A 42358-nucleotide genomic window follows, 5' to 3' on the forward strand; every position below is an offset into this window, starting at 1 on the left:
GCCGCGGGCGCAGGAGATTTGAGGGGGGCTGCCCCTAGTACGAGAGGACCGGGGTGGACGGACCTCTGGTGTACCAGTTGTCCCGCCAGGGGCACAGCTGGGTAGCCAATGTCCGGTTCGGATAAGCGCTGAAAGCATCTAAGCGCGAAGCCGGCCCCAAGATTAGATCTCCCTTCCCCCGGGAAACCGGGGGACTGAAGGCCCCTCGGAGATTACGAGGTTGATAGGCCGGAGGTGTAAGCGCAGCAATGCGTTTAGCCAACCGGTACTAATCGGCCGTGAGGCTTGGCCATAAAATTCGCCCTGAGCGAATTCGGGTTCAGACCCTTTCCTATTCGATATAGATTTCCCGGTGGCCATAGCGGAGGGGAAACACCCGTTCCCATTCCGAACACGGCAGTTAAGCCCTCCAGCGCCGATGGTACTGCACGGGCGACCGTGTGGGAGAGTAGGTCGCTGCCGGGATTAAAAACTGAATAATAAAAAGCCCGCCTTTCCAGTAAAAGGAAAGGCGGGCTTTTCGTTTTTAACTTCCTTATCCTATTCCAGCCAGATCCTGACCCTTGTCCCCTCCTTCTTATCCACTACCTCGACCAATTCAGTAGGACTAAGTTTCTGTATCTCATCCCAAGTTGATGCCATCGTCAGGATCGCCAACACATCCTCATCGCTACAGCCACCCTTTTCCTTCGCTATCTTGAGGAACTCCTCCCGATGTGCCATAAGGGCGTTGACCACCTTTATCGGAATGTTTACGATCACCTGTGCCCCTTCCTCTCCTTTTTCATACACCCTTATCTTGAGCCAGGTGGCTTTCTTGAAGCTCGTTCCCTTCACCTTCCTGGAGGTGATCCTCTTTACCTCCTGACCGAAGAGGGGAAAGGTAACGAGGGAGATAATGATAAGGGGAAGGATGATGAGTGTAGCCTTTTTCTTCATCTCTTGCCCTCCTTTTACCTATTTAAACGGATCAAGGAGGGAGTAGGTTTATCATTCGACCCAGATTTCCACCCTTTCCCCGGATTCCTTGTCTATCATCTTGAAGAGCGGTCCCGGAGGAAGATCCTTGATGCTCTTCCATAAATTGGCGATGTCGATCCCTGTCTCCTTGATGAACTCCTTCTTTTGCTCCTCAGTAAGGGAGTTTATCACCAGATCAGCCAATACGATGGGGAAGTTCAAATCCACCGAAGGGGTTTTCTTTCCCGGTTCGTAGACCCGGAGTTTGATCCACCTTATCCCTTTACCTCTTCTCCTCTTTGGTTTTTCTATGATCTTCGCCTTCTTATCCACCTTAAGGATGGCGAGTTTAATCCGGTCCTTTATCGTCTCGTCGAGCGAAGGATCACGAAGTGCTCGGTATAATACCGGTTTTGCCCTCTTCTTCGCCTCTTCGTTGCCACCAGCGAGCTCGAGGGCAGCGTAGTAAGCGACCATCCTGTCAGCATCGGAGAGGAAGGAGGAAAGCTCAGTGAGGTACTTCTGCTTTTCCTTTTCTCGGAGGAATTTTCCCAGAATGGAGATGAGGGATATCTTCGCCTCTTCGACTAAGGGCGAGCTCTTTCCATAGGTTTTGATGAAGGAACGGTAGGCACGAGCTGCCTGTTCCCACTTTCCCTGTCTTTCCAGTGAACGGGCGAGGTAGAAACGGACGGTTCCTAAATCCTTGCTCTTGGGGTACCGGGCGATGAACTCCCGCGAAAGCGTCTCCGCTTTGGCGAAGTTTAGGTCAAACATAGCCAGTTTTATCTCTCGGAGGAGCTTCTCCTCGTCCTTCTTTCCAGGAAAGCTGACGAGGATGCTAACGAGGAAAAGGGGAAGAATAACCCCCAAGGTGATGATCTTAAGGCTATCTCTTGATTTTAGCTTCATCTATGTCATCTCCTTGGTGAGGAGGTTTATCTTCATTATAAGCTCTTTTTCCCGCACCATATCCCTTATCTCCCTCATCTCTTTCGGTGAAGGATTTGCTCCCAAGCTGGTTATATTGAGCATTATCGCCTCAAGCTCATTGGCAAGCCCCCGTACCTTAGCCAGTTCCGGCTTATCAAGTGCCCAATCTATGAACTTCTTCTTGGTAAGGAGGCGCCGGGAAAGCTCCTTGGTCAGGACGATATCAGTGCCCTCCCCCCCCTCATCGAGGCTAAGGAGGAGGGTTTCGCTTCCCGCAAGGTATTCTACCACCGCTGATTTCGCCACCAACAGCTCATAGCGGGAGAGATCTGGTGTCTCCTTTCTCCTGATGTTCGGGTAGATCAGAAGGAGGAAAAAGAGGGCTGCGGAGGCGGCGATGAGGGCGAGTTTCGCAGGAAGGGGGATCAGTTTTTTCTTTAAATGACCCCGCCTTTTGAGCTCAGCGATCACCTCTTCAGGAAAACGCTGCCAGTTGATGTAATCCACGGGATAGGTAGAATGGGAAGAGATGAGTTCAATGACCCCCTTCAACTCCTCATACCTTGCTCGGCAGGAGGGGCATTGATCGAGATGGGTGAGAAGTTCCCTCTCCTCCTTTGGGGATAATTCTCCATACAGGTGGAGGGTAATCAAGGCTTCGAATCTCTCACATCCCTTCATATTGCCACTACCCCCTCTTCCTCCAATTCCCTTTTTATTCGGGTTATCGCCTGATGGAGACTCGCCTTCACCGTACCTAGGGCACAGCCCCTTATCTCAGCTATCTCCTGTAGGGATAGCCCTTCATAATGCCTCAAGATAAATACCTCCCTTTGCCCATTAGGAAGGGAGTTTATCGCCCGCTCAACCATTTTGCCCACCTCCTTCCCCCACAATATACGGTAGGGGCTCGGTTTCTGGGAGGGGTTTTCCCATCCTGTCGAGGTTTTCTTCTCCCTTTTTTTCCTTCTCAGTTGGTCAAGAGCTAAGTTTATGGCGATCCTCGTAATCCAGGTAGCTGGTTTGGCCCTTGGTTCCCAGTTCTTGCTTTTAGTGAATACCCGGATGAATGTCTCCTGGAGGATATCCTTCGCCTCAGCTGGATCTCGAAGGAGATGGTAGAGGATGCGGAATAACCGCCGTTCGTACCGGAGGATGAGCTCTCTCAGGGCAGATTCCTCTCTTTCTTTCACCCTCTCCATCAGTTGATAGTCGTCGAGCGGTTGACCGCCCCGTTTCACCTTCTTTTCCCCTCTCCAATAAGTTAAACGGATATTTTCGGGTTTAGTTTATCCCATTTCTACCATTTTTTCACCATTGCAATGAATCACATCTATATCATATTGTGGGAAAGTGATTCGAAATTGATTGACAGGCAAATTCCTTTCTCTTACTATAGAGGGAAAGCTTTATGTTGTTAAAAGTTAAAGAGTTATGATAATCGAGGGGGTAGATGTTATGGAAAAATTAGTACTCCTCGGCGATGAGGCGGTGGCTCTGGGAGCGATACATGCTGGTATTTCGGGCTCTTTCTCCTACCCTGGCACACCGGCGACCCAGATCCAGGAGTTCATCCAGAGGGTGGCTAAAGATGATATCCGCTGTCACTGGTCGGCGAATGAGAAGGCGGCTTATGAAGAAGCTCTGGGAGTTTCCTATGTGGGAAGAAGGGCTCTTGTTTCGATGAAGCATGTGGGGCTCAATGTAGCAGCAGATCCCTTCATAAACTCAGCGATAACCGGTGCTGATGGTGGATTGGTAGTGGTGACGGCTGATGATCCTGGGATGCATAGCTCCCAGAACGAGCAGGACAACCGCTTCTACGCCCAGTTTGCCAAGATCTTTTGTTTCGAGCCAAGCAACCAACAGGAAGCCTATGAGATGACCCGGGAGGCGTTCGATGTCTCGGAGAAGTTCAGGCTTCCGGTGATGGTGAGGCTGGTTACCCGGCTCGCCCATAGCCGAGCCAACATCAAGGCAGGAAAGGGAAGGAAAGAGAATGAGTTGAAGCCGACTGATGACCTAACTCGATGGACGGTTCTTCCGGCGAATGCCCGAGTGAGGTTCAAGGAGTTGGTCGAGGAACAGAAGGAGCTCGTTCGATATTCTGAAGAGTCCCCCTGGAATGAGCTTCATCTTTCGCCTGGGGCAGAGGTTGGGGTTATCGCCTCCGGCATTGCTTTTAACTATCTTATTGAGGCGCTTTCCTTTATTTCTCTTAAGGTTTCATATTTAAAGGTAAACACCTACCCCCTGCCCCTTAACAAGATAAAACAGCTCATCTCCTCTGTCTCCGAACTGTTGGTGGTGGAGGAGGGATACCCCTTGATCGAAGGTTCCCTCCGGGGGCTTCTCGATTGCGCGGGCATCAAGATAAGGGGGAAAATGAGCGGTGACCTTCCGATAACCGGTGAGCTTACCCCGGATGCGGTATATCGTGCTTTGGGAGGAAAGGAACGGTCGTATCCCGTTAATCTATCCTTTGAACTTCCGGTAAGGCCTCCGATGCTCTGTCCCGGTTGTCCTCATGCCGATACCTTTACCGCTTTGAAGGACGCCCTGGCTGATTACCCGAATGCCCGTGTCTTCTCCGACATCGGTTGTTATACCTTGGGTTTTCTTCCTCCATATCGAGCGGTCCATTCCTGCGTGGAGATGGGAGCGAGCATTGGTATGGCGAAGGGAGCAGCTGAGGCAGGGCTTTATCCTTCGCTCGCTGCTATTGGCGATTCTACCTTTGCCCATTCGGGTATGACCGGGCTCATCGGTGCTGCCAAGAACAACACCGATATGACGGTGGTGATTATGGACAATGAACATACTGCGATGACCGGGGGACAGGATACGATGGCCACTGGTGATAGGTTGGTGGAGCTGGTTAAAGGATTAGGGGTTGATCCGGCACACATTCGGGTGATCGTTCCCCTTCCCAAGAACAGGGAGAGAAACGCCGATGTCTTCCGCGAAGAGATAGCCTACCACGGGCTCTCGGTTATCATCTCCCGGCGGGAGTGTGTGGTGGCAGCGAGGAAAAGAAAGGAAGGAGGGGAGAAGAAATGAAGAAAGACATAATCTTGGCGGGCGTTGGCGGACAGGGGATACTCTCGATAGCCTATGTCATCGACGAGGCTGCGGTGGAATCGGGGCTTAACATCAAACAGGCAGAGATCCACGGTATGGCTCAGCGGGGAGGAGCTGTTTATTCCCATCTCAGGATCTCATCCTCCCCCATCGCCAGCGACCTGATACCTAAGGGAAGCGCCGACCTCATCATCTCGATCGAGCCCATTGAGGGATTGCGTTATCTTTCCTATCTCGCTCCCGATGGCATACTGATAACCAACAGTAGCCCGGTGAGGAATATTCCCAACTATCCCGATATGGAGAAGGTGATGGGGGATATCCTCTCCCTTAAAAAACACATCATAATAGATGCAGAGTCGCTGGCGCGGAGAGCGGGCTCCTTTCGGGCGCAGAATATGGTGATGCTTGGGGCTTCTTCCGCTTACCTTTCTTTAGATAGGGAGTTACTTAAGAAGTATATCGGGGAGCTCTTCTCCCCGCGCGGGGAGAAGATAGTGGAGTTGAACCTCTCCGCTTTTGCCTTCGGTGAGCGGATAGGGCGGTTTTACACCTTGCTTCTGGAGGAAGGTGTTCCTCCACTTTCCGCATTTCTGCTTTCCTCAAAGATAGAAGCAGGGGAGGCGCTGACGGAGAGTGTGGACCTCTGGGGGAAGCTTCTTTCCTCCCGGGCAGAGGAGTTTGTCCCCATTCTCAAGGAGTTTTCCGGGGAGATATCTCCTCGGGCAGAGGTACCGAAGAAGCTCCTCGGGCTTTCATTGGAGAAGGTTGATAAAGAAGAGCTCTTCTCCATCTTAGCCGGTTGATTATCGGGCTTTCAATTTTGAAAAGTTTGGAGCTTGGTCGATTGTCCTTCTCGAGGAGAGCGATATGGGTGAGATCGATTTTGAAAGAATAGATTTCATTTTAGAAAAGGCAGAAAAAGAAGGAAGATCTTCCCTTTTCGAACACGAGGTCTACTCGGTACTCGAGGCAGCGGGAGTGAAAACGCCCGCTACTTTCTTCATCCCCAAGGATGGAAGAGGTGGGATTACTCTCCCCTCTTTTCTCTCCGGGAGAGCGGTTTTGAAGATCGTCTCTCCCACCATCGTCCACAAGACCGATGTTGCTGGAGTAGCTATCGTGGAGGGGGGAGAGGAGGAGATAGTGGAGCGGGCAAGAAAGATGATTGAGGAGGTTCCCCCTCGCTATGTCGCTTGGCTTAGAGAACACCCAGAGCTCACTCCCGCCCCTTATCGAGGTCTCTCCGATGAGGAGCTTGAAAAAAGGGTTTATGCCGATATCCGCGGGGTACTCGTTGCCGAGTTCGTCCCCTATTCCGGAAAAGGGCTTGAGGGTGAGTTTCTCCTCGGTGTCCGTACCACTTCTGAATTCGGACCGATAGTCGCCTTCGGCGTTGGTGGGGTAGAGACCGAGTTTTTGGCGGAGAGGATGAAGCCGGGAGAGGCGGTCTCAGTATCCTCTGCCCTTCTAATGGGGGATATCCCTTCCTTTATAAGGAAGCCCGCCATTTCCCTTAAGCTTTTGGGAGAGACCCGGAGGGGAAAGAAGGTGGTTTCCTCGGAGGAGATGGAGCGGGTCGTTTTCGCCTTCGCTGAGATCGCTCGTTATTACTCCGACTATGAGGAAAGATCCCCCTTCGTCATCACCGAGCTCGAGGTGAACCCATTGGTGGCGAACGAGGGGAGGCTTGTCCCTCTCGATGGTCTTCTCAAGTTCAGAAGGAGAAGAGAAAAGCCCATTCCTCGTCCGACGGATAAGGTGGGGAAACTCCTTATTCCGGAGAGCATCGCCATCATTGGGGTTTCGGGCAAGGAGATGAATATGGGACGGATCATCCTGAGAAATATCATCGGGATGGGTTTTCCCAAGGAACGGCTCTATATATTGAAGAAGGGGGTTTCCGAGATAGATGGCTGTCGGGCATTCCCCGATGTCTCCTCACTGCCGGAGAAGGTGGATACCCTGATCGTTGCCATCTCAGCGGATCAAGTCCCTTCCCTCATCAGGGAGACGGTTGAGGAGGAGAAGGCTGAATCGATCATTATAATCCCTGCCGGTATGGCGGAAAAAAAGGGTGGAGAGAGCCGGGAGGAGGAGATAAAAAAACTCCTCGCTGAGAGGCGTTCCCAGGGGAAGGATGCTCCGGTGATCAATGGAGGGAACTGCCTTGGCATTCACTCCGTCCCCGGGCGGTATGATACCCTGTTCATCCCCGAGAGGAAGTGGGAACGAGTGCCGGTATTTGCGAGGAACATCGCCTACATCAGCCAAAGCGGTGCCTTTATGATCTCCCGGATGACCAAACTGCCCCGGCTCGAGCCCCGGTACGGGATATCGGTGGGAAACCAGGTCGATCTCACCATCTCCGATTATTTGGCTTATCTCAAGGATGATCCGGAGATAGCGGTTTACGGAGTTTATATCGAGGGGTTCAAGGAGGGGGATGGCATCGCCTTTGCCCGGATATCGCGGGAGATACTCGCCGCCGGACGGGATGTGATCGCTTACAAGGCGGGGCGTACCGCTGAGGGAAGGGATGCCACCTCGGGTCATACCGCCTCAATAGCTGGTGATTATTATGTCTTTGAGGCAGTGGCGAGGGATGCAGGAGTACTTGTTGCTCGGGATTTTGCCGAATTTGAGGGATTGACCAAGCTCGCCTCCTACTTCGCCGAGATGGGGAAAAAGATTAAGGGAGATCGAGTGGCAGCGGTTAGCAACGCTGGTTTCGAGTGCGTCGGCTTCGCTGACAACATCCGAGGGGAAGGCTACGAACTCCGCCTCGCCAAGTTTTCGCCGGAGACCGAGAAAAGGATCGCCTCTGCCTTTTCCTTAAGGAAGATAGACGCCATCATCGATATCCACAATCCCCTTGACCTCACCCCAATGGCGACTGACGAAGTGGTGGCGGAATGCATCCGGGCGCTTATCGAGGATGATGGTGTTCACTCCATTATCTTGTCCCTTGTTCCCCTTACCGCTGCCTTAAACACCTTGCCTCCAAGCCCAGAGTACGAGGAGAGTATTGAGCGTGAGGAGAGCGTTGTGAAGCGGGTTATAGCGCTCAATAAAGAGACCGAGAAACCGCTTATCGCCGTTATCGATTGTGGTGGCAGGTACGATCCTATGGTATCCGCCCTCGAGGTGGGGGGGATCCCGGTTTTCAGGACCGCAGATTATGCGATGAGGCTTTTGGGTTATTACACCTTCTATCGACTGGCTTTGGAGCGGATATAGCCCTCATTGATAACCCATATCACCTAAAAAGAGGGGGTTCTTTTCCCCTCTTTTTTTTAAAACGATATTGACAATTTAATAGAAGACTGCTATCATAACACCGATAAAGAGATATGAGTTTTTATGGATATTTCAAAACTTAATAGGCTTTGAGAAGTTATTTTTTTCTCTAAACTTAAGATGGAATCATCGTAAGGAGGTTGATGATGGAGAGTGAAGATTTTCTCGCTGAGATAATGAAAAAGGCGACCGCTAATCCCAAAAGGATAGTCTTTCCCGAAGGGACCGAGGAGCGAGTGCTTACCGCGACCAAAGGGATATTGGAGAAGGGGATAGCGGAAGTCATCCTCCTTGGAGAGGAGGAGGTGATCAAAAAGGGACTTTCTGAGCGGGCTGTTTCTCTGGACAAGGTAACGGTGATAAATCCCGTTACTTCTGACAAACTTAGGCCTTATGCTGATGTTTTTTATGAGCTCCGGAAACATAAAGGGATCACTGAGGAGCAAGCCCTCGAAACGATGAAGAACCCGAACTACTTCGGGACGATGATGGTCTATAAAGGGGAGGCTGATGGGCTTGTCTCCGGTTCCACCCACACCACCGCGGAAACGGTCCGTCCCGCCCTTCAGATCATCAAGACAAAGGAGGGTTCGAGCACTGTATCGAGCTTCTTCTTTATGGTGTTTCCCGAGACAACCTATATCTTTGCCGACTGCGCCATCGTGGAGGACCCAACCCCGGAACAGCTCGCCGAGATCGCCCTTGATGCTGCCCACAATGCCAAGGCGTTCGGGATACCACCGCTGGTGGCGATGCTCTCCTATTCTACCAAGGGCTCGGCGAAAAGCCCGATGACGGAAAAGGTGATTAAGGCGACCGAGATAGCCAGGAAGCGTCTTGCCAGTCTTTATCCTAATGGCACTGATATCAAGATAGACGGTGAGCTTCAGCTCGATGCGGCGATAGTCCCCAAGGTCGCCGAGAAGAAGGCGAAGGGGAGCGAGGTTGCTGGTAGGGCTCGGGTGCTCATCTTCCCCGATCTAAATTCAGGCAACATCGGATATAAGCTTACCCAGAGATTAGGGGGGGCTGAGGCATATGGTCCCATCCTTCAAGGGCTTGCCAAGCCGGTAAACGACCTCTCACGAGGTTGTTCTGCAGAGGATATCATAGGTATAACCGCCATTACAGTAATACAGGCACAGGGTGTGTGATAATTTTATTTAATTAATAACCTTAACCTAATGGGGGGGTAAAAGAAGTGAAGATATTGGTTATAAACTCTGGGTCCTCATCCATAAAATATCAGCTCTTTGAGATTGAGAATGGGGATTATGAGCTTCTTGCTAAGGGGTTAGTAGATAGGATAGGACTTTCCGGATCGGCGGTTTATCATCGTCCAAAGGATAAAAAGGAGACGGTGGTGGAAAAGGACATCCCCAATCACGAGTTGGGGATCAAGTTGATGCTCGACCTCCTTACTCATCCGAGCCATGGAGTGATCAAGGATATGAAGGAGATAGAGGGGATAGGACACCGGGTAGTTCACGGTGGGGAGAAGTTCTATGAATCGGTTCTAATAGACGATGAAGTTGAGAAGACGATCGAGGAGTGCATCGAGTTGGCACCGCTTCACAACCCGCCGAATCTCCTTGGCATAAGGTCCTGTAAACGGCTTCTTCCCGGTGTGCCTCAGGTGGCGGTGTTCGATACCGCCTTCCACCAAACAATGCCCAAAAAGGCGTACCTCTATGGACTTCCCATCGAGCAGTATGAGAGATATCGCATCCGTCGCTACGGTTTCCATGGGACCTCACATAGATATGTCGCCTTCGAGGCAGCGAAGATACTTGGTAAGGACTTAACCGAGCTCAAGATAGTAACCTGTCATTTGGGAAATGGTTGCAGTATCACCGCGGTAAAGAATGGGAAGTCGGTGGATACCTCGATGGGTTTCACCCCGCTTGAGGGGTTGGTGATGGGTACCAGGGCTGGTGATATGGACCCCTATATCCCGCTCTTCATCATCGAGAAGCAGGGGCTCACCCCTCAGGAAGTGAATAACCTGATGAACAAGAAGAGCGGGTTGCTCGGTCTTTCTGGCAACCGGGATATGCGCGATGTGATGGCGGCAGCGGAAAAGGGGGATGAACGGGCGAAGACCGCGCTTGAGATATTTGTATATCGGGTGGCGAAGTACATCGGCGCCTATGCAATGGCGATGGGTGGCCTTGACGCTGTTGTTTTTACTGCGGGAATGGGCGAAAATAGCCCTTACTTGCGGGAAAAGGTGCTCGAATATGGAGGATTCCTTGGGATAAAGGTGGACAAGGAGAAGAATGAGAAGAATGAGCGCATCTTCACCACCCCCGATTCCAAGGTAGTGGGTTTGGTCATTCCCACCAATGAGGAGTTGGTGATCGCCCGGGATACCTATAGTATAATTAGTAAGAAGTAACCTTTCTCCCTGGGGGAGGGAATATGGAGGAGGGACGAGTAAGGGTTCTTCTACTCGAGGACGAACCCGACCACAGCGAGCTTATAAGACTCCACCTAACTGAGGAACAGGAGATAGAGGTGGAGTGTGTCTCCTCTCTCTCCGAGGCAAGAGAGATCTTGAAGGAGAAGGAGGTCGATGTAGTAGTAGCCGATTATGTTCTCGGTGAGGAGCGGGGGACTTTCCTTCTTAGGGAATTTGGCTCAGGGGATCGGAAGATCCCCTTCATTTTTCTCACCGGCAAGGGGGACGAGAGGGTAGCGCAGGAAGCGCTTAAACTGGGAGCTGATGATTATCTCACCAAGGATGAGGTCTTTGCCGATTTCTCCCTTCTTCTCGGGAGTATAAAGCGAGTGGTTTCCTATCGTCAAGCGTTATCCTTCAGAGAGAAGCTTGAGAGCGAGCTTAGATTACATCGCCAGCTTAATGAGGAGATAGTTCGACAATCACCTTTTGGTATCGCTTTGATCGACCGGGAGGGAAACCTAATTTTTGGAAATCCCGCCTTGTTTTCCATAATGGGCTTAAGCCCTGATGAACTGGTAGGACGAAGCATATTCTCGTTGGAGACGATGGAGCTCTTTGGCATCTTGGATGATCTCCGTCAGTCCTTTACTGAGGGGAGACCGTTTGAGGTAAGAGATGCTGCTTTCATCACCCCTATTGCTGACCGGAAGCTTTATCTCAGCTGGGTTGGCACTCCACTCAGGAATGAACGAGGGGAGGTAGATCGAGTTCTCGTCTTTGTAATGGATACAACCAAGCAAAAACAGGCGGAAGAAAGGGCGAGGTTGCTTATCAAGAGGTTGAGGGCGGGAGCTAAGCTCAGTCGTTCCCTTCTTTTTAACCTCGATTTTCCTGAGGCTCTGTTGCTTTTGGGGAAGGAGGTGAGCAAGGTCTTTCCCCACTTGCTCTCCCTCTCTTTTATTGAGGGAGGTACGGGAAGTAGCTGTATAGCTCGATATCTTCCCAAGGAGAAAAAACTGGTTCTTTATGATTCCAATGAGGTTGGTTTAAGAAGTGGGAGGCTTCGGTTTCTTCTCGATTATCAACGACCCTTCTTGGTGAAAAAGATCCTTCCTCAGATTTGGTCAGAACGGGAAAGGAACTTTTTTGGAGATAAAGCCCAATCCCTTGCCTTTCTCCCCCTTGAGGTGGGAGGGCGTTTCTTTGGAGTGTTGCTGGCAAGTTTTGGCGGGGAGATAACCCCGGAAGCGGACTTTGGTTTTTTGAAGGACCTTGCCTTGAACCTCTCCCTCGCCCTCGAACGGACCAGGCTTTATCAGGAGCTTAAGCGTTCTCACGAGCAGGTGGTAATGCTCAACCAGCTGAGTAAGAGGTTGAACTCGGTGTTGGACCCTAAGGAGATAGTGAAGATCGCTGTTTCTGAACTTCCCGGAATATTGGGGATTAGGCTCTGCTCCATCTTCCTCTACGATCCGAGGGCAAAGACCCTCCGCCTCCTTGGACATAATCACCCAGATTTGGGGAAGAATATCGAGATCGTCATCTCGGCAGAAAGGGATTCCCTCATAAGTAAGGTCGCCTCGCAGAAGGAACCCCTTTTGGTTAAGGATGTGGAGAAGGAGCTCGGTATCTCCAATAAGGTTAAGTATAGGTCGAGCTCTTACCTCGGGGTGCCACTGGTATTGGGAGATGAGCTCATCGGGGTGCTCAATTTAAATGATAAGGTGAATGGGGAGGAGTTTTCCGAGGCGGACTTGGGGGTGGTGACTGCGGTAGCAGAGCACCTTGCCGCCGCTTTAGGCAACGCCCTTCGTTATCGGTATACCCTTGATCTCTCCCAGCGGGATGGACTAACCAATCTATATAGCCATCGTTTCTTCCAAGAGGCTTTGGCTCGGGAGATAGCTCGGGTGGAGCGTTATGGGACTAAGCTCACCCTTCTTATGGGGGACCTCGATCACTTTAAGAACATAAACGATCGTTACGGACATCAAGTGGGAGACCTGATCCTGAAGGGGATCGCTCTTATTCTGAAGGGTGATACTCGACTTTCGGACACGGTGGCGAGATATGGGGGCGAGGAGTTCGCCATTATTCTTCCCGATACCAACGGCGATCAGGGTTTCGCTATGGCAGAGAGGATAAGAAAGAGGGTGGAGGAGAAGCTCTTTTCCACCCCAGCGGGAAGGCTTACCATAACCATTAGTTTCGGTGTTGCCGAATATAAGGAGAAGATGAAACCCTCGGAGCTGATCGAGCTTGCCGACCGCGCCCTCTATCGAGCTAAGACCAGTGGCAGGAATCGGGTAGAGCTTGCCTGATGTTTCATCCATCAACTATGGGGTTCGAGCAAGGGTAAAGACGAAAACCTCCTTGGCTCCAGCGGAAAGGAGGGTGCGAGTGCATTCATCGGCGGTCGCCCCGGTGGTGAGGATGTCATCGACGAGGAGGATCTTTTTCCCGCCGAGGGAGATGTTCCCCCTTTTTGCTACGGTGAAAGCCCCTTTCACTACCTTCAATCTCTCCGTTCGGGTAAGAGAGGACTGAGGTGGAGTGGGTTTTACCTTTCTTAGAAGATTTGAGGTAAAGGGCAAACCCGTCCTTTTTGCCATCTCCTTTGCAAGGAGTGCCGACTGGTTGAAACCCCGCTCTCGCTCTCTCTTGGGATGGAGGGGAACGGGAACCACCAGATCAACACTGAGTAATTCGGGATAGGAGGAGAGGGCTTTCCACATAAGCTGGGAAAGGAAGGGAAGAAGCGTTTTCTTTTTCCCAAATTTGAAGCTATGAATCAGCTCTCGTCCCACCCCTTCATAGGCAAAGGCGGATCGCGCCATCTTGAAGTGTCGCTTTCCCGAGAGACATTCAGCACAGAGGTGTTTACTGGGGTAGGAGATGTCATAGGGAAGACCACATAGGGGGCAGAAGGGCGGAGATATAAGTTTCAGTTCGTTGAGACATTGGGGGCAGAGGAATCCTTCGGGGATAAACTTACCACAGCTTAAACAGAAGGCGGGATAGATAAGAGATAAAATTGCCTCTTTCCCCTTGAAGAGGATTTTCCGCAGCCCGTTCATTTATATATCAATCCACCCGGGGCGGATGAACTGGTGCTTCAGGAGGGGTGAGTTCCTTTGGAGAGGCAAGCTCTTTTGGAATGATGAGTTCTATCGTATTCCAACGGAGGCAATTATCACACCGTTCCTGCCACGCCTCATAGGTCTTTCCACAGAGGCGACAACGGTAATAATCATAAAAGAGTTTTGCCCGCTCGATGATGTTCCTAAGCCTTTGGGTTGCCTCCCGGTAATCTCCCCGTTTGAGGTAGAGCTCAGCGAGGAGGAGATCGATATCGAAGGAGTACTCTATTCTGCCGTCGATCTCGTTTGCCTCGGCCATCGCTTCATCTATCATCTCGAGTTTATAATAGAGCTTGGCGAGATAGAACCTCACTGGAATATCGCGCGATGCCTCCTTCAGTGCCTTTTGGTAAAGAGAGATAGCATAAGTGGGGTCCTCCTGGGAGAGGAGATATCCCTCCGCCAGTTTAAGGAGGAGAGGGTTTTCCGTAGCCCGGAAGCCATCGAGTATCATTTCCTCCCCCCCTTTGTTCTCCTGGTAGAGGATCTTGAAGAGCCGGAAATAGGCGGGTATGAACTTAGGGTGGCTCTTGATTATCTTCCGGAGGGAGTTTAAGGCCTCCTTTCTCTTCCCTTCGTCAAGGCGGAGGAGGATGAGTTGATAGTCGAGTCCCAAGAGTACCTCCTCCTCTTTTCTCCTTTCCTCTTCCTCCTCTCGAACCAGTCGAATAATCTCTTCCGTAAGTTCCCGTGCTTCCTCTATCCGGTCCTTTCTGGTAGCGATATCCCTCAATTCTCGATAAGCGGAGATCTGCCATTTTGTCTCTTTCTCTTTAAGGAGCTTTTTAAGAAGAGAGATGGCCTGTTTTTCCTTCCCTGCTCCAATGTAATCTTGGGCGAGGGAGAGGAGGAGTTTCGGATCGCTTGGGTTTATCATCTTGGCGCTTAAATGGAGGTTTACCGCCTCTTCATATTTTCCCCGGAGGCGAAGGATATCACCACCAGCGAGGAGAGCCTGGTAGTTTTTCGGGTCTTCCTCCAGTATCTTTTCGATAGTAGAGAAAGCCTCTTCGGGCTTTCCTTGGGAGAGCTGTTCCATCGCCTTTATATATAGCTCTCTGGTCTTCTCCTCCTTTTCTCTCCGTCTTTTTTCCCTTAAATTGGCGAGGAGAAGGCGGGAGTTCCTGATGAGGAGCCAGATGACCGAGGTAAGGAAGCCAGCTAAGAGGAAGATATAAAGGAAGAGCCAGAATGAGCCGGTGAACTTCCAGAAGTAAAGGTTTAAGGTCAACTGCTCTCTGTTCAGAGCAGCTACAAGGATGAGGAAACTCACCACTACGAATATAAGCAACAGAGAGAAAAAGGTTCTTAAATTCATAAAACTACCCCTCGTTCTAAAAGATCACACCCTCTTTTATTATAACCCCAAAATCACAAAAAATGTTCGGTTTTTATTTAATTAACCCCTTATCCTGAAGTTCTTGGCATTTGATACAATGCCTTGCCCAAGGAACGGCATCAAGCCTTTTTTTGCTTATCCTTTCGCCACATTCCTGGCAGTAACCGTAGGTTCCCTTGGCGATCCGCTCCAGTGCCTCCTTTATAAGCCGGAGGAGGCGGCGATCAGCATCGGAAAGGGCAAAGAGGAACTCCCGTTCATATTCGAGCGCTGCCTGATCTGCCAGATCCCTGATGCCATCGTCAGGAGTTTCCTTAGTGTAATCCCTATTCTTGAGGTAATACTGTAAAAGCTCCCTCTGTTTCTTTTGAAGTTTCTCTTTATAATACTCCAAGGTTTTCTTGGTCAGCCCCATTTTTGACCTCATTCTTCAAGTTTATCCAGTTCGATCCTTGGCGCATCTGCCCAAAGCTTTTCCAGTTCGTAATACTCCCTTGTCTCCGGGAGAAAGATGTTGACGATAAAGTCGATGTAATCGATCAATATCCATTTCCCGTACTCATATCCTTCGATGTGATATGGGGATAGTTCCTTTCTCTCCAACTCCTCCCTAACCGCGTCGGAGATGGTCTGGGTCTGTTTCGTCGATGTCCCGCTACAGATGATGAAATAGTCGGTGAACGAAGCGATCTCCCGCACATCGAGGACGGTCAAGTCAAACCCCTTCTTCTCCCTTATCGCCCTTATCACCTCTTTCACCTGCCAAGCTATCTTCTTCTTGTCTATCGCTTTCTCCTCTCCCATCTTAGCGATAGAGGTTTAACCGTTCAATGTATCTCGCCACCCTTTCCGGAAGAAGGTGGTCAAACCTTTTCCCCGCTGTTATTCTCTCCCTGATCTCGGTAGATGAGATGGGTATCTCAGGCGTCTTTACCAGGAAGATGGAGGCACCTTTTCTTTCTCCCCACTCCTTGATCGCCCTCTCCGCCTCACTGGGATTGGAGGAGGTAAGTTCGACCGTCCTCTCCCTTATCTCTTGAGGAAGGTGGTTGAGCCGAGAAAAGGGAACCCCTGCCCTTAGGTTCACTAAGAAGAGACAGTCTCCGAGGAGCTTTTCATAATCCTTCCAGGTGGTAATTTCGGCAAAGGAGTCGCTTCCGGTTATGAAGAAGATCTTTTCTTCAGGGAAACGGTTCCTAAACTCCTTAATCGTGTCTATGGTATAGGAGGGTTTGCTCCGCTCTATCTCCACGGTCGAGGGGACGAGCCTTTCCTCATCGATGGTAGCGAGTACCACCATTGCATAGCGGTGGATGGCGTGAGTGATCTCACCCGCTGGTTTGTGGGGTGAGATATAGGAGGGGACGATATAGATTAGATCAAGTCCCACCGCCTCAAGGATGCTCTTCGCCGTCTTTAAATGGCCGTAGTGGATGGGATCGAAGGTACCACCAAAGATGCCGATTTTTTGAACCTCTTTTTCCATATCAGCCCCTCTTGACCGAACTGAAGAGAAGTTCCGCCATCCTCTCCACCAGCTGAGGCACCCCCTCTCCAGTAAGGGCGGAGATGAAAATCATTTCGCAACCCGCTTCTTTCAGTTTCGAGGCTATTTTCTCGATCTTTTTTCTCTCCTTTATCAAATCTATCTTGTTTCCCACCAGAAGTTGTACCTTCTTCGGAAGTTCTTTGGAATAGGTGGCAAGTTCCTTGTTTATCGTTTCTACCTTATGGAGAACCTCCTCTGGATCGGCTGAGGAGATGTCAACAAGATGAACGATGAGCCTCGTCCTTTCGATGTGGCGGAGGAACTCATGTCCCAATCCGCTCCCCTTATGCGCTCCCTCGATCAACCCTGGGATATCGGCAACGGTGAATCGGCGATAATCGGGAAGTTCAACTACACCTAAATTTGGATTTAAGGTGGTGAAAGGATAAGAAGCGATCTTGGGATGGGCAGCTGAGATACGGGAAATAAGGGTGCTTTTGCCAGCGTTGGGAAGTCCTACCAGCCCAACATCGGCTATCAGCTTGAGTTCGAGTATTAGCCACCGCTCTTCACCCTCTTCGCCGGGTTCAGCGTAATGCGGTGTTTGATTGGTTGGAGTGGCGAAATGAGCGTTGCCTCTTCCTCCGCGTCCTCCTTTAGCAATCAGAAAGAGCTCCTCCGGCTTGGTGAAATCATGGATCAACTCGCCCTTTTCCCCATCGAGGACCATAGTACCAGGAGGAACGGGTATGATTATGTCCCTTCCTTTCTTTCCACTTCGGTTATTTCCCGAACCTCCGCCGCCATTTCCCGCCTTATATCTCAGCCGTTTAGCAAGATGGGAAAGGTCATCCACCTCTTCCGTACTCTTGAGGTAGACATCCCCCCCTTTTCCTCCATCCCCACCATCCGGTCCTCCTCGAGGGGCGAATTTCTCCCGGTGAAAACTCACACAACCCCTTCCGCCATTTCCCGCCTTGACATATATCTTTACCCGATCGACGAACATTTACACCACTGGTGTTCAGCCACCATTTGGGGATAGAAGATGGGGGATTTATTCGCTCGGGAGGACACTGACGAATTTACCCTTTCGTCCCTTATTCTCGAATTTCACTACTCCGGTAACCAGAGCAAAGAGGGTGTCATCACCACCCCTTCCCACGTTTAGCCCAGGTTTGAACCTGGTGCCCCGCTGACGGACGAGTATGGAGCCAGCGGTAACTACTTGTCCGCCAAACCGCTTCACCCCCAGCCGTTTTGCTTTGCTATCCCGTCCATTACGGGAGCTACCTCCGGCTTTTTTATGAGCCATAAGCTAAGCCTCCTTTTTTTCCTCTTCTTCCTTCTTTTTTCTTCTGGGCTTTGCCGCCTCAGCGGTTATCTTCTCCACCTTGAGAAGAGAATACCACTGACGATGCCCCCGCTTCCGGCGGTAGCCCTTTCTTCTTTTTTTCTTAAATACGATTATCTTCTTATCCTTTGCTTCGGTTAAAACGGTGCAAACCACTTTGGCATTAGGAAGGTAGGGGGTTCCCACCTTTATCCCTTTATCGTCCTTTAAAAGGAGCACCTCCTTGAACTCAACCTTTTCCCCTTTTTCCTTTGCCAGCTTCTCCACCTTTAAAAGATCACCTGGTGAAACCCGATATTGTTTACCCCCGGTGGTTATTACTGCGTACATTACCTTCACTCCTTCCTCATCAGTTTTGAAGTAATCTTAGATATCACAAAAACCAGCACCTGTCAATACCAAATCCTTCCTCTTGTCTTTTCTAAGCGGTACCGGCTAAAATATAAGCCTAAATGGCAAAGGAGGCAAGGAAGATGGAGGAATTATTTATAGATACCTCTTCAGTAGAGAAGAGATTGGTTAACTTCCTCAAGGAGACGGTGAAGGAGGCGGGTTTTTCCCGGGTGGTGATCGGTCTTTCTGGAGGGCTTGATTCCACTACCTCTGCCTACCTTGCAGTGAGAGCGCTGGGAAAGGACGGGGTTGTCGGAGTGATGATGCCCTATAAAACGAGCTCCCCTTCTGGTGTAGCTGATGCGGAGCGGGTGATAAGGAAACTCGGCATCAAAAGCGAGAAGGTCGATATCACCCCAATGATCGACGCCTACTTCGATACCTATGAGCCCCAAGCGGATAAGATCAGACGGGGGAATAAGATGGCGCGGGAGCGGATGGCTATCCTCTTCGATCTATCCAAGAAACATAATGCCCTTGTCCTCGGGACCTCCAACAAGACGGAACTACTGTTGGGCTATGGCACCCTCTACGGTGATACCGCTTGTTCCCTAAACGCAATTGGCGATCTCTATAAGATCCAGGTTCGTCAGCTTGCTCGCCATTTAGAGGTGCCGGAGCGGATCATAGATAAGGTGCCCACCGCTGATCTGTGGCAGGGGCAGACTGACGAGGGAGAGCTCGGTTATTCCTATTCTGAACTCGATCGGTTTTTATTCCATCTGATAGAGAGAGAGGCAGACTTTCCTACCTTGCAAAAGCTCGGCTTTGCCGACGATTTCATCCGAGAGGTGATCGCCAAGGTGCGTGCTTCTCGGTTCAAGGTAAAGGTGCCTAAGATCGCTGTCCTTACCGAACATCCCGTATCTGGAGAGATAAAGCTTCCCAAGATCTAAACGGGTTCTCCTACTCGATTACGATGAACGGTATCCTCGAAGAGAAGAAACTCTTCTTGGCTATCATATCCTCTACTCCGATTATGAGCTGGTAGTCCCCTGGAGGGAAGGCGTAGGCGGGAATGGTTTCTATCACAAATAAGGTCGAGGAATCAGTAGAGGTTACCGCCGAGCTGGGAAGGGATAAAGCGAGTTCACCATCCTTGTAAAAAGAGTAGGAGATCGTCACCGAATTCTTTTTGGTTTTGTCATCGAGCGAAAGCCCGATTAACTGGAAAAAGATGGTCAGGGGAGCATCTCTTTTTAGAATGCCCCCTTTCAAGGGGAAGACCTGATACCCCCCAAGGTTTATTCCGTTTTTATCTTCCGCCGAACCTCTCCTTACCCCTTCTGCAAGGATGACCTTGGACATACGGAGCCCTTTATTGGTCAAGTCGGGGATGGTGAGTTTGCGCTCAATCGCCCCTTTACCTCCGCTGATGAGATCACAGGCGCTGAAATCCATAGTATATTCTCCAGGAGGAACGGAGAGCACTATGAAAAATGGCAATCGCTCTTCCGGAATTTTTTTGATCTCCTCTTTGTCTATCTTGAAGGAGATGTCCTTTTTTGTCTTTGCCCCTCCTTCTCCGCTGAGTGAGGCTTCTATCTCTATTTTAGGGGATAGCGTTTTCCCCTTCTCCTCATAAAGGAGGTCTTTTACCCTAAACCCCGCCCAAAAAAGTACATCCGTTTTCCCGTCTAAGCCAAGAAAATAATCCACTCTAAGCACAAAAGGAAGGGATCCCTTAGTAAGGGTCCGCTTCTCCCTCAATTTTCCTTTACTCGGCTCGAATTTCATTTCTTTGTTCACGATCATTTTCTTCTTTATTTTCTCTATAGCGTTGATCAGTGTTGGCGGTAGATATGGTGAGCCAGCTGGATTATGTATCTGTTCCGAAACCCAATGGGAATACATCTCACCCATATAGCTTAGGTCTGCTACCCGGTAATCGCCGTTTCCCGAGTAATCTATGAATACCACCGTGTAGTGCATAGGAAGCACATCGCCTGGGGTCCGGTAGTAGGTCCAAGCAAGGTATTTCCTGAGATCGGCGGTCATCCCCTGTTGCACCTCGGAAGGGGGACCGAAAACGATATAGAGATGCCCCATCGGTGTTTTCCAGCCCGGTCGTTTACCAATACGAAACGCCTTATCCGTATAAGCAATGCGACGGAGGATTTCCTCCCGGAACTCGTTTCTCGATGTTTTTGGATTCGGATCCCGTCGATCCCAGAAGAACTTGATAAACTGGAGCTTCTCTTCCCTTGTCTTAAGCTTCTTGAATATCTTCTGTTCTTCTTTGGTTATCAGGTAACGGGCGATCTTCTCCCGCCAGGTTTTTATATAGCTATCTATCTCCTTATTGGTAATCTTCTTCTGCTGACTCAGGATAGAAGGAGAGAGGAGGATCCCGCTAAGGAGGAAAGCAATTGTTAGAAAGGATGTCCTTTTCATTTCCCTTTTTCTCCCCTTTCTTTTCTAAATATATTTTCCTCGATCTTGGTCCAACTTTCAAATAATTTTCCTTTTCTTTCCTCGTTTCTGCCCTTATTCTACCTAATGGTTGAAGTGGAGCTTCTTCCGATATATATTAGGGGATGGAGGGGTGGCCGAGCGGCTTAAGGCGGCGGTCTTGAAAATCGCTCTCCGGTTCTGCCGGAGCGTGGGTTCGAATCCCACCCCCTCCGCCAGTTAATGATTAGTTTTTTCTAAAGGGATACTATTAAAAGGATGGATCTATATACTCACCATAAGGTTATCATTGGGGATGCCCGCGTTATGAGGGAGGTTTCCGATGAATCGATTCATTTGATAATCACCTCGCCTCCTTACTGGCAATTGAAAGATTATGGAGTAGTGGGACAAATAGGTTTTTATGATAGCTATGAAGATTATATAAACAATCTGAACTTAGTATGGAAAGAGTGCTTACGGGTGCTTCATAAAGGTTGTCGTTTGTGTATTAATATTGGAGATCAGTTTGCTAGGTCAGTATATTATGGGAGGTATAAGGTTATACCAATTAGAACTGAGATAATTAAGTTCTGTGAAAGTATAGGTTTTGACTATATGGGGGCGATAATTTGGCAGAAAGTTACTACTTGTAATACTACCGGTGGAGCTACGGTTATGGGTTCTTATCCTTATCCAAGGAATGGAATATTAAAGATAGACTATGAATTTATCCTCATTTTTAGAAAGCCTGGGAGAGCACCCAAGGTGAAGAGGGAGCTAAAAGAGCTATCTCGGCTGAGTGATAAAGAATGGAATGAATATTTTTCGGGTCATTGGAATTTTCCCGGCGAGAGACAGGAAAAACATTTAGCGATGTTTCCTATAGAGCTTCCTAAGCGGTTGATCAAGATGTTTAGTTTTGTGGGAGATACAGTTTTAGACCCTTTTTTAGGGAGTGGCACCACTGCTAGAGCGGCAAAGGATTTAGGAAGGAATTCTATTGGGTATGAAATAAATAAGGACTTTCTGCCATTGATTAAGGCTAAACTAGGGGTTAATGAGGGAGATTTATTTACAAATGCCCAAATTGAAATAGTGGAACAGGGGAATTTAGAAGTAGATTTCGAGAAAAAAGTGAGGGAACTTCCTTATATTTTTTCTGATCCGGGCAAGTTCGATAAGGTAACGGATCCCAAAAAGTTTAACTTTGGTTCTAAAGTGTCTTCTTTTCAGCAAAAAGGTGATAATTTTTATCGAGTGACAGAAGTTATTACACCAGAGTCTTTGATTTTGGATAATGGTCTTAAGATTAAACTTATTGGGGTAAAAGAAAAGAGGGAAACAGCTGAAAAGGCGGTGAATTTTTTAAAAGAAAGGCTAAAAGGACGAAAGGTTTTCTTTAAATTTGATAGCTTGTTATATCCTAATAAAGGAAGTGATTTTCTTTTATGCTATTTATATTTGAGAAATAGGACATTTATAAATGCCCATCTTATAAAGCGAGGGTTGGTAGAAGTTGATACCTCTTATGAATATAGATACAAGTCGCGCTTTTTAAAGTTAAGGAATAGTATCAATGGCTAAAGAGTGGATTCTGAATATGGCGGTTGGGAGATGGGGACTAAATAAGAAGAATAGAGTTGGTCCCGTTTCCAGTTGGATTAGGGAATGTGCACCAAAAGATCTTTCTGAATGGCAACAATTTTATTTTAAAAAATTGAAGATGTTTTTAGAAAGTAAAAAAATAAGTCTAGATCCTAAGGAATATTTGGCTTCTATAGGGAAAAGGTTATATATTAAAGTAAGTGAAGTTATTCATTCAGAGGTGGAAGAAGTAACTGAGAGTGATTGTTTGGAATATATTTATAATTTAGTTATTAATAGAACCTATGAAGGATATCTTTTAGAGAAACATACTATTTACGGTCAACTTAGCGAGATACTTCAGGCTAAAATTGAACCTGCACCAGATAAGTGGGATAGAGTGTTCAATGTGGATTTTTTTATCAAGATAGGAAAGCATTACATTGGTCTCCAGATAAAGCCTATATCTTTTGAATATGCGGTTGAATATCAGAGAAAATGGCGAGATATTTATCAAAATTCCCACAATAAATTTACCGAGAAATTCGGAGGTAGAGTTTTTGTCGTGTTATCTATTAAGGAGGGACGCCGAAAAGTTATTTTCAATAAAGAGGTTATCGAAGAAATTAAAAAAGAGATAAGCCGGCTACAAGAGGCGAATGGTTGACTTGAGATAGAGAGAATTTATCCCTACGATTTGAGAACGGGAAAATTGGATTTATTCCCGTTATTTTTACTATAATAGGAACCTCAGGAGTGGCTCTATGGAGGATAGATATGGACGAAGGGTGGATTATCTTCGGATAGCGGTTACCTCTCGTTGTAACCTAAGCTGTCCCTATTGTCATCATGAAGGCGAGGAAGGAGATGGAGGGGAGCTTTCGCCCGATTTCGTATCCCGGGTGCTTGATGATCTTGTTCCTCTTGGGGTAAGGAAAGTGAAAATAACCGGTGGGGAACCGCTACTCCACCCGGAGATCGTGGAGATAGTGCGTCGGGTGGCGGATTTTCCCGAGGTCGTTGATATCTCGATGACCACCAACGGTACCCTTCTTCAAAAGCTCGCTTATCCTCTAAAGGAAGCGGGTCTCAATCGGGTGAATATAGGTTGCGATTCTTTCACCTCAGTTCTCCCAAAGAATTTAAGGGAGATATCACCTTCGCTCAGGGCAGCAAGAGAGGCGGGGCTATCCCCAATAAAGCTTAATATGGTGGTATTAAAGGGGATAAATGAGAGTGAAGTAGAGCCGATGATAGAATATGCGAGGAAAGAGGGGGTTATCCTCCAGCTCATAGAGCTAATCGATATCGACCACAGTTTCTTTAAAGCACATTATTACAACCTGAGCCGGCTGGAGGAGGAGCTTGCAAGACGGGCAAGGAGGGTGGTGGTACGAAGGATGCAGGGAAGGAGACAGTACGATATCGAAGGGGTGTTGGTGGAGGTGGTGAGACCGCACCAACCGGAGTTCTGCAGGAACTGTACCAAGCTCCGGATAACCTCGAAGGGGATGATCAAGCCCTGCCTTATGCGGAACGATAACCTTGTTCCTTATACCGGCATCTCCTCCGTCTATGAGGCGCTATCTCGTCGGGAGCCCTATTATGCCTATGGTTGATATATCGGGGAAAGAAGTGGTTCTCCGCCGGGCAGTCGCTCGGGGGGAGATAAGCCTTAAGCGGGAGACGATCGAGAAGATAAAAAAGGGGCTGATAAAGAAGGGCGATCCCATTCAGGCAGCGGAGATCGCCGCTACCCTCGCCGTGAAGAAGACCCCGGAGCTCATCCCCTACTGCCATCCCATCCCCATAGAGAAGGTGGCGGTGGATTTCGCCATCGCTGATGATAAGATAGAAGCCCGTGCTGAGGTGGTAGCCCGGGCAAGAACCGGGGTGGAGATGGAGGCGCTCACCGCGGTAGTAATCGCTCTTCTCACCATCTGGGATATGGTGAAATATCTGGAGAAGGATGAAGGCGGGAATTATCCCACCACCTTGATAAGTGGGGTTCGGGTCCTTAAGAAGGTTAAGGAGGGGAAGAATGCCTAAGCCCGGTTTCTCTGAGCTCATTTCCCTTTCTCGGGCAAAGGAGATACTCTTCTCCCTTGCTGTTGAGCTTCCTGAGGAGCGTGTTCCCCTATCAGAAGCTTTTTTCCGGGTTCTTTCCCGTGATATCACCTCGCCCATCTCTGTTCCCCCATTTAAGAGGAGCGCTATGGACGGGTTTGCCGTGGTTGCTTCATCCACCTTTGGGGCTAAGGCGGAGAGTCCCGTGTCCCTCCGCTTTTTGGGGAAGGTTTCCGCTGGTGAGGTTTTCCCGAGGAGGGTGAGTGAGGGGGAGTGCGTGGAAATATCGACTGGAGCACCCCTTCCTGAGGGGGCGGATGCGGTGGTGATGGTAGAGCATACGGAGCGCGAAGAGGGGACGGTGCTCCTCTATCGTGCGGTAGCTCCTGGGGAGAATGTTAGCGGGGTGGGAAGCGATGTCAAAAAAGGGGAGCGGGTGCTTTCCAAGGGGAGATTGCTTAAGCCCAAGGATACCGGGGTGCTTGCCGCCATCGGGATAACCGAGGTGCCGGTTAAGAGGCGTCCTAAGGTTGCCCTCCTTATTACCGGGAATGAGCTTCTCTCTCCGGGCAAGGAGCTTTCTCCGGGGAAGATATATGATATAAACTCAAGGACCCTCACCGATTCCCTGAGGGGGATTGGTGCTTCGGTCATCGATCTTGGCATAGCCCCGGATGATAAGGGGGAGATAGAGGGAAGGCTTAAGAAAGCACTTCCTGAAGCGGATCTCCTTCTTATGACCGGCGGTTCGAGCTTAGGGGAGGAGGACCTTACCCTTGAGGTGGCGCGGAGCCTTGGCGAGGTGCTCGTTCATGGGGTGGCGGTGAAGCCGGGGAAACCGGTGGTCATCGCCCGGGTTTCGGGGAAGCCCTTCCTCGGGCTTCCGGGACATCCTACTTCGGCTCTCTCCAACTTCCACATATTGGTGGAACCGCTTATAGCTCGGATGCTTGGGATGAGTTTGAGGAAAAGAAGGGTAGAGGCGGTGCTTACAAGGAAGGTTGCCTCCACCATCGGGAGGTATGAGTTTCTCTCGGTATCCCTTGAAGAGAAGGGTGATGTTTTTTATGCCCATCCCATAATGAAGGGCTCAAGTGCCATAACCACCATCGCCTTGGGCGATGGGTTCATCGGCATCTCCGAGAACACCGAGGTTTTGGAGAAAGGAGCAAAGGTCATTGTGGAGGTGTTTTGAAGATGGCTAAGGTATTATCGATAAACATAAGCGAGAAAAAGGGCATCGCTAAAACCCCTATCCCTGAAGGGGAGTTTAAGGAAGATTATGGATTGGTAGGGGATGCCCACGCTGGAGGGGGTATAAGGCAGGTTTCCCTTTTGGCAGTGGAAAGCAGGAGGAAGATAGAAAACCACCCCAAGATTAAACTCTGCCTGAAGAATGGCGATTTCGGAGAGAACATTACCACCGAGGGGATCATCCTTCACACCCTCCCTATAGGGACGAGGCTTAAGATCGGGGAGGTGGTCCTCGAGGTGAGCAAGATAGGGAAGGAATGTCATGCCTCCTGCGCTATCAAGAAGAAGGTGGGCATCTGTGTTATGCCGAATGAAGGGATATTTGCCGTGGTTAGAAAAGGAGGAAGGATAAGGGTAGGGGATTCAATCGAGATAATAGAGGAGGTGGCTGATGAGTGATAAGAGAATAACCGAGGAGGAGGTGGCTTATGTCGCCCGGTTAGCCCATCTTAAGCTCTCCTCCGAAGAGGAGAAGAAGATCACCAAGGATTTAGGGGATATTCTCAGCTTCATCGATAAGCTGAACGAACTCGATACCGAGAAAGTAACCCCCATATTTCAGGTAGTACCGGGAGAAGGGAGATTCCGGGAGGATGAGGTGGTTCCATCTCTTCCCCGGGAAGATGGGTTGGCTAATGCACCGGAGAGGGGAAATGGGTTCTTCAAGGTGCCGAAGGTGATTCCCGAACGAAAGGAGGAGGGGTGATGGAGCTATACCGGATGACCGCCCTCGAGCTTTCCTCTCTGATAAGAAAAGGAGAGGTTTCTCCTTCCTCATTGGTGGAGGCAGTGGCGAAGAGGATCGAGGAGGTGGAGGAAAAACTCTCCTCCTATGTAACCCTTACCATCGATGAGGCGCTTTCCGAGGCGAAGAGGGTTGAAGAGAGATTGACAAAGGGGGAGGAGCTCGGTCCCCTTGCCGGGATACCGATTGCGGTGAAGGATGTTATCTGTACCAAAGGGATAAGGACCACCTGCTCCTCGCGGATGCTCGAGAACTTTGTTCCACCCTACGATGCTACCGTGGTCAGAAAGCTGAAGGAGGCGGGAGCGATCATAATCGGCAAGACCAATATGGATGAGTTTGCGATGGGCTCCTCCACTGAGAACTCCGCCTTCTTTCCCACCAAGAACCCTTGGGATACATCGCGTGTTCCCGGAGGCTCGAGTGGAGGCTCAGCAGCAGCGGTATCAGCGGGGGAGACGATACTTGCCTTAGGCTCCGATACCGGGGGCTCGATAAGACAACCAGCTGCTCTCTGCGGGATAGTTGGGGTAAAGCCCACCTATGGACGGGTTTCCCGATACGGCCTCGTCGCTTTCGCCTCCTCGCTCGATCAGATCGGACCAATGACCAGGACGGTTGCCGATTCTGCCCTTCTTCTCTCCGTTATCGCTGGCTATGATCCAGCCGATTCCACCTCGGTCGATCGACCGGTGCCCGATTATCTTTCGGCGTTGGAGGGGGATATCAAGGGGATGAAGGTGGGGATACCAAAGGAATATTTCGGTGAGGGACTTGATCCCGAGGTCGAGGATAAGGTGCGAGAGGCGATATCTCTTCTCTCTACGCTGGGGGTCGAGTTTTCCGAAGTCTCTCTGCCCTATACCGAGTATGCTATTCCCGTTTACTATCTCGTTGCCACTGCCGAGGCGAGTTCCAATCTCGCCCGTTATGATGGAGTGCGCTATGGGTTCAGAATGGAGGGGGATTTCTCCCTCAGGGAGATGTATATCGAGACCAGAGGGATGGGGTTTGGCGCCGAGGTGAAGAGGAGGATTATGCTTGGGACCTATGCCCTTTCCGCCGGTTATTACGATGCCTATTACCTCAAGGCACAGAAGGTCCGTTCACTAATCAAGGAGGATTTCGATAAAGCCTTCTCCGAGGTCGATTTGATAATCACCCCCACCTCTCCCACGCCGGCGTTTAAACTGGGCGAGCGGGTGGCTGATCCATTGAAGATGTATCTCTCCGATATCTTCACCGTTACCACCAATTTAGCGGGGATAACGGGGATATCCCTTCCCTGTGGGTTCACTAAGGAGAATCTCCCTGTGGGGCTTCAGATCTTAGCGCCCCCGTTTTCCGAGGAGCTTATGCTTAGGCTCGCCCATCGGTATGAGCAGGAGGCTGGTTATTATAAAAGAATGCCTCCCATCTGATCAGCCGGGGGGCCAATTCATCCTTCTTCCGCCCAATAGATGGAAGTGGATGTGGGGGACGGATTGTCCTGCTTCCTCGAGGCAGTTCGCTACCAGTCGGTAGCCCCTTTCCACTATCCCCTTTTCCTCGGCTACCTTCTTTGCGGTGAGAATGATGTGGCCGAGGAGGTTTTTGTCCTTCTCTTTTAGCTCGTTCAGGGTCTCGATATGGCGCTTGGGGATGATTAGAGTGTGAACCGGGGCTTTGGGGTCGATGTCTTCAATCGCTACCACGAGATCATCCTCGTAGACCTTGGTTGAGGGGATCTCCCCCTTTATGATGCGGCAGAAGATGCAATCGTTCATCGTTTCCTCCTTGGTTCAGCCTATCTTCTCTATTTCTGCTCCCAATTGGCGGAGCTTTCCCACCAAATCCTCATAGCCCCGCTCAAGATGATAGATGTTTTCCACGATTGTCTCCCCTTCCGCCACCAAGCCGGCGATCACCAAAGAGGCGCTTGCCCTGAGATCGGTGGCGGTGACCAGAGCACCGCTCAGCGGGGTCTTGCCTGTTACTATGGCGCTTCTTCCCTCTATTCTGATATTCGCCCCCATCCGCATAAGCTCGCTTATATGCATAAACCTGTTCTCGAAGATGGTCTCGGTGATGATGCTCGTTCCCTCTGCCTGGGTCATCAGGCTGGTCCATTGTGCTTGCATATCGGTGGGAAAGCCGGGATAGGGGGCGGTTCTTACATCCACCGGCTTGAGTTCCTCAAGACCGGTTAGTTCTACCTCTGTCCCTTTTATCTTCAAGGAGGCTCCTGCTTCGATGAGTTTATCGAGAAGGGAGGTGAGGTGTTTTGGTGCAACTTTCTTCAGTTTGACCCCCCCTCCAGTGATAGCGGAGGCGATTAAGTAGGTTCCCGCTTCTATCCGGTCAGGGATTATTGAGTGTGAGGCTCCGTCGAGCTCCTCCACCCCCTCGATGATGATGGTAGGGGTCCCTGCCCCCTCTATCTTCGCCCCCATCTTGGTAAGGAGATGAGCGAGGTCCACTACCTCCGGCTCTTGGGCACAGTTCTGGAGTATCGTTTTCCCCTTGGCGAGGGTTGCCGCCATCATTATATGTTCTGTGCCGGTTACCGTTACCGTGTTGAAGTAATACTCCGCTCCCCGAAGCCTTTTTGCCCGTGCCTCGACATAGCCGTGGCGAACCGTGATCTCAGCACCGAGGCGGGAGAGGCCAGTTAGATGGAGGTCTATCGGTCTTGCCCCAATGGCGCAACCGCCGGGCATCGCCACTATTGCTCTTCCTGTTCGGGCAAGGAGGGGTCCCAAAACGAGGACCGAAGCCCGCATCCTTTTGACCAGTTCGTAGGGAGCCTGGTGGCTTTCTATCTTCTCCGCCCTTATCTTAACCCCCTTTTCCTCTTTTATTTCGACGCCCAGATGGGAGATGAGCTCAAGCATAGTGGTAACATCAGCCACCCGAGGGAGGTTCAGGAGGGATACCTCATTTGCAGTAAGGAGGGTAGCAGCAAGGGCGGGAAGGGCAGCGTTCTTTGCCCCCGATATCACCACCTCACCGGAAAGTGGTTTTCCTCCAGCGATCCTTATCCTTCCTCCGGTCTCGTTCATCATTTGCCCTCATACCGGGCGGAGATAACCCGGGGGATACCGTTTAGATCCTCCCTCACATTAACCAATCGGAAAGGAGCAGAGGAGATGATATCCCTCACTCCCTCTTCCTGATTATAGCCTATCTCCACGACGAGGTACCCGCCCCTTTTAAGGAAGCGTCCACCCTGAGAAAAGAGACGGCGGTAGAAGATAAGACCATCCCCTGCGAGATAAGCCTCCCTCGGTTCCCAATCCCTCACCTCCTGGGGCAGGGTGGCTACCTCCTCCGAGGGGATGTAAGGGGGATTTGAGACGATGAGATCGAGTAAGGAGAATAAACCCCGCTCCTCAAGGGGGGAAAGGAGATCCCCTTTAAGGAACTCCAATCGATGGCTAAGGCCATATTTTTCCGTATTCCTTTTCGCCACCGCGAGCGCCTTCTCCGAGATATCTATAGCAATGATCTTTGCTTCAGGGAGCTCAGAGGCAAGGGCAAGGGCGATATTTCCCGATCCGGTGCCGATATCGGCGATGAGGCGGAAATTATCTTTCTCCCTTAAGGAGAGAACCTCTTCTATTATATGTTCCGTCTCCGGTCTCGGGATGAACACCCCTTCCTTCACCTCGAGCTCGAGCGTCCAGAACCCCTGAGTTCCTAAAAGATAAGCTAAGGGACATCCTTCCGCTCGCTTTTTCAAGAAGGAGAAATAAAGCGTAGCCACCTCTTTAGAGACCGTTTTTCTTCCCTCCTGGTAGATCTTGGCTTCATCTAACCCAAGGATGTAGGAGAGGAGGGAAAGAGAGGCGAAATGTGGTGCCGCTATCTTTTTCCCCTTGAGAAACCTTCTTCCCTCGGCAAGAAGGGAGAAGATGGTGTTTTCGGAGAACGAAGGGCTCATCGGAGGATGGTTCAACCTATCTCTTTTTCCATCTCTTTTTTCAACCGTTCTGTTTGGAAATGGGCGATCAGCCGGTCGATGATCTCGTCGAGGTCTCCATCCAGTATCTCCTCCAGACGGTAGAGGGTAAGCCCGATACGGTGGTCAGTAACCCTTCCCTGAGGGAAGTTGTAGGTCCGCACCTTTTCGCTTCTGTCGCCGGTTCCTATCATCTCCTTCCGCGTTTTGTCTATCTCCTCCTTCTGCTTCTTCTGCTCGAGCTCGTAAAGCCGGGCGCGAAGAACCCGGAGCGCCTTGGCAAGGTTCTTATGCTGCGATTTCTCATCCTGACAGGTGGCGACGATACCGGTGGGGATGTGGGTTACCCTGACCGCGGAGTAGGTGGTGTTCACCGATTGACCACCAGGACCAGAGGAGCAGAAGCGGTCAATGCGGATGTCCTTCTCGTTGAGCTCCACATCGATCTCCTCTGCCTCGGGGAGCACCGCCACGGTGACCGCCGAGGTGTGGATCCTCCCTCCGGATTCGGTGACCGGCACCCGTTGAACCCGGTGAACCCCGCTTTCATGCTTCAGGAAGGAGTATGCCCCCTTACCCTCGATGATGGCGACTACCTCCTTGATTCCCCCCATACTCGTCTCGTGGATATCGGTTATCGCTACCCTCCACCCCTTTCGTTCGGCATAGCGGGAGTACATCCGAAAGATCTCCTGGGCGAACAGGGCTGCTTCCTCCCCTCCAGTGCCCGCTCTTATCTCGAGGATGACATTCCGCTCATCGTTCGGGTCCTTGGGGATGAGCATCAAGGTAAGCTCCTTCTTCAGCCCCTCCTCCTTTTCGGTGAGCTCCGTAAGTTCCTCCTCGGCGAGTTCCTTTAATTCGGGGTCGGCATCAGCGGATTCCAATATCCCCTTTGCTTCCTCGATTCCCTTTATCACCTCTTTGTATTCCCGATACTTATTGACGATAGGGGCGAGCTCAGCATAGGTCTTGGAGTATTTGAGATATCGTTCCTTATCCCCGATAACCTCGGGATCGGCGAGGAGACGAGAGAGCTCCTCGAACCTTTCCTCCATTTCCGAAAGTTTCTCAAACATCATCTTCTTCCCTTAAGCCGCTTTTTCGGACCATTCCTTTTCCATTGCCAGTACCTCGGATAGAGCGGAGAGTGCTACCTCGAGCTGAGGATCGTCCGGCTCCCTGGTGGTCAGCCGTTGAAGATAAAGCGAGGGGAGGGTGAATAGCTTCGCCAGGGGATTTCCCTCGTGCTTCGCCCCAAACATTAAGAGTTCATAGGAGATACCCGCGATGAGAGGGAGGAGGATGAACCGCAGGAGAAGCTTTTCAATGAATGGAGCATCCTTTGGGATCAGGGTAAAAACGAAGATGCTCACCACCATCACTGTGAGGAGGAAACCGGTGCCACAGCGGGGATGAAGGGGCGATTTATCCCGGGCGTTCTCCACGGTAAGGGGTAGTCCCTTCTCGTGGGTGAATACCGCCTTATGCTCTGCGCCGTGATAGGCGAAGATCCTCTTTATATCTTTAAGCTGGGAGATAAAGAGGAGATAGAGAAGAAAGAATAACACCCGGAAAAAACCGTCTATCAGGTTAAACCCGATATTGGTCTCACCGAAGGGAATAACCCCCTTTAACAACTGGGTGAGATATAATGGCAGAAAGAAAAAGAGCAAAAAACCAAGCAACAAAGCAAGGACAAAGCTTATTCCTATGGCGAGACCAAAGCTCTCTTTTCCCTTCTTCTCCTCCTCGGGTAGAGAAAGCTCAGCGGAGTAGGATAGCGCTTTCACTCCCAGGATAAGGGTTTCGATAAGGGCAACCACCCCCCGGAGAAGAGGAAGCTTAAACAGGATAAATTTCTCCCTCAACTTGATAAACCAATCTTTTACTGTTTTTATCTTCCCATCGGGAGCCCTAACGGATACGGCGAAAGAGTGAGGTCCCCGCATCATCACCCCTTCGATCACCGCCTGGCCCCCGACAAGGGCTCGTTCATCCATATTGGTGACAGATGGTTATTTCTTTTCTTTCTCTTTTTCCTGGTTGTATTTCTCGTACTTTCTGAGGAACCGCTCAACCCTTCCCGCGGAGTCGACCAGCTTTTGCTTTCCGGTGAAGAAGGGGTGGCACTTGGAGCATATCTCGAGCTTGAGCTCCTTCTTGGTCGATCTCGTTTTGAAGGTGTTGCCACAGGCGCAGACCACGGTTACCTCGTAGTAGCGAGGATGAATGTCCTTTTTCATCTCTTACCCTCTCCTTTCCTTCGCACAGTTGCAACGAAAAAGAAATTATAGGGGAATTTTTTTAAAAAAGCAAGCTTAAGGAGGATTCATCCCTTGTTCATCGAGCGGAGGAACTCGATGTTGCTATCCGTCTTTGAGAGCTTGTCGACGAGAAGCTCCATCGCCTCGACCGGAGAGAGCTGACTCAGTATCTTCCTTAAGATCCACACCCGGTTCAGCTCCTCTTCAGTAAGGAGGAGTTCCTCCTTTCTCGTTCCCGATTTGTTGATGTTTATCGCTGGGAAGACCCTCTTTTCCACCAGCTTGCGATCGAGATAGATCTCCATATTGCCCGTTCCCTTGAACTCCTCGAAGATAACATCGTCCATTCTGCTTCCCGTCTCCACCAAGGCGGTGGCGATGATGGTAAGGCTCCCTCCGTTCTCGATGTTCCTCGCCGCTCCGAAGAACCTCTTGGGACGCTGGAGAGCGTTGGCATCGATACCACCGGAGAGCACCTTTCCGCTCGGTGGGATGACAGCGTTGTAAGCACGGGCAAGCCGGGTGATGGAATCGAGGAGGATTACTACATCCTTGTCGTACTCCACCAACCTCTTCGCCTTCTCCAGCACCATCTCCGCCACCTGAATGTGTCTGTTCGGAGGCTCATCGAAGGTGGAGCTGATCACCTCTCCTTTCACCGAGCGTTCCATATCGGTAACCTCCTCCGGTCTTTCGTCGATCAGGAGCACGATCAAGTAGATCTCCGGGTGATTTTTGGTTATCGAGTTGGCGATGCACTGGAGGAGCATCGTCTTTCCGGTACGGGGGGCAGCTACAATGAGACCACGCTGTCCCTTCCCGATCGGGGTGAGAAGGTCCATTACCCGGGCGGAGATGTTGTCCTTGTCCGTCTCCAACTTGATTCGCTCGGTGGGATAGAACGGGGTAAGGTTGTCGAAGAAGACCTTGTCCTTGGCGAGCTCGGGGTTTTCGAAGTTTACCGCTTCCACCTTGATCAGGGCGAAGTACTTCTCTCCTTCCTTGGGAGGCCTCACCTGTCCCGAGATGGTATCGCCGGTTCTAAGATCGAACTTTCTGATCTGCGATGGTGAGACATAGATATCATCCGGACTGGGAAGGTAGTTATACTCCGGTGCTCGAAGGAAGCCGAACCCCTCGGGAAGCACCTCAAGCACCCCTTCTGAGAAGATGAGTCCGTTCTTCTCTGCCTGAGCCTCAAGTATCTTGAATATGAGCTCCTGCTTCCGCATTCCCGTGGCACCAGGGATGTTGAAATCTTTGGCTATCTGGATGAGGTTGTTGATGCTTTTTTCTTTTAGTTCCTGGAGATTTAGGTTCATAGCCCTCCTCTAACTTTGGTTGATTATAGGTTTCTCAGATAACGGGGCGTACTCTGGTAGTAGCCCCGGACAAAGCGATCGATCCTTGCTATTAACTCCCTCTTCCCCTCCCCCGTCTTGGCGGAGAAGGGGATTATCTCCTCCTTCTTTTGGTTCAATATTTGAGCAGCGGTTGAGAGCGCTTTCTCCCTTTTCCCCCGGGGAACCTTATCTATCTTGGTAAGGGCGATCACATAGGGGATATGGTAATAGGAAAGCCAATCCCTCATCATTATATCACTTTCAAACGGAGGATGACGGGAATCGATTATGAGTACCGCAAACAGCCACCTTCTGCTTATTTTGAGATAGCCTTCGATCAGCTTCTCCCAACCCTTTCTCAGGCTTTCCCTAACCTCCGCATACCCATAGCCCGGAAGGTCAACAAGGTAAAAGGAATCCCCTACCCGGAAGAAGTTTATCGCCTTCGTCCTCCCTGGCTTCTTGCTTATCTGAGCGAGCTCCTTTCTTCCCGTTATCGTATTGATAAGGCTTGACTTTCCCACATTGGACCTCCCGATAAACGCCACCATAGGAAGAGGATCGGTCGGCAGTTCCTCAAGGGAAAAGACGCTTTTCACAAATTGCACTCGCTCTCTTAGCACCTTATCCCCCTTTTAAAGCGATGGGGAACTCTTTCCTTACTTAGGGGTGAAATTAATTTTCTTATGCTTAAGCTTTCACAAAAACCTCGTTTGGGGAAATATCTATCAAATTAATCCTTTGTTTATTGGGCAATAGGCTGGTCAGAAACCCGCTCGCCCGAGGAGAGAGGCGGTTTATACTTTCTTCCCACCTCAGCCGGGCTGGGGAGCGGTTTGGCTAAAGCGAGGCGGAGGACCTCATCCATCTCCTCCACCAGATGGACCCTAAGCTCCCTTTTCACCTCCTCAGGTATTTCGGAGAAATCCTTCTCATTTTCCTTGGGGAAGATCACCTTTAATATCCCGGAACGATGGGCAGCTAAAAGCTTCTCCTTTACCCCACCGACGGGAAGGACCTTACCCCTTAAGGTTATCTCACCGCTCATCGCAATGGTTGAGCGGACTGGTATCCGGGTAAGGGCGGAGATCATCGCCGTGGCTATGGTTATTCCTGCAGAGGGACCGTCCTTGGGGATGGCTCCCTCGGGTATGTGGATGTGAAGGTCATATTTTTCGTGGAATTGAGGGTCTATACCGAACTCCTCTGCTCGGGAGCGAATATAGCTTAAAGCAGCCCGGGCGGATTCCTGCATCACCTCCCCCAATTGACCAGTAAGGTTGAGCTTTCCTTTCCCCCTCATCACCACGCATTCGATGGGTAGGATCTCTCCACCCATCTCGGTCCAAGCGAGCCCCTGTGCCAGACCAACCTCGTCCTTCTTCTCCGCAATGTTCTTGCGATACTTCGGTTTTCCTAAATACTCTTCCACCATTTCCGGTGAGTTGATAACAAATGGTCCCTTTTCCCCTGCTACCACCTTCTTCGCTATCTTGCGGCAGATCGAGGCGATGTGGCGTTCGAGGTTCCGCACACCAGCCTCCCTGGTGTACCGTTCGATGATATAGGTTATCGCCTCGTCCGAGAGTTCTACCTTCCTCCGGGAGAGGCCATGGGCTTTTATTTGCTTGGGGAAGAGGAAGTTCTTGGCTATCGCTATCTTCTCATTCAGGGTGTAGCCTGAAAGATGGATTATCTCCATCCGGTCCTGGAGGGGACGCGGTATCGCCTCCTGGGTGTTGGCAGTGGCGATGAACATCACCTCTGAAAGATCGAACTCCACATCGAGATAGTGATCGACGAAGGAGTTGTTCTGCTCCGGATCGAGTACCTCCATAAGTGCTGCTGAGGGGTCGCCCCGGAAGTCCATACTCATCTTGTCCACCTCGTCCAGGAGGAAGACCGGGTTCTTCGTCTTCGCCTTGCGCATCATCTGGATTATCTGACCGGGAAAAGCACCGATATAGGTTCGCCTATGCCCTCTTATCTCCGCTTCATCCCGTACGCCACCCAGGGATAGACGGACAAACTTCCTTCCCGTAGCCCTGGCGATGGAACGAGCCAGGGAACTCTTCCCCACTCCTGGAGCACCGACGAAACAGAGGATGGAACCCTTCGGCTTCTTCACCAGCTGGCGAACCGCAAGGTACTCGATTATCCGCTCCTTCACCTTTTCCAAGCCGTAGTGGTCCTCGTTTAAGATCCGCTCCGCTCGGGAAAGGTCCCGGTTTTCCCTGCTCTTCGCCTTCCAGGGCACCGCGAGCAACCATTCGAGGTAGTTCCTGCTCACCGTCGCCTCGGCGGACATCGGAGGCATCGCTTCGAGCCTCTTAAGCTCGAGTAGCGCTTTTTCTTTCGCCTCGGCGGACATCGGGGTCTTCTCTATCCGCTCCCGAAGAAGGGATATCTCATCCCCTTTCTCCTCCGTTCTCCCCAGTTCTCGTTGGATCGCCTTGAGCTTCTCCGTGAGATAATACTCCTTCTGCGCCTTTTCCATCTGTTTCTTCACCTGCTCGTGGATCTTCTTGTCTATTAGTAGCTTATCCACCTCTTCCTTTAAAGCAGAGTAGACCTTTGAGAGTCGGCGGTAGGGCTCTATCGTCTCTAATAGATCCTGCTTCGCCTCGGTGCTTATCGGTAGTTGGGCAGCCACCATATCGGCTAACCGCTCTGGATCATCTGCCCGGATGGAGGAGATAAGGGTCTCTGCATTTATGTTCTGCGAGAGCCTGATGAACTGCTCGAAGAGGAGGGCGGTTTTCCGCATCAGCTTCTCCAACTCCGGGGTCATCGAAAGGGGATAATATAAGGTTTCAAGTTCTACAAATAGGAAATCAGATGTGTCTTTGTAAGAAAGGATGCGCGCCCTCTCCACCCCTTCCACCAGAACCTTGTAATTGCCGTTAGCCATCTGCACGCTTTGGACGATGCGAGAGATGGTCCCTACCTCGAATATATCCGATGGGGTGGGCTCGTCTATCCGGGCATCCCTCTGAGCGGATAGGAATATCTTCTTGCCGTTTTTAAGGGCGTATTCAAGCGCAGAAATGGATTTCCTCCGCCCCACCACGAAAGGAACCAGGGTATTGGGAAAGACCACTGCGTCCCTCAGGGGAAGGAGGGGATATTCCTTTTTTTCTTCCTCTAATTCTTTCATCTTCTCTTCCACTGCTGCTCTATCTTACCAAGCAGGACAAAGCCGTCTGTAAGCCTCGTCACTTTTCAAGGGAGAATAAAATTAAGATCAACCAGCTTTTCCCTCGATCAGGGTAATGGGGCTCTCGTCGCTCTCCACCGATTTTCTGGTGATGATACACTCCTTTATACCGGAGGATGAGGGGAGTTGATACATAAGATCGAGCATAAAATCCTCGAGGATCGCCCTCAATCCCCTCGCTCCCATCTTCTTCGCTATCGCCTTCTCCGCTATCGCCTCCAAGGCGTCGTCGGTGAAGTGGAGATCGACATTCTCAAATTCGAACAGCTTCTGATACTGTTTGATAAGGGCGTTCTTAGGTTTGGTCATCACCTCGATGAGCGCCTTCTTATCGAGTTCATCTAAGGTGGCGATTACCGGTATCCTACCCACGAATTCCGGTATGAGCCCGTACTTTATCAGGTCTATCGGCTGTACCTGCTCTAATATCTTTCCGATGTTGTCTTCACCTTTCTTTTTCAGCTTGGCGGAAAAACCAAGCGATTTTTCCCCGATCCTCTGCTCGATTATCTTCTCCAACCCGACAAAGGCACCACCGCAGATGAAGAGGATGTTGGTGGTATCTATCTGGATGAACTCTTGATAGGGATGTTTCCTTCCTCCCTGGGGAGGAACATTGGCTACTACCCCTTCCAGTATCTTGAGGAGCGCCTGCTGAACACCTTCACCGGAGACATCCCGAGTGATCGAGGGGTTCTCGCTCTTGCGCGATATCTTGTCGATTTCGTCGATGTAGATGATCCCTTTCTGAGCCTTCTCTATGTCGTAGCCCGATGCCTGGAACAATCGGAGAAGGATGTTCTCCACATCCTCCCCTACATATCCTGCCTCGGTTAAGGTGGTGGCATCGGCGATGGCGAAAGGAACCCTGAGAAGCCGGGCGAGGGTCTTGGCGAGCAGGGTTTTGCCCGAACCAGTAGGACCGATGAGGAGGATGTTGCTCTTTTCCAGCTCCACATCACCCCCTCCTCGCCTCCGCCACATCTCGATCCTCTTATAGTGGTTGTAGACCGCTACCGCCAACCTCTTCTTTGCCTTTTCCTGGCCAACGACATATTGATCGAGGAAGGCTTTTATCTCGGCAGGTTTGGGAAGATGGGGTTTTTTCTCTTTTTGCTCTCCTATCCTCTCCTCAGCCAGTATCTCCATACATATCTCCACGCACTCATCACAGATATAGGCGTTGGGACCAGCGATTAGCTTTTTTACCTCGGCTTGGCTTTTGTTGCAGAAGGAACAACGGAGGAGAGGAGGCTTCTTTTCCCCTTTTGACATCAATCTTCTCCTTCGAGGGCTAATCCCTCCTCTTTTCTATAATCTCATCTATTATACCATATTCTTTAGCCTGAGCTGCGGTCATAATGAAGTCTCGATCGGTATCCCGTTCTATCTTGGAAAGCGATTGTCCAGTGTGCTCCACCAATATCTCGTTCAGCCTCTTCTTCAGTCTTACTATCTCCCTTGCCTGGATGTCGATATCGCTCGCCTGTCCTTGAGCCCCACCCATCGGTTGATGGATCACCACCCGCGAGTTGGGGAGGGCGAACCGCTTTCCCTTCGCCCCTGCAGCGAGAAGGAGGGCAGCTATACTCGCCGCTTGGCCAATGCAGATGGTAGAAACATCTGGTTTGACGAACTTCATCGTGTCATAAATGGCAAGGCCAGCGGTCACCACCCCGCCAGGGGAATTTATATAGAGAGAGATATCCTTATCCGGGTTTTCCGCTTCCAAGAAGAGCATCTGGGCGATGACCAGGTTGGCTAAGTTGTCGTCGATCGGGGCACCGATGAAAATTATGTTGTCTTTGAGGAGGCGGGAGTAAATATCATAGGCTCGCTCACCACGGCTTGTTTGTTCAATTACCATTGGGATGAGCTGCATTTATTTTCTCCTCCTTAATCAATAATAGCCTTTTTTTTGAGAAAGTCAATCGCCTTCTTCATAAGGAGGTTCCGTTTCAACTCATCAAGGCTCCCTTCTTTCTTGATCCTTGCCTCAACCGCTTTTGCCCCCTTACCGCTCTGCTCCGCTATCCTCTCTATCTCCTCCTTCACTTCATCATCGGAGACGGTTAATCCCTCTTTTTTTATGATAAAGTCGAGGATCAATCCCTTTTTCACCGCTAATGTGGCGTTCTCTTTCTCCTGTTCCCGGAATCTATTCCAGTCTACCCCCCGGGGGTCAACCCCTTGCGCTGCTAAACTCCTCGCTACCTCTTCCACTCGGCTGTCGAGCTCCTGCCTCACCAGATACTCTGGCACGGGGAAGGGATTTTTGTCGATGATCTTTTTGAATATCTCGTCAAGGGCTTTTCTCTCCGCCTCCTGCTCTTTCTCAGCCCGGATGGTCTCCTCCACCTTTTTCTTTAGTTCCGCTAAATTTTCAAAGCCAAGATCCTTGGCGAACTCGTCATCGAGTTCAGGGAGTTTCTTCTCCTTTATCTCCTTTATCTCCACCCGAACCGACGCCTCTTTCCCCTTAAGCTCATGGATGCGGTAGTCTTCCGGATAACGGAAGGTGAACTCCTTGACCTCGCCCGGGCGAAGCCCTATTATCGCTTTGCTGAAAGCTTCCGGCATCCCTGCGGAACCCACCTCGAAGGTAGCATCCCGCTGGAAGATGGGTTTTGCCTTCTCTCCCACGATCTCCCGGCGGTAATCGAGTTTTATCAGATCGCCCATTTTTACACCCCGATCCTCAACGGGGATGAGTTCTCCCTGCTCCTTTCTTATTTGTTCCAATCGTTCTTCGACCTCTTTCTTTGTGATCTTGATCTTTCCCCGTTTCACCTTGACCTTGTCGTACCCTTTTACCGTGATCTCCGGGACTACCTCGAAGGTAGCCTTGAACTTTAAGGGTTCTCCCTCTCTTATCAGCACCTCCTCGATGTAAGGGGGATGAAGGGGATTAAGCTCGTGTTTTTCGATCGCCAACCGGTAGTATTCGGGAACGAGTTTATCGATGATCCGCTGTTCTATGGTGGCTTTGTAGCGCTGTTTTATCACCGAGATGGGGGCTTTCCCTGGACGGAAACCCGGGATCTTCGCCCCTCTTCTTATCTCAGAGGAGATTGTTTCTATCTCCTCTGCCACCACCCCTGCTGGCACCTCCACCAGAAGGTCCCGTTTATAATCGTCTATCTCGGTTAGGGTCGATTTGAAGTCCTTTTTCGCCATAATTTGAATTACTCCATAAAAAAATAAAGTTTAAGTTTCTATTTTATTTTATAAAGCCAAAAGATTAATGGTGCGAAAGGGGGGATTCGAACCCCCACGGTTGCCCACTGGATCCTAAGTCCAGCGCGTCTACCAATTCCGCCACTTTCGCCCAATTATAAAAACCAATGGTAGGCCGTGAAGGACTCGAACCTTCAACCTTCTGATTAAGAGTCAGCTGCTCTACCAGTTGAGCTAACGGCCCACCACTTTTTATTTATATCCCAAAATGGGATATTTGTCAAGATTCATGGTGCGCCTGGTAGGATTCGAACCTACGGCCTACGGATCCGGAGTCCGTCGCTCTATCCCCTGAGCTACAGGCGCACTCTCTTACCCTGCTCTCGATTATCTCGTTGTCAAAAGAAAGATAAATGGGGTGAGCGAAGGGATTCGAACCCTCGACCCCTGGATCCACAGTCCAGTGCTCTTACCAACTGAGCTACGCTCACCACCTAAATGGCACGCCTGGAGGGACTTGAACCCCCAACCTACGGATTAGAAGTCCGTTGCTCTATCCAGTTGAGCTACAGGCGCACTTCCACCTTACTAATTTTATTCCCCTTGCTCATCTATGTCAAGCTGATATTATGCTGGAGGATTGTACCACGAAGCCCTCAATTAGAGACTATTTATCCAAAAATAAGGAACTACTTCTTTCCCGGACCGTACAGGACCATCCCCGGTCTTGCCCCGGTGTGTTTTCCCTTCTCCGCAACCACCGTCCCGTTTACGATCACATAGTCTATCCCCTCGGGGTAGTGATGGGGGTCACGATACCGGGCGGTGTCCTTTATCCTCGTATAATCGAAGATAACGATATCGGCATACATCCCGGGTTTTATCAATCCTCTATCGGTTAGTCGCAGCATTTCCGCGGGAAGGGAGGTCATCTTCCTTATCGCCTCCTCAAGCCTCATTATCCCTCGCTTTTTTACATAATAGCTGATAACCCGAGGGAAGGTCCCGTAATAGCGGGGATGGGGAAAACCTTCGCCCAACTTGGCTAAGGCTCCGTCCGAGGCGATCATATTATAGGGATAAACCATAAGCTTCTCGGTATCCTCCTCGCACATCTGGAAGAAAACCGCTTGGGCATCGCCGTTTTTCATTATCTCTATTACCAGGTCGGCGGCGTTATCCACGGTGGGCTTCTTCCCGAGCATCGTCAAGATCTCGGTTAGGTTCTTTCCCTCGAACCGAGGATCCTTCTCATAGCGCGATATGATGATGGCGCTTACCGTATCCACTCCTTTGCTTGTGGTGAAGCGTCTCTTGATTAACTCCTTCTTCATCTCGGCGTATAGCTTAGGGTCTTTCGTCCGCTCAATGAACTTCTCGAGCCCCCCTTCCCGCGCCCAACCGGGAAAGCTTGAGGAGAAGCCAGAGGAGGTGGCAAGATAAGGATACATATCACAGGAGACCTCTATCCCTTCCGCCCTCGCTTTGTCGAAGATCCGAAGGAGCTCTTTCGTCTTTCCCCATACTGTATCCCGAGCCAGCTTGATGTGGGAGACCTCAACCCGACAACCGGCTTTTCGCCCGATCTCTATCGCTTCCTCCACCGCCTCGAATATCTTATCGCCGTGGGAGCGGATATGGCTGGCATAAAAACCGCCATAACGAGCAGCTACCTTGGCGAGCTCTATTAGTTCCCCGGTTTTGGCATAGACCCCGGGCATATAGGCAAGTCCGGTGGAGATGCCCATCGCCCCTTCCTCCATCGCCTGAGCCACCAGTTTCTTCATCTTGGCCATTTCTTCCTCGGTGGGAGCGGCATCTTTCAACCCCATCACCTTCTTCCTTATGGTGTTGTGTCCTACGAGGCAGGCGAAATTGAGCGAGATGCCGTTCTTCTCGAGCTTGGCGAAATATTCACCGAGAGGAAAAGGAGAACCGCCACAATTTCCCCCTAAAGCGGTGGTTACCCCCTGAAGC

At 50.5% G+C, this 42358-nt stretch carries 41 protein-coding genes, 6 tRNA genes and 2 rRNA genes; 18 read left to right on the forward strand and 31 right to left on the reverse strand.

The genetic code is table 11. The features are described from left to right. Both J7L64_03535 and rrf read left to right on the forward strand, forming a co-directional pair. Nucleotides 1-293: ribosomal RNA gene (locus J7L64_03535) — 23S ribosomal RNA — on the forward strand; the annotation flags it as partial. Between the two features lie 55 nt (nt 294-348). After that, nucleotides 349-465 (forward strand): 5S ribosomal RNA (rrf, locus tag J7L64_03540). 75 nt (nt 466-540) lie between these two features. On the opposite strand, the gene J7L64_03545 is transcribed toward rrf, so the two are convergent. From J7L64_03545 to J7L64_03560, 4 genes are read right to left on the reverse strand one after another with little or no spacing between them, the layout of a single operon-like run. Continuing rightward, a complete protein-coding gene (locus J7L64_03545) occupies nt 541-939 on the reverse strand; it encodes a hypothetical protein (GenBank protein MCD6451426.1) in 399 nt (132 codons plus the stop codon). Nucleotides 940-990: 51 nt separating this feature from the next. Further along, nucleotides 991-1872, reverse strand: coding sequence for a tetratricopeptide repeat protein (locus tag J7L64_03550; protein ID MCD6451427.1), 882 nt, complete (start codon nt 1870-1872; stop codon nt 991-993). Then, nucleotides 1873-2574, reverse strand: coding sequence for a zf-HC2 domain-containing protein (locus tag J7L64_03555; protein MCD6451428.1), 702 nt, complete (start codon nt 2572-2574; stop codon nt 1873-1875). It lies immediately after the preceding gene. Then, nucleotides 2571-3134: a sigma-70 family RNA polymerase sigma factor gene (locus J7L64_03560; GenBank protein MCD6451429.1), complete on the reverse strand. Its 564-nt coding sequence runs from the start codon at nt 3132-3134 to the stop codon at nt 2571-2573. Before J7L64_03560 ends, J7L64_03555 begins: the two co-directional genes overlap by 4 nt. Before the next feature lie 217 nt (nt 3135-3351). Between J7L64_03560 and J7L64_03565 the strand changes: the two genes are divergently transcribed. The 6 genes from J7L64_03565 to J7L64_03590 all read left to right on the forward strand — a co-directional run bounded on the left by J7L64_03565 (nt 3352) and on the right by J7L64_03590 (nt 12999). After that, nucleotides 3352-4953, forward strand: coding sequence for an indolepyruvate ferredoxin oxidoreductase (locus tag J7L64_03565; protein ID MCD6451430.1), 1602 nt, complete (start codon nt 3352-3354; stop codon nt 4951-4953). Beyond that, a complete protein-coding gene (locus tag J7L64_03570) occupies nt 4950-5780 on the forward strand; it encodes an indolepyruvate oxidoreductase subunit beta (GenBank protein ID MCD6451431.1) in 831 nt (276 codons plus the stop codon). The genes J7L64_03565 and J7L64_03570 overlap by 4 nt, the downstream gene beginning before the upstream one ends. Nucleotides 5781-5844: 64 nt before the next feature. Next, nucleotides 5845-8214 carry an acetate--CoA ligase family protein gene (locus tag J7L64_03575; protein ID MCD6451432.1) on the forward strand — a complete coding sequence of 790 codons (2370 nt, stop codon included), beginning with the start codon at nt 5845-5847 and terminating at the stop codon, nt 8212-8214. A 206-nt stretch (nt 8215-8420) separates the two neighbouring features. Next, on the forward strand, nt 8421-9428 hold the full coding sequence (gene pta / locus J7L64_03580; GenBank protein MCD6451433.1) for a phosphate acetyltransferase: 1008 nt from the start codon (nt 8421-8423) through the stop codon (nt 9426-9428). A 47-nt stretch (nt 9429-9475) separates the two neighbouring features. Then, nucleotides 9476-10672 carry an acetate kinase gene (locus tag J7L64_03585; protein ID MCD6451434.1) on the forward strand — a complete coding sequence of 399 codons (1197 nt, stop codon included), beginning with the start codon at nt 9476-9478 and terminating at the stop codon, nt 10670-10672. 23 nt (nt 10673-10695) lie between these two features. Beyond that, on the forward strand, nt 10696-12999 hold the full coding sequence (locus J7L64_03590) for a diguanylate cyclase (GenBank protein MCD6451435.1): 2304 nt from the start codon (nt 10696-10698) through the stop codon (nt 12997-12999). A gap of 15 nt (nt 13000-13014) precedes the next feature. On the opposite strand, the gene J7L64_03595 is transcribed toward J7L64_03590, so the two are convergent. From J7L64_03595 to rplU, 8 genes are all read right to left on the reverse strand, one after another. Continuing rightward, a complete protein-coding gene (locus J7L64_03595) occupies nt 13015-13755 on the reverse strand; it encodes a ComF family protein (protein ID MCD6451436.1) in 741 nt (246 codons plus the stop codon). A gap of 7 nt (nt 13756-13762) precedes the next feature. Beyond that, nucleotides 13763-15136, reverse strand: coding sequence for a DUF1049 domain-containing protein (locus J7L64_03600; GenBank protein MCD6451437.1), 1374 nt, complete (start codon nt 15134-15136; stop codon nt 13763-13765). A gap of 73 nt (nt 15137-15209) precedes the next feature. Next, nucleotides 15210-15572 (reverse strand): TraR/DksA family transcriptional regulator, encoded by a 363-nt coding sequence (locus J7L64_03605; GenBank protein ID MCD6451438.1) that lies wholly within the window; start codon nt 15570-15572, stop codon nt 15210-15212. 8 nt (nt 15573-15580) lie between these two features. After that, nucleotides 15581-15961: a ribosome silencing factor gene (gene rsfS, locus J7L64_03610; protein ID MCD6451439.1), complete on the reverse strand. Its 381-nt coding sequence runs from the start codon at nt 15959-15961 to the stop codon at nt 15581-15583. A 1-nt stretch (nt 15962) separates the two neighbouring features. Beyond that, the gene (gene nadD, locus J7L64_03615; GenBank protein ID MCD6451440.1) at nt 15963-16643 is read right to left on the reverse strand and encodes a nicotinate-nucleotide adenylyltransferase; all 681 of its coding nucleotides are present in this window, start codon (nt 16641-16643) and stop codon (nt 15963-15965) included. Between the two features lies 1 nt (nt 16644). Further along, nucleotides 16645-17655 (reverse strand): GTPase ObgE, encoded by a 1011-nt coding sequence (obgE, locus tag J7L64_03620; GenBank protein MCD6451441.1) that lies wholly within the window; start codon nt 17653-17655, stop codon nt 16645-16647. A 48-nt stretch (nt 17656-17703) separates the two neighbouring features. Continuing rightward, nucleotides 17704-17961, reverse strand: a complete 258-nt coding sequence (gene rpmA / locus J7L64_03625) for a 50S ribosomal protein L27 (protein MCD6451442.1) — start codon at nt 17959-17961, stop codon at nt 17704-17706. A 3-nt stretch (nt 17962-17964) separates the two neighbouring features. Continuing rightward, nucleotides 17965-18330 (reverse strand): 50S ribosomal protein L21, encoded by a 366-nt coding sequence (gene rplU, locus J7L64_03630; GenBank protein MCD6451443.1) that lies wholly within the window; start codon nt 18328-18330, stop codon nt 17965-17967. Nucleotides 18331-18473: 143 nt separating this feature from the next. Between rplU and J7L64_03635 the strand changes: the two genes are divergently transcribed. Further along, nucleotides 18474-19289 (forward strand): NAD+ synthase, encoded by an 816-nt coding sequence (locus J7L64_03635; GenBank protein MCD6451444.1) that lies wholly within the window; start codon nt 18474-18476, stop codon nt 19287-19289. Nucleotides 19290-19299: 10 nt separating this feature from the next. Here J7L64_03635 and J7L64_03640 read toward each other — a convergent pair whose 3' ends face one another. After that, nucleotides 19300-20787, reverse strand: a complete 1488-nt coding sequence (locus tag J7L64_03640; protein MCD6451445.1) for a GWxTD domain-containing protein — start codon at nt 20785-20787, stop codon at nt 19300-19302. A 145-nt stretch (nt 20788-20932) separates the two neighbouring features. Between J7L64_03640 and J7L64_03645 the strand changes: the two genes are divergently transcribed. The 9 genes from J7L64_03645 to gatA all read left to right on the forward strand — a co-directional run bounded on the left by J7L64_03645 (nt 20933) and on the right by gatA (nt 27858). Beyond that, nucleotides 20933-21023: transfer RNA gene (locus J7L64_03645), tRNA-Ser, on the forward strand. Between the two features lie 88 nt (nt 21024-21111). Next, nucleotides 21112-22371: a site-specific DNA-methyltransferase gene (locus J7L64_03650; protein ID MCD6451446.1), complete on the forward strand. Its 1260-nt coding sequence runs from the start codon at nt 21112-21114 to the stop codon at nt 22369-22371. After that, nucleotides 22364-23038, forward strand: coding sequence for an MjaI family restriction endonuclease (locus J7L64_03655; protein MCD6451447.1), 675 nt, complete (start codon nt 22364-22366; stop codon nt 23036-23038). Before J7L64_03650 ends, J7L64_03655 begins: the two co-directional genes overlap by 8 nt. A 97-nt stretch (nt 23039-23135) precedes the next feature. Then, entirely contained in the window at nt 23136-23990 is an 855-nt protein-coding gene (moaA, locus tag J7L64_03660) for a GTP 3',8-cyclase MoaA (GenBank protein MCD6451448.1), read from the forward strand. Then, nucleotides 23947-24420, forward strand: a complete 474-nt coding sequence (gene moaC / locus J7L64_03665; protein MCD6451449.1) for a cyclic pyranopterin monophosphate synthase MoaC — start codon at nt 23947-23949, stop codon at nt 24418-24420. The genes moaA and moaC overlap by 44 nt, the downstream gene beginning before the upstream one ends. Beyond that, the gene (locus tag J7L64_03670) at nt 24413-25633 is read left to right on the forward strand and encodes a molybdopterin molybdenumtransferase MoeA (GenBank protein ID MCD6451450.1); all 1221 of its coding nucleotides are present in this window, start codon (nt 24413-24415) and stop codon (nt 25631-25633) included. Before moaC ends, J7L64_03670 begins: the two co-directional genes overlap by 8 nt. Nucleotides 25634-25635: 2 nt before the next feature. Then, nucleotides 25636-26091, forward strand: coding sequence for an MOSC domain-containing protein (locus J7L64_03675; GenBank protein MCD6451451.1), 456 nt, complete (start codon nt 25636-25638; stop codon nt 26089-26091). Beyond that, the gene (gene gatC / locus J7L64_03680; protein MCD6451452.1) at nt 26084-26398 is read left to right on the forward strand and encodes an Asp-tRNA(Asn)/Glu-tRNA(Gln) amidotransferase subunit GatC; all 315 of its coding nucleotides are present in this window, start codon (nt 26084-26086) and stop codon (nt 26396-26398) included. Before J7L64_03675 ends, gatC begins: the two co-directional genes overlap by 8 nt. After that, a complete protein-coding gene (gatA, locus tag J7L64_03685; GenBank protein MCD6451453.1) occupies nt 26398-27858 on the forward strand; it encodes an Asp-tRNA(Asn)/Glu-tRNA(Gln) amidotransferase subunit GatA in 1461 nt (486 codons plus the stop codon). The genes gatC and gatA overlap by 1 nt, the downstream gene beginning before the upstream one ends. On the opposite strand, the gene J7L64_03690 is transcribed toward gatA, so the two are convergent. The 18 genes from J7L64_03690 to J7L64_03775 form a co-directional block, all read right to left on the reverse strand. Further along, nucleotides 27859-28203, reverse strand: a complete 345-nt coding sequence (locus J7L64_03690) for a histidine triad nucleotide-binding protein (GenBank protein MCD6451454.1) — start codon at nt 28201-28203, stop codon at nt 27859-27861. It abuts the gene before it with no gap. A 15-nt stretch (nt 28204-28218) separates the two neighbouring features. Then, complete coding sequence (murA, locus tag J7L64_03695) at nt 28219-29478, reverse strand: UDP-N-acetylglucosamine 1-carboxyvinyltransferase (GenBank protein ID MCD6451455.1); 1260 nt, start codon at nt 29476-29478, stop codon at nt 28219-28221. Further along, entirely contained in the window at nt 29478-30359 is an 882-nt protein-coding gene (gene prmC, locus J7L64_03700; GenBank protein MCD6451456.1) for a peptide chain release factor N(5)-glutamine methyltransferase, read from the reverse strand. The genes murA and prmC overlap by 1 nt, the downstream gene beginning before the upstream one ends. A gap of 11 nt (nt 30360-30370) precedes the next feature. Beyond that, nucleotides 30371-31456, reverse strand: a complete 1086-nt coding sequence (prfA, locus tag J7L64_03705; GenBank protein ID MCD6451457.1) for a peptide chain release factor 1 — start codon at nt 31454-31456, stop codon at nt 30371-30373. 12 nt (nt 31457-31468) lie between these two features. Next, nucleotides 31469-32380: a DUF1385 domain-containing protein gene (locus tag J7L64_03710; GenBank protein ID MCD6451458.1), complete on the reverse strand. Its 912-nt coding sequence runs from the start codon at nt 32378-32380 to the stop codon at nt 31469-31471. A 15-nt stretch (nt 32381-32395) separates the two neighbouring features. Further along, nucleotides 32396-32623 (reverse strand): 50S ribosomal protein L31, encoded by a 228-nt coding sequence (gene rpmE, locus J7L64_03715; GenBank protein ID MCD6451459.1) that lies wholly within the window; start codon nt 32621-32623, stop codon nt 32396-32398. An 86-nt stretch (nt 32624-32709) separates the two neighbouring features. Beyond that, nucleotides 32710-33966, reverse strand: a complete 1257-nt coding sequence (rho, locus tag J7L64_03720) for a transcription termination factor Rho (GenBank protein ID MCD6451460.1) — start codon at nt 33964-33966, stop codon at nt 32710-32712. Nucleotides 33967-33989: 23 nt separating this feature from the next. Then, nucleotides 33990-34610 carry a YihA family ribosome biogenesis GTP-binding protein gene (locus J7L64_03725; protein ID MCD6451461.1) on the reverse strand — a complete coding sequence of 207 codons (621 nt, stop codon included), beginning with the start codon at nt 34608-34610 and terminating at the stop codon, nt 33990-33992. 122 nt (nt 34611-34732) lie between these two features. Continuing rightward, entirely contained in the window at nt 34733-37144 is a 2412-nt protein-coding gene (lon, locus tag J7L64_03730) for an endopeptidase La (GenBank protein ID MCD6451462.1), read from the reverse strand. A gap of 87 nt (nt 37145-37231) precedes the next feature. Then, the gene (clpX, locus tag J7L64_03735) at nt 37232-38479 is read right to left on the reverse strand and encodes an ATP-dependent Clp protease ATP-binding subunit ClpX (GenBank protein MCD6451463.1); all 1248 of its coding nucleotides are present in this window, start codon (nt 38477-38479) and stop codon (nt 37232-37234) included. A 19-nt stretch (nt 38480-38498) separates the two neighbouring features. Continuing rightward, the gene (gene clpP / locus J7L64_03740) at nt 38499-39086 is read right to left on the reverse strand and encodes an ATP-dependent Clp endopeptidase proteolytic subunit ClpP (GenBank protein ID MCD6451464.1); all 588 of its coding nucleotides are present in this window, start codon (nt 39084-39086) and stop codon (nt 38499-38501) included. A 14-nt stretch (nt 39087-39100) separates the two neighbouring features. Further along, nucleotides 39101-40381, reverse strand: coding sequence for a trigger factor (gene tig, locus J7L64_03745; protein ID MCD6451465.1), 1281 nt, complete (start codon nt 40379-40381; stop codon nt 39101-39103). A 68-nt stretch (nt 40382-40449) separates the two neighbouring features. Further along, nucleotides 40450-40532: transfer RNA gene (locus J7L64_03750), tRNA-Leu, on the reverse strand. A 17-nt stretch (nt 40533-40549) separates the two neighbouring features. Next, a tRNA-Lys gene (locus J7L64_03755) sits at nt 40550-40625 on the reverse strand. A gap of 46 nt (nt 40626-40671) precedes the next feature. Next, nucleotides 40672-40747, reverse strand: a tRNA-Arg gene (locus J7L64_03760). A gap of 48 nt (nt 40748-40795) precedes the next feature. After that, nucleotides 40796-40872, reverse strand: a tRNA-His gene (locus J7L64_03765). Nucleotides 40873-40880: 8 nt separating this feature from the next. Beyond that, a tRNA-Arg gene (locus J7L64_03770) sits at nt 40881-40957 on the reverse strand. A 113-nt stretch (nt 40958-41070) separates the two neighbouring features. After that, on the reverse strand, nt 41071-42358 hold a 1288-nt coding region (locus tag J7L64_03775), incomplete at its 5' end, for an amidohydrolase family protein (protein ID MCD6451466.1).

The sequence above is a fragment of the Acidobacteriota bacterium genome (assembly GCA_021161905.1).
In the GTDB taxonomy this organism is placed as follows: Bacteria; Acidobacteriota; B3-B38; order Guanabaribacteriales; family JAGGZT01; genus JAGGZT01.

What these genes read in the sequence shown, in the direction of transcription:
- J7L64_03545 (MCD6451426.1), bottom strand. Translation starts at nt 939, where the DNA reads ATGAAGAAAAAGGCTACACTCATCATCCTTCCCCTTATCATTATCTCC.
- J7L64_03550 (MCD6451427.1), bottom strand. Translation starts at nt 1,872, where the DNA reads ATGAAGCTAAAATCAAGAGATAGCCTTAAGATCATCACCTTGGGGGTT.
- J7L64_03555 (MCD6451428.1), bottom strand. Translation starts at nt 2,574, where the DNA reads ATGAAGGGATGTGAGAGATTCGAAGCCTTGATTACCCTCCACCTGTAT.
- J7L64_03565 (MCD6451430.1), top strand. Translation starts at nt 3,352, where the DNA reads ATGGAAAAATTAGTACTCCTCGGCGATGAGGCGGTGGCTCTGGGAGCG.
- J7L64_03570 (MCD6451431.1), top strand. Translation starts at nt 4,950, where the DNA reads ATGAAGAAAGACATAATCTTGGCGGGCGTTGGCGGACAGGGGATACTC.
- J7L64_03575 (MCD6451432.1), top strand. Translation starts at nt 5,845, where the DNA reads ATGGGTGAGATCGATTTTGAAAGAATAGATTTCATTTTAGAAAAGGCA.
- pta (MCD6451433.1), top strand. Translation starts at nt 8,421, where the DNA reads ATGGAGAGTGAAGATTTTCTCGCTGAGATAATGAAAAAGGCGACCGCT.
- J7L64_03590 (MCD6451435.1), top strand. Translation starts at nt 10,696, where the DNA reads ATGGAGGAGGGACGAGTAAGGGTTCTTCTACTCGAGGACGAACCCGAC.
- J7L64_03595 (MCD6451436.1), bottom strand. Translation starts at nt 13,755, where the DNA reads ATGAACGGGCTGCGGAAAATCCTCTTCAAGGGGAAAGAGGCAATTTTA.
- J7L64_03600 (MCD6451437.1), bottom strand. Translation starts at nt 15,136, where the DNA reads ATGAATTTAAGAACCTTTTTCTCTCTGTTGCTTATATTCGTAGTGGTG.
- J7L64_03605 (MCD6451438.1), bottom strand. Translation starts at nt 15,572, where the DNA reads ATGGGGCTGACCAAGAAAACCTTGGAGTATTATAAAGAGAAACTTCAA.
- rsfS (MCD6451439.1), bottom strand. Translation starts at nt 15,961, where the DNA reads ATGGGAGAGGAGAAAGCGATAGACAAGAAGAAGATAGCTTGGCAGGTG.
- nadD (MCD6451440.1), bottom strand. Translation starts at nt 16,643, where the DNA reads ATGGAAAAAGAGGTTCAAAAAATCGGCATCTTTGGTGGTACCTTCGAT.
- obgE (MCD6451441.1), bottom strand. Translation starts at nt 17,655, where the DNA reads ATGTTCGTCGATCGGGTAAAGATATATGTCAAGGCGGGAAATGGCGGA.
- rpmA (MCD6451442.1), bottom strand. Translation starts at nt 17,961, where the DNA reads ATGGCTCATAAAAAAGCCGGAGGTAGCTCCCGTAATGGACGGGATAGC.
- rplU (MCD6451443.1), bottom strand. Translation starts at nt 18,330, where the DNA reads ATGTACGCAGTAATAACCACCGGGGGTAAACAATATCGGGTTTCACCA.
- J7L64_03635 (MCD6451444.1), top strand. Translation starts at nt 18,474, where the DNA reads ATGGAGGAATTATTTATAGATACCTCTTCAGTAGAGAAGAGATTGGTT.
- J7L64_03640 (MCD6451445.1), bottom strand. Translation starts at nt 20,787, where the DNA reads ATGAAAAGGACATCCTTTCTAACAATTGCTTTCCTCCTTAGCGGGATC.
- J7L64_03650 (MCD6451446.1), top strand. Translation starts at nt 21,112, where the DNA reads ATGAGGGAGGTTTCCGATGAATCGATTCATTTGATAATCACCTCGCCT.
- J7L64_03655 (MCD6451447.1), top strand. Translation starts at nt 22,364, where the DNA reads ATGGCTAAAGAGTGGATTCTGAATATGGCGGTTGGGAGATGGGGACTA.
- moaA (MCD6451448.1), top strand. Translation starts at nt 23,136, where the DNA reads ATGGAGGATAGATATGGACGAAGGGTGGATTATCTTCGGATAGCGGTT.
- moaC (MCD6451449.1), top strand. Translation starts at nt 23,947, where the DNA reads ATGAGGCGCTATCTCGTCGGGAGCCCTATTATGCCTATGGTTGATATA.
- J7L64_03670 (MCD6451450.1), top strand. Translation starts at nt 24,413, where the DNA reads ATGCCTAAGCCCGGTTTCTCTGAGCTCATTTCCCTTTCTCGGGCAAAG.
- J7L64_03675 (MCD6451451.1), top strand. Translation starts at nt 25,636, where the DNA reads ATGGCTAAGGTATTATCGATAAACATAAGCGAGAAAAAGGGCATCGCT.
- gatC (MCD6451452.1), top strand. Translation starts at nt 26,084, where the DNA reads ATGAGTGATAAGAGAATAACCGAGGAGGAGGTGGCTTATGTCGCCCGG.
- gatA (MCD6451453.1), top strand. Translation starts at nt 26,398, where the DNA reads ATGGAGCTATACCGGATGACCGCCCTCGAGCTTTCCTCTCTGATAAGA.
- J7L64_03690 (MCD6451454.1), bottom strand. Translation starts at nt 28,203, where the DNA reads ATGAACGATTGCATCTTCTGCCGCATCATAAAGGGGGAGATCCCCTCA.
- murA (MCD6451455.1), bottom strand. Translation starts at nt 29,478, where the DNA reads ATGAACGAGACCGGAGGAAGGATAAGGATCGCTGGAGGAAAACCACTT.
- prmC (MCD6451456.1), bottom strand. Translation starts at nt 30,359, where the DNA reads ATGAGCCCTTCGTTCTCCGAAAACACCATCTTCTCCCTTCTTGCCGAG.
- prfA (MCD6451457.1), bottom strand. Translation starts at nt 31,456, where the DNA reads ATGTTTGAGAAACTTTCGGAAATGGAGGAAAGGTTCGAGGAGCTCTCT.
- J7L64_03710 (MCD6451458.1), bottom strand. Translation starts at nt 32,380, where the DNA reads ATGGATGAACGAGCCCTTGTCGGGGGCCAGGCGGTGATCGAAGGGGTG.
- rpmE (MCD6451459.1), bottom strand. Translation starts at nt 32,623, where the DNA reads ATGAAAAAGGACATTCATCCTCGCTACTACGAGGTAACCGTGGTCTGC.
- rho (MCD6451460.1), bottom strand. Translation starts at nt 33,966, where the DNA reads ATGAACCTAAATCTCCAGGAACTAAAAGAAAAAAGCATCAACAACCTC.
- lon (MCD6451462.1), bottom strand. Translation starts at nt 37,144, where the DNA reads ATGAAAGAATTAGAGGAAGAAAAAAAGGAATATCCCCTCCTTCCCCTG.
- clpX (MCD6451463.1), bottom strand. Translation starts at nt 38,479, where the DNA reads ATGTCAAAAGGGGAAAAGAAGCCTCCTCTCCTCCGTTGTTCCTTCTGC.
- clpP (MCD6451464.1), bottom strand. Translation starts at nt 39,086, where the DNA reads ATGCAGCTCATCCCAATGGTAATTGAACAAACAAGCCGTGGTGAGCGA.
- tig (MCD6451465.1), bottom strand. Translation starts at nt 40,381, where the DNA reads ATGGCGAAAAAGGACTTCAAATCGACCCTAACCGAGATAGACGATTAT.